Raw genomic sequence first — 57,671 nt, forward strand, 5'->3', positions numbered from 1 at the left:
TTTGATTACATACCATTATTTTTCTGGTACCATAGTTTATTTCTACAATATCAGCCTTTTTACCCCCTATAAAATTTATTTCCGGGTAAATTATATATTGCTGCTTTATAGTTAAAATAAATAGTAATATAGGCAAGTATCTTAAAGATTTCATCCCTCTTCTTATAAGGATATAACTTAGGTATAATATGAGAATCATAACCCCTTCTATGTAAGTAAATTCTAAGGGTAAGGGCAAAAGATTAACCAAGAAATCCTCCATGGTACTAATTATAAGTAGCACTGAGTTAGTAATGAGAGACAAAAGATTAAACACCGTTGGAACCTTAATAAATAGAAGTAGAAGATTGCCTAAAACTAATAGAAAGGTGTAAAAGGGAATCAAAAATAAATTAGAAATAAGTCCACCTAAACTTACAGCATTAAATCTCATTATTATATAGGGTGTAGTAAAAATCATAGAACTAAAGGTTAAACTAAGGGAGGTGGCTATAAAATTGGGGAGCTTATAAAATTTCCTTTTAATTTTATTATTTAAAGTGAAGATTCCTAATACGGCTAAAAAGCTAAGTACATAGCCTATATCCAATATATAGTAAGGTTTTATTAACAGAAGTAAAAATGCTGCAAAGGCTAAGGCTGATATACCATCATAGGTCTTTTTTACCTTAGGACCTAATACTAGCAAAAGTATCATTATAAAGGCTCTAAAGGTAGAGCTTTTTCCTCCAGTAAATATAACATAAAAGAAAAGAACTATTAAAGCTAGTTTATATCCAATTATACTTTGAAGTACAACATAAATAAGTGATACATGAAGTCCTGATACACTTATTATATGAGATATACCTAAAGCATTGAATTCTTCTTTTTTATCATAATCAATATAGCTATCATCGCCACCACTTACTGCTAGTATAATAGCAGCTCCTTCTTCATCCGTAACAGCTAAAAGCTTATTATAAAGATGACTTTTTATCAAGTATCCTTTGTATATTAAATCTTCCTTTAAAGGCTTTGAAGCTATTAGGTTATATTCTCCTACAATTCCTTTACTATAATCTACCTTTCTAAGAAACTCTCCTTTTAATATGTACTGCCTTCCCAATTGGATCTCTTTGTTCTTAGGGAAAATTTTAATTCTTCTATTTTGAAGACTACCAATATAGTAATCCTTCCCTTCCTCTACAATTCTGCACTTAATATTTTCCCCTAGGCCCATGGAATAAAAATATATAATGCAGTTTATAAAAAACAACACAGAAAACCCCATAACTATAAAAGCTAGGGGTTTCTTAAAATCTTTTTTAAGTAAAAGTATATAAATTACTATAAAAACTACCGCTGGTAAAATTCCCATGTAACTATATAAAAAGTATATAGTACATCCCAAAATCCCTGCCAAACATATCTGAACCATTGATTTATCCATAATATCACCCTGTACTATCATTGCCAAAGTAATAAATTGTAATTCAGTTTTATAACCAATTTATATATATTTCTTCTGCTGGCATTGGCTTTGCAAAGTAATATCCCTGAATCTCATCACATTGTAATTTTCTTAGACATTCCAATTGTTCCATTCTTTCAACTCCTTCAGCTATTACAGGAACACCTATGGCTTTAGCGACGGTAATTACAGCCTTAACGATTGCATAATCATAATTATCCTTATCTATTAGATCTACTAAAGGTTTGGCTATTTTTATCCTATCCACCGGTAACTGCTTTAAATAATATAAAGAAGAATATCCAGTTCCAAAGTCATCAACAGCTATTGAAATACCCATTGCATTAATCTTTAACAATGTATCTTTAACTTTTATATCTTCTTCCAATTCTAAGGTCTCCGTAATTTCAATTTCTACTTCTTCAGGTGTAATATGATATCTTTCCATGATTTCTTTTAATTTTATAATGAAACTATTATCCTTTAACTGTCTTACAGAAACATTAATTGCCATTCTAAGGTGTTTTTTAGTTTTTTTCTTCCACTGGGATAACTGTGCCATGGCATTTTCCATAACCCAATATCCTATGGGAATTATAAATCCTATTTCCTCTGCAATTGGAATAAACTCACCAGGTGAAATAAATGTTCCATCATTTCTTTTCCATCGTATAAGTGCCTCAAAGCCTATAATTCTTTCATCTTCAATAGATACTTGTGGTTGATAATACAACTGAAATTCTTCATTCAAGTCAGCTTTTTTAAGCATAATTTCAATTTTATTTTTAGCAAATGCTAATTCTCCTAGCTTTTTAGCAAAGACCGTTGCCCTATTAAACCCTAATAACCTAGCTTGTAGCATGGCTATATCTGCATGTTTTATCAATTCATCTCTATTTTTTGCATCAAGGGGATATATAGATATTCCTATATTTAGAGTAACTCGTATATCATACTCTTCAATGGTATATATGTCACTACAGGCATGTATAATATTTTTAGCCATTTCTAGTCCATCTCCGTAGGTATAGGAACCTTCCTTAGCAAAAACAAAAACATCTTCACCAAAGGAAGCTAAAATATCTTCTGCTCTATAGACATACCCTTTAAGTCTCTTTCCTATTTCCACTAATACTTTTTCTCCAATATAATTACCAAACATGGTTTTTAGCATCTTATATTTATTTAAATCAATGTAAAAAAGAATAATATTTTCATCTTTCTTCAGATTATTAATATCATTATCTATCTGCTGAAGAAAATATCTCCTACTATGTAATCCTGTAACTACATCTTTATTTATCAAATCATTTAACTCTTTTGTTCTTTCCTGAATCTTACTTTCCAACTTTAAGTTTAATTGCTTTTCATTTTTTAATAATTCTTCTTTAAGTATATTGGTTTGGACATGATTTGAATGTATATAGTAAAAGGTAATAACAATAAGCATAAATAATAAATATTCTAACTGCACCCCTTTAAATAGGATTAAAATTATTGGAGCACTTAATAATAAAAACCCCTTTTTATTTCTACCACTATTCATGAATTCAGTAGGTTCTATCTTATGTTGAGTTTTAATTTTAATAATTGACCCTATAGCTGCCACTCCAAAAGCAATTGCATATGCAGCATCTAATAATGAATTTGGCTCATATAGACTGTAAAAATATTTATAATAAAAAATAATATCAAAAACTATGTAAAGTATATATGAACCAGCTGTAACCATTAAATATAAATGTATTTTCCCTTTTCTTATAGACAAGAACCAACTAGCAACCCATATAAATATTAAACAGTCTACAAATACACAAATCATAAAAATCCAATCACTTTTCATAAGTATTGCATTTTGCATATCAGTATTAAAAAATATAACCCAAACTAAAGTCATAGTACAGATTGTTATTGCAACAGTATCTATTAAAACCTGGGTTGCATTCCATTTTTTAAATTGATGATATCCACCTATAATTAAGGAACATAGCAACAGTAAATTAGTCAATGAATACCCATTAGATATAATACTAACTTGTTCTGGATTAATTTTCAGAATCATAGCTTCAACTGCCCACATAACATCAAAGACAGCCCAGTTAAAAATACCTAGAGCCAAAAATAATCCTGAAGCTTTTAATGTCTTATTTTTCTCCTCCATATAAAAACCTTTAAAAACATAATAAGCTGTTATAAAAGTTACAATGGGAGATAAAATGTTTCCAAAAAAATTTGATTTTACAACGGTTGCTCCGAAATAGGATAAATATAAAATTGCTATTAATACCACTGTCAAAACTTTCTTCATAATCCATTTCTCCTTTACAATCGTAGAAATATAATATATAACTTATTTCCCATACAGAATATAAGCTTTCTATTCTTAAATGTAATATCTATTATTCTTTTTTTAGTATGTAAATATAGAAATATTTGTATAGTTAACTATTTGCTGTGTTCATGCGGGTTCAAGGATTATTCCAAAAAAAGTAACGGGGTCAGACCCCCTCCCATAAAATGGGAAGGGGTCTGACCCCATTCCAGTAAAATGACGTAATTCAAAAAATGAAAAACAATGGGCTAGCCCATTGTTTTTTTGGCGGGAATATGTGAGAATCGAACTCACCCGTCGTGGTCTTAGCACGGCAACTCGGTTTTGAAGACCGGCAGGCACACCAGCACCTATCTACTCCCATATTACTTCCTACACTTGGTATTATAAGATGTAATAGATAAAAAATCAAGTATTAAAATCATCAATACTTGATTTTTTCACTATTAATACATTACTCTATCATTTTCTACACGTTTAGTGAATTTTATACTATCCAGATGTTCTAGGATAGCAATGGTATATTTTCTGTTACTTTCAAAAATTTCTTTAGCTATAGCTGCTGATATAGAGCCATTTTCAAGGATATAATTTCTTACCTTATTCTTAGCGTCTTCATAATCTTCCTTAAGAAGAGTACAGTCTTCATTTAATTTAATTAAAATTTCCTTATCTAGTAGAAGTTCATATACCATCTTAAATCCTACTCTATCTTTTTCCCCTTGAGCTAAATCTACATATTTAGGAGGGGTAAACTTTAACTTTTTATATTCATTTATTATAAAGTTTTTCATTCTTTCTTGTTCTTTATTCAAGGTTACATTAAAATCATATAAAGCTATAAATTTTTCACTAACTTTTACTGTTTTCTTTTCTACTAACATGTTTAATATCTCATCATAATTCTTTTGTTTTAATTTCTTAGTAAATATTTTATTTTTAGCTTCTTCTTTAGACATTCCAAATTTTAATGGATTCTTTTTATGGAAATCTTCTATCAGTGACTTTAATTCTTTAGTTTTATCCTTTAAGAAATCTTTATGGATGAATATATTATTATCCTGTCCACCTAGTCTTATTATGATCTCTTGATCTTCTAAAACTTTTAATTCCTCTTCTATGTTATCCATATTTTTCCCAAGACTCTTTAATATAGTTAAAGAATCTGGATAGGTATCACTTAGATTTTTTACTGTATTTTCTAAAATATTAGTAGATTTACCACTTTCTTTTAGTTTTAGTTCTTCTAAATACTCAGCAGTAACCTTCTTAGATTTTTTAGCATTAGGCTCTATTATTATACCTCCTGCTATGGTATTCATAGGAGAATAGCTTCTTATGATATAGCGGTCATTTCTTTGAGCTGTAATAGGCTTTTCTAGTCTAAGCTGAACATAAGCCCACTGACCTGGTTTAATTTCTTCTTTATCTAAAGGTATAATTCTACAGATTATTTCTTCTGTGCCATGATATAGCCTTGCCCTTTGTCTATTTATTATAGATTTTTCAGCGGTTTTTATATGGTACAACTTACAATCTATAATTAAAGAAGGTTCCATAATATCTTCCTTAGCTACCACATTACCTCTTTGTACCTCTGAAACCTTAATATTGGCAAGGTTTATGGCACAACGCTGTCCTGCTTCTCCAAGTTCTGAAGGCACATCATGGACTCTTACTCCTCTAACCTTGGCCTTAACCTTACCGGGATATATCTCCACGGTATCACCTAGGGATACCTTTCCACTTATTATAGTTCCAGTTACCACTGTACCAAAACCACTTATACTAAAGCATCTATCTACTGGTAATCTAAAATGACCTTCTGTATCCTTTGCTTCTACTTCTTCAGTTAATTTATCTATATCCACAATTAATTCTTCAAAACCCATTTTAGTCTTAGAGGATACTGCATGAATAGGTGCATCCTCTAAAAAAGTATCCTTAAACTCTTCCTTTATGTCTTCCTTTATCATATCTAACCAATCAACTTCTACTAAATCTGACTTGGTTAATACTACTATACCTTTTTTTATATTTAAAAGTTTTAATATTTCAAAGTGTTCCTTAGTTTGCGGCATTATTCCTTCATCAGCAGCTATTACAAGTAACACCACGTCTATACTACTTATTCCTGCTAACATATTTTTAATGAATTTTTCATGACCTGGTACATCAATTATTCCTGCTCTTCTCCCTGAAGGTAAGTCAAAATAGGTAAATCCTAAATTTATAGATATCCCTCTATTTTTTTCTTCTTGTAGAGTATCTGTTTCCCTTCCTGTAAGAGCCTTGATTAGGGTAGTTTTACCATGGTCAATATGTCCAGCAGTACCTATAATTATATGCTTCATCTATTTTACTTCATCCTTTCAAAGCATCTGTTTTCTAATAGAGCAGATAGGTAGTAACCCACCTGTTTGGTCTAATCTACTCTATAGCCTTAAAACATTGTACTATTTCATCAAAATCTTCTTTAAATAAGGTTCTTCCATCTAAAACTAGCTCATCATTATAAACCCTAGCTATTAGTGGAGTTTCTCCTAATCTAAGTTTTCTCTCCATATCCTCTGGAGAAAATTTATCACTGGTTACTTTAACTACATAGGTTTCAATTTTTTCTGTAGGCATGGACCCTCCACCTACCATGGATTCACCCTTGTCTATATAAAATTTAAAGTCTTGAGTCTTACTTTGCAACTTCCTCTTTAGAAGTATACATTTTTTCTTAACTTCTTCCTTAGGCATCAAAATCATATTTAAAGATGGAATATTATCTATAGCTTCTTTTTCATCTATATAATATTTTAAGGTACCTTCTAACGCTGCTAAAGTCATTTTGTCAACTCTTAGGGCCCTAGTTAATTGATTCTTTTTCATTCTATCTATATATTTCTTTTTCCCAACAATGATTCCTGCCTGTGGACCACCTAGCATCTTATCTCCACTAAAGGTTACTACATCAATACCTTTTTTTATGCTATCCTGGACGGTAGGTTCATAAGTAAAACCATATTTACCAAAGTCTATAAGAACTCCACTACCTATATCTTCTACCACTGGGATTTCATGCTTTTCTCCCAGTTCTACAAGCTGCTCTAATGACACTCCTTCTGTAAAGCCTAAAACTTTAAAGTTAGAGGTATGAACCTTTAAAAATACTCCCGTATTTTCTCTTATATTATTTTCATAATCATATAGATGAGTTCTATTTGTAGTTCCTATTTCTACTAGCTTAGCTCCACTAAACTTCATAACTTCTGGTATTCTAAAGGAGCCACCTATTTCTACTAGTTCTCCTCTAGAAACTATAACTTCCTTTTCCTTTGCTAAGGTATCTAGAACTAACATTATAGCCGCAGCATTATTATTTACTACCATGGCAGCTTCTGCTCCAGTAACCTTTTTAATAATTTCTTCTATGTGAGAATATCTAGAACCTCTCTTTCCACTTTCTATGTCATATTCTAAATTATTATAGCTACCTGCCACTGTTATCACATTTTCTATAGCCTTTTTTCCTAAAAGTGAACGACCTAAATTAGTATGTATAACAGTTCCTGTGGCATTTATCACCCTTTCTAGGTGCATTTTATTTTTATTTTCTAGGATATGAACTGCAAAATCTAGTACTTCCTCTGTATTTAAACTATCTATGTTTCCTTTTAATATACCATTTCTATAAAATTCTATAGCTTCCCTTAAGGATTCTAAAACTATGGTTCTAGAATTTTCTTCTATTAACTTATTTACTGATTGAAGTTTTAACAGTTCATCTATCTTAGGTAATTTTCTTAATAATTCCTTATTCATTTTACTTCTCCCATGCATTTTTAATAAGATACAACTTATGGATGACTATCTATTCTACAACTAGAGGTACTTCACCCTTTTCAATTACTTCACCAATAATGGCAGGTTTTATATCTAACTTCATTAATCTTTCCATCATAGACTGAACTTGATCTTGAGGAGTAGATATTAATAAGCCTCCTGAGGTTTGCGGATCAAATAAAGCATCCTCTAGCCATTCCGGAATATCCTCTAATTTATACTTGCCATCTAAATATCCTTTATTGTTATAGGTTCCTGCAGGCACTAAACCCATCTCAGCATATTCCCTAGCACCTTTAATCACTGGAATTTTATCTTTAAATAACTTTATAGTGATATCAGAAGCTGATGCCATCTCATATCCATGACCCATTATCCCAAATCCAGTAACATCTGTGCATGCATTTATGTTGTAATCTACTATAATTTCACCTGCATATTTATTTAAAGTACTCATAACCTTTACAGCTTCATCATATGCTTCCTTGGATGCAATTTCTGCCTTTATAGCTGTATTAACAATTCCTGTACCTATAGGCTTTGTTAATATAAGTACGTCTCCCACCTTACAACCATGGTTTTTAAGGACTTTTTCAGGATGTACTATTCCCATAACAGATAATCCATACTTAGGTTCATCATCTTCAACAGTATGTCCACCAATCACTACGGCACCTGCTTCTATGACTTTATCAGCGCCACCTTTTAAAATTTCTCCTAATATATCTATATTAAGGCAATTAGGAAAGCAAACTATATTCATGGCTACTGTAGGCTTTCCTCCCATGGCATAAACATCACTTAGAGAATTTGCAGCTGCTATGGCTCCAAAGGTATAAGGATCATCTACAACTGGAGTAAAAAAATCTAAGGTTTGAATAGCTGCTATATCCTCTGTTAGCCTGTAAACTGCTGCATCATCAGAAGTTTCTATTCCTACTAATAGGTTTTCATTTGACATTTTAGGTAACTTACCTAGTATTTTTGAAAGGGTCTCCGGCCCTATTTTAGCTGCTCATCCAGATGTCTTTGAAAGTTCTGTTAATCTTTTTGACATGGTTTTACCTCCTTATTTTATGATAAAAACAAACTTTATTTTTTATTAAATTAAATTCTATTTAGTATTAAAAATCATACTAATTCTTTAATAATTCTATACTAATACTCATTTTATGTCTACCTTATCTCTCAATTTCTCTAAGGTTTTTACTCCTATCCCCGTTATGTTTGTTAATTCATCTACGGAGTTAAATTTTCCATTTTTATTTCTGTAATCTACTATACTCTGAGCTTTTACTTGACCAATACCTGGAATGGTCATAAGCTCATCCACCGTTGCTTTATTTATATTTATTTTTCCTTTTGAATCTACAGCTTCTGTACTCTTTTCCTGCTGTCCTTCAACTTCAATTTCTGAATCTAATACTTCTTCTCCTATTTTATATATTTTAATACATTGTTCATCCTCTAGTATTTTAGAAAAATATATCTTTTCCTCATCTGCTTCTGGCGTCAGTCCCCCTGCAATTTCAATTAGGTCTCTTACTCTAGAACCTGCTTTTAATTCATATTCTTTAGGCTCTTTCACTGCACCCTTTATATCTACAACTATTTTACTATCACTTATTTTTTCTTGATTTTCACTATCTTTATTCTCAATATTTTCATTTTCTCCATCACCTTTTGAATTTTGGCCCTGAAAATATTGTTGTTCATCAAGGAATACCTCTTTATATTCTTCTTTTTTATTATTATTAATTATGTATCCTGCTACCAAAAATATAATGCTAAGTATTAATATGGATAATGCTCCTACTATTTTTTCTTTTAATTTCACTTTAATACACCTCTTAATTAACATCTTATCCATATTATTTATAAATTATTATCGTACTTCCAACTTTTTTTTGATATAATAATGTATTATGTGTTAAAAAAGTTACTAGATAAAAATTAAATATGTATAGTAAGGAGATTTCTATGAAAAAACTATTATTTATCATATTATCATTTTTTGCTATAACCCTATTAAGTTATGGTAATGCATATGCATACTCAGACCCACCTTCAATAACTGGTAAAAGCGTGGTAGTTATGGATGCTAATACTGGGGCAGTGGTCTATGGTAAAAATGAAAATAAACCTTATCCACCAGCATCTACAACAAAACTAATGACAGTACTTCTAACTCTAGAAAATTGTGATTTAGATGAAGTTGTAACTGTAGGCGAATTTCCTCCTACCATTGAGGGTTCAAAAATCTATGTAGATGTGGGAGAAAAGATGACTGTAGAAGAAATGTTATATTCAGTAATAATGGTTTCCGCAAATGATTGTGCTGCTGCTCTAGCAGAGCATATATCTGGCTCCATTGAAGAGTTTGCTGTATTAATGAATCAACGAGCAAAGGAACTGGGTTGTAAAAATACCAACTTTGTAAATCCTCATGGACTTTATGATGATAAACATAGAACTACAGCTTATGATTTAGCTCTTATGGAAAAAGAATTATTGAATCACGAAAAATATATTGAAATATCTAAAACTAAATCCACTTTCTTACAGCCTACAAATATTTTTAAAGAAAAAAGACCTCTTTGGAATGATAATAGACTACTTCATGATGCTTATGAATGCTATTATCCAGATGCCATTGCTGGCAAAACAGGCTATACTGATGAATCCCGCCATTCTTTTGTAGCTTCTGCTTGTAAAGGGGATGACAAGTTTATAATAGCAATATTATTTGATGAAAATAAAGCCTATTATGATGAAACTCCTAAACTTTTTGATTGGGCCTTTAAAAACTTTTCCACTGAAAAAGCTTTTTCAAAAGGTGAAGAAATAGGTACCTACGAAACTACTAATGGTTCAATTATTCCCTTATTGGCTGATAAAGACATACTATATACCAAGGATAACAGTTCTAAAGAAAAGCCATCCATAGTAATTAATAAGGATACGCTTAGTAATAAATTTTTTAATAAGGGTGAGCCTATTACTACTGTTGCAGTTAATTATAATAGTCAAAGCTATAGTAGTGAGGTTTTAAGTGGTAAGGATTACGAAGAAGAAGTGCTTCCTGTAGTTGGTAATCTAGTTACTACAGAGGATAACACTATAAGCTATAAAAATCTATTTATGATTATAGGTGGAGTAGTTTTAGGAATTATTCTTCTAATATTAGCTATTATATATATTATTAAGAAAAGAAAATTAGCCAAAAAACGAAAAAAACTTTTCTCTTCGTATAATTCATACAGAAATAAATATTAATTTATCAAAATATAAATGGTGCTTCATTAGATAATAATGCAGCACCATTTCTTTATCCTATGACTTCCGACTCTAATACTCCTATCTTCTTAAAAGTGGGAGTAAAGAGCTGCTAGGTCTCCGGCTATGAATTTTCTATATGGATTGAAAGCTATGTATAAGCTTTGTCATATCCTCTGGAAGAGCACTTTCAAAGTTTAAAATCTCACCACTTCGAGGATGTGGCAATGTTAGAGCATAGGCATGTAGAGCTTGACGAGATATTAATTCTTCATCATTAAAATCACTATAGAGTTGTTCTCCATATATAGGACATCCTACATAGCTTAAATGTACCCTTATTTGATGGGTTCTTCCAGTCTCCAAGACCAATTCTACTAAAGTTCCTTCTTTATAACTCTCTTTTACCTTATAATGAGTAATGCTTCTTTGACCATCCTGTAAAACTGCTCTTTTTATTGTTTCATCTGTAGGTCTTCCTATAGGTAGGTCTATAGTACCTTCTTGATTTTCAAGGTTTCTATGAATTATAGCTAAATAAGACTTTTTAATTAAATTCTTCTCCATGGATTTTGCTAAGTTCATGTGAGAAAATTGATTTTTAGCTATCATAATAAGTCCAGAAGTATCTCTATCTAATCTACTAACTAATCTTACTATAGAATTATCATTATTACTTCTAAAATGATGAATAACTCCATTTGCTAAGGTTCCCATAGGATGACTTTTAGTTGGGTGAACTACCATAAAAGGAGGCTTATCAACTATTAATAAATCATCATCTTCATAAATAACCTTTATGTTTAAATCTTCACCTTCTATATTTTGGCTTTCCTCTGCATTTACAGTAACCTCAATAATATCTTCTTCTTGAAGTTTATAGTTAAGCTTTACTTCTTTACCATTTACTCTTAACCTTCTATCCATAGCTGAACCACGAATGAATCTACCAGAAAGATTTAAATTCTCCTTCATGTAGTCTCTTATCTTCATATCCTGGCCTTCTTTTCCTACCTTATATGTAATAACACTCATCTTCTAGTCACCTCTATTTATAAATATTTAAGCCTCCTTGTGTAGGAGGCTTAATCATATACTTAATTATTCTACTATTGCTATTACTTCTATTTCTATTAAAGCATCTTTTGGTAATTTCCCTGGTTGAACACAAGATCTTGCAGGTGGATTTGCATTGAAATACTTTCCATATATTTCATTCATGGCTGCAAAGTCATTCATATCCTTTATAAATACCATAGTTTTTACAACCTTATCTAAGGATGTACCAGCCTCTTCAAGAATAGCTTTAACATTTTCTAAGCACACAGCTGTAGCCTTTTGTATATCATCATTTACTAATTCTCCAGCTTGATTTATTGGTAATTGACCTGAAGTGTATAGTAAATTTCCTACCTTAACTGCCTGTGAGTATGGCCCTAAAGCTGCAGGTGCTTTTTCAGTGTTGATTATGATTTTATCCATTTTTTTGCCTCCCCAATTTAAATTATTATATATTATTAGATAATTTTTACCTAGTAATATCAGTTTCTTTTAGTAACTAACAAATAATTTCTAGCTTTAATGGTATCTATATGCATTATTGAGTTTCTAGATAATATATACATTATAGTATCATCAAAAGATTTTAAAAGAGCTTTATCTATATTCTCATAGGCTAAAGTTCTTAATTCTTCCACACCTTTAAAATTTCTTGAAGGCTCTATACAATCCGCAATATAAACTATTTTTTCTAATGTTGACATATTTTCTCGTCCTGTAGTATGATATTTTATTGCATTTAAAATATCTTCATCTTCCACATGGAACATTTCCTTTGAAATATATGCTCCAATTAAACCATGTAAAAGCTGAGGAGATTTGTAATATATATCTGAAATAATTATTCCATTACTCCTTGCTTTATTAATTAAATCATTGGCAGAAAAATTTTTAGCACAATCATGACAAAGCCCAGCTATTCTACCTTTATTAGGATTTATACCATAATGTTTTGCAAGGTCTTCACTAGTTTTCATTACACCTAAACTATGGTTATATCTCTCCTTGGTAAGATGAATTTTTATATAATCTTTTATTCTATTTTCCTGCCACATACCTTACACCTTATTTCTATATAAATTATATTGATTAATTACCTCCTCTACCCCTAGGGGAAGAAGGTAATTAACCATTTTATCTTCTGAAATTTTCTTTTTAATTTCTGTAGATGATATATCTAAAAGAGACATTTCTAACAAAATTATCTCTTTGCCATACTCTTTCTCTAAATCCTTTTTCATTTTTAATACATCATCCATAGCATATCCAGTTCTAGAAAACACAACTAAAGTGCAGTTATCTAATATGATGTGAATATTTTTCCACTGCCTTAAAGTCATTAAACTATCTACTCCAACTAAGAAATACCATTGAGTATAAGGTTCTCTATGGTTAAACTGCATTAGAGTATTATAAGTATAACTTAAACTGTCACTTTTTATCTCAAAATCACTTATGGAGAACTTTTTCTCCCCTTTTATGGCCTGAGAAACCATTTTATACCTAATTTTCTCTTCTGTCACAACTCTAGCCCTTTTATGTGGTGGTCGACCATTTGGCATAAATATGACTTCATCTAGGCTTAAATTATATAGTGCTTCATAAGCTATATGAATATGTCCTATATGTATAGGATCAAAAGTTCCTCCAAAAATTGCCTTTTTCATGCTATTACCTCTTTAAATTATAATACCATATATGAAGTATTTTACCAACTATAAATGGAATACCTGTTTAAAAGTTACATATATTTAAAGGTTTCTAAAACTCTATTAAATGTATTTTATTTAGGAAGCTCTATTTTAGGATTTTTCTTAGATTTACGATATATAACTAATTTGCTTCCTATAGCTTGAATTCCTTCACAACCTAATTCTTCACATAAAATTTCTGAAGCTTCTCTTGCTGTAATCCCACTATTATTTAAAGTTTTTATCTTGATTAGCTCTCTTGATTCTAGAGCTTGATCTATCTGCTTAAGAAAGTTCTCTTCTATGCCACCTTTTCCTACTTGGAATATTGGTACTAATTGACTTCCAAGAGATCTAAGATAGCTTCTTTGTTTTGTTGTTATCATGTTATTTATTTCCCCCTAATTTTATAATAAGAACTCAAATTCAAAATCATTTAATCTTACTAGGTCACCATCTTGTATTCCCATATCCTTTAACTCATCGATAATTCCTTTGTTTCTTAAAACTTTATGGAAGTATCTTAATGAATCTGGCTCATTTACATTTACACTAGTTAATAATCTATCTACAAAGGATCCTGTAATCTCAAATATACCTTCTTCGACTTCATTTATTTCATATGTAAATCTCTTTTCTTCAGGAATAAATTTATCATCTTCCGAAATCTCTAATTCCTTAACTGGAATTGTACTAAGCATTTCAGCTGCAGCTTTCATAAGATCATCTACACCTTCATTTGTAGCTGCAGATATCTTATATATCTTATCATAGCCCATAGCTTGTAATTCTTTTTTAAAGTTTTCATAAACTTCTTCATCATAGAGCATATCAGATTTATTTGCTGCAATTATCTGTGGTCTATCCCATAGCTTTATACTATATTTTTTAAGTTCTTCATTAATTCTTTTAAAGTCTTCTATAGGATTTCTTCCTTCAACTCCAGAAATATCAACTACATGAATAAGCATTCTAGTTCTCTCTATATGTCTTAAGAATTCTAATCCTAATCCTACTCCCTCTGCTGCTCCTTCTATGATACCTGGAATATCAGCAATAACAAAAGGCTCTATACCCTTCACTGCTACTACTCCAAGATTTGGTTTTATAGTAGTAAAATGGTAGTTAGCTATCTTTGGCCTAGCCTTAGATACCATGGATAAAAGCGTTGATTTTCCTACGTTAGGGAATCCTAGAAGTCCTACATCGGCTAAAAGTTTAAGTTCTAGCTTAATCCATCTTTCTTCTCCTGGCATACCTGGCTCTGCAAAGTTTGGTGCCTGTCTTGTAGGAGTACAAAATTTTGCATTTCCTTTTCCGCCTTTTCCACCTTTACATACTACAAATTTATCGCCGTCATGAGCTAAGTCACACATAACTTTATCTGTTTCAAAGTCTTTAACTATAGTTCCCATTGGAACTCTGATAATAATATCTTCTCCACCTCTTCCGTAGCATTTAGAGCCTTCACCCTTTCCTCCATTAGGAGCTACGAATTTACGGTGATAAGAAAAATCTAATAGGGTAGTCATATTACTATCTACTACTAATATGACACTTCCACCATCTCCACCATCTCCTCCATCTGGTCCACCTAGTGGAGCAAACTTTTCTCTTCTAAAATGAATGGAACCATTACCACCATCTCCGGACTGTACAAAAATCTTGGCTGTATCTATAAACATTATTATTTCACCTTCCTAACAAAATATCCTTTGATATTTTTACGAATTAAGTATACGTATATTATTATTTACAAAAATAATAATTTTACCTATGTTTTATTTTAAAACTAATTAACACCTAGGGATGTTTTTTTATAACATAGAATAAATAATTGTCCTATGTCATAAAAAAGCACCCTTACGGGTGCTTAATTAACTATTCAGCTATTGCAATTTCTACATCGATTGGATAAACACTAGCTTTTTTCTTGTTTTTACCCACTCTTTCAAATCTTACAACTCCATCAACCTTAGCGAAAAGAGTGTCATCTCCACCGATACCAACGTTTGTACCTGGGTGAATTTTTGTTCCTCTTTGTCTTACAAGGATGTTTCCTGCAAGTACAAATTGTCCGTCTGCACGTTTAACCCCTAATCTCTTAGATTCACTATCTCTACCGTTCTTAGAGCTACCTACTCCTTTTTTATGAGCACATAACTGAAGGTTTATTAGTAACATATCACTGCACCTCCTCTACTACAACTTTGATATATTTTCCATAACTAATTTCTAAATTTTTCAATCCCAATAACATCGTTTCTAGTAGGACTTGTGTACTTTCTATTTCCACATGAGATAACTTAGATACATCTAAAGCTATGTTTCCCTCTTCCGCGATATATGTAGGTTTTAACTTTAGCACCTCTAACACTCCTAAGATTGTTACCTGGGCTAAATTACTTACAGAACCACAAACAACATCATCATAAACAGTTGTATTTTGCTTAACATCAAAATACTCAGCATGCCCATATACATGAAATGATACTAACATGCTTTTTGTTCTTTTGAAAGTTACCTTAATCATAATTAAGCTTCAATCTTCTCAATTACAATTTTAGTAAATGGTTGTCTATGACCTTGTTTTTTTCTGTAGTCTTTCTTTGGCTTATATTTGAAAACTATAACTTTCTTAGCTTTTCCTTGTGCTACTACTTTAGCAACAACTTTAGCTCCTTCAACTACAGGCTTTCCAACTACTAAACCGTCTTCTTTTCCAACTGCTAAAACTTTATCGAATTCTACAGTTGAATCAACTTCAGCTTCAAGTTTTTCAACGAATAAAACGTCTCCCTCTTGAACTCTGTATTGCTTTCCTCCAGTAAGTAAAACTGCGTACATTAAATACACCTCCTCAATCCAGTCTCGCCATCTCAGGTATAACTTGCAAATTCTTTACAAAATTCTAAAGTTAGTTTAAAAACCTTATGTGTGCGGTCTACAAATGACATTTTAACACATACGCTGATGATTGTAAAGCAACTTATGGTATTTTTTTATTGATGGCTATCATCTCTAATATTGACATCTTATTCAAAATTATTAGTTACATCTAGTTTTTGCAGAAAATACTTTTAATTCTTGCATAGCTTCAACTTGGCTATGGAAAATTAAAGATTCAGCTTTAAAATTATCTAGATTTTCCTGAAATCTAATAAAAATATCACAGTCTAGACCATCTAATTTCTCCACAAAAGTTACTATATCATTGTTTATTTCATACTCATAGTTTTTATCTAGTTCTATATAGATATTTTTAATTCCCTGCTCTGATTTTATTTTTTTCACTTTACCTTTTAAAATGCTTAATATATATTGTAAAGATACTTTTTCTCCTGTACCTTTACAATGAACACAGGAATTAAAAACATAATCACATATGGATTTGCCATATTTCTTTCTAGTTATCTGAACTAAATTTAATTCTGTGAAAGGATATATTTTAGTATTATGCTTATCATCCTTAAACTCTTCTTGTAGAACCTTTAAAACTTCAGCTTTATCTTCATTAGATTTCATATCTACAAAATCTACTACTGTTATCCCACCTAGATTTCTCAGTCTTATCTGTTTTACTACTTCCTTAGCAGCTTCCATGTTAGTTATTAAAATATTTTTTTCCTTTAATGATGGCTTTATGTTTTTAGCTGTATTTACATCCACCACATTCATGGCTTCAGTTCGTTCTAACACAATGTTACCACCACTGGATAAGTTAATTTTATTATGTCTTAAAGCTAAAATTTCTTTTTCAATGCCATAATTATCAAATATGGATAAAGTTCCTTCATAAAAACTGAGATCAATATTTTCTAAGCGCTTTTCTTTAATTAATTTTTCATAGTAAAGGTAATCTTCATAATTATCAACTACTATCCCAGCTCCACCTTCAGTATAATTTCTTAAAACCCTACTTAGGATCCCATTGTCTTTATAGAGAGTTCCCACTTTAGATGAGTAAGTAAACTTATTACATATTTCTTCATATCTATGTATTAACTCACTTATTTCTTCCTTTAAAATGTTTATATCAATATTTTCTGCTTTTGTTCTAATTATTATTCCAACATCCTCAGGTTTTGATATAGTTTTTTCTATCAATTCTTTAAAATTAGGCGTTTTAATCTTTTTTGAAATTTCTATATGGTTATGTTCTTTAGTAAGTACTGCATAGGCTCCTGGTAAGGAAAGGTTTCTAGTTACCTTTGGGCCTTTTTTATCTATCTCTTCCTTTACTACCTCTACCATAACTTCATCACCTTTTTTAAGGGTGTTTATATGCTGATTTTTTTCTAGGGAAAGATATCCATTTTTTTCATAACCTATATCTACGAAAGCACCATGAATAGAAGGTACTATATTTTTAATTACACCTCTATATATGTCTCCTACTTTAGGTCCTTCTGTATCTTCTTCTATAAAACATTCTTTAAGAATATCACCATATTTTACTGCAATCTTTAATAATGTATTTTGTCTTTCAATGAATATTTTTTTCATTAAATCAACTCCTAGTACTGTGCAAAATACTCTTGAAGTGTAAGTAGTTCTTTTCCTTTAAAAGCATACATTTCTACTCTTTTTATATCAACAAAGGCATCTTCCTTAATTCCATTTACGTGAGTTTTTATAAATTCACTAAGTAAACTTGCTGATAGGTTTTCTCTACTTCCACAACTAAGAAGTCCTTCTATAGTTAATATTTTATTATCTATGGAGTACTTTATCTCTTTAACTAAAGGCTTAATATCTGTTTCCTTTTCTCCTGATTTAGATTTCTTTAAAATTGTCCATTGACTTAAATTCATTAAAGAATCCATATCTAGTGCAGACTCATCCTGAAGTTTAAACTTTATTATATATTTAGCTGCATCTATGGTAGCCATGGCTTGTTGATTTTTCTGTCCTTCTTTTCTGGCTACCTTGGTAACAGACAAAAATTTAACTCCCCCTACTGTATTTTCATTTAAAGTCTTTATAATTTCCTTTTCATCAATAGCTTCAATAAACACTGCATCTAAGTATTCTCCTGTAGAATATACCCCTACTGATAGGGGTTGTGCTATAGATATGCTCATATGAGGATTAAACCCCTTAGAATACTCTATTGGTAGTTTTGCTCTTCTTATAACCCTCTGTATAGTTCTCATTAAATCTAAATGAGATAAAAACTTTATTTCACTTTCTTTAGTGTATTTTATTAAATAACGCACCATGAAAGCACTCCCTTTCCTTAAAACTAGTATTGATTCCACATCCTGTACATCTCTCTCTACAGTCTGGTGTTAAAACCATTTCTTTAGCTTTTTCATTTTCACTTATTAGATAGCTTTTACTTACTCCTATATCAATGAAGTCCCATGGTAAGATTTCATCATAACTTCTTTCTCTATAAGCATAGAATTCTCCATCTACCCCACATTCTTCAAAAGCTTCTTGCCACAATTCAAAGTTGAAGTACTCGTTCCAACCATCAAATCTAGCTCCCTTTTCAAAGGCCTTTACTAGAACATCACAAAGTTTTCTATCCCCTCTTGCAAATACTGCTTCTAGGTAGCTAAGTGCCGATTCATGCCAATTGTAGTTAATAGCCTTACTTTTTATAGCATCTCTAAGACTTGAAATTTTTTCTCTTACCTCAGCCACTTGATTCATTGGAGCCCATTGGAAAGGTGTAAATGGCTTTGGTACTAATATAGAAGTACTTACTGTAACTCTTAAACCCCTCTTTCTTACATCCCTAGGTACATGGAAGTATTCCTCTACTACCTTTTCTGCTAAGTGCGCAATTCCTTCTACGTCTTCTACGGTTTCGTAAGGAAGTCCTATAACAAAGTATAACTTTATAGTTGACCAACCTGATTCAAAGGCATTTCTAGCAGATCTTAGTAAGTCTTCTTCTGTTACACCTTTGTTTATTACATCTCTCATCCTTTGAGTTCCAGCTTCTGGAGCAAAGGTTAATCCTGTCTTTCTTACCTTTTGTATCTCCTTTATTAAATCTACAGAGAAGGCATCTATTCTAATTGATGGTATAGATACTCCTATTTTTTCTTCTCCATACTTTTCAATTAAAGAAAATATTAAGTTTTGGATATTAGAGTAGTCACAAATACTTAAGGAACTTAGAGAAATCTCCTGATAACCTGTGTTTTTTACAAGAACATCGATTTCCTCCATAAGTTTTTCTGTGGTTTTTTCTCTAACTGGTCTGTATATCATTCCTGCTTGGCAGAATCTACATCCTCTTGTACATCCTCTAAAGGTCTCTATAACTATTCTATCGTGAATAATTTCTGTATAAGGAACTATGAATTTTTCTGGAGAATTGTTAGCATTAAAATCTGAGACTATTCTCTTTTTAACAGTTTTAGGTACATCCTCATGCTTTGGAGTCATCTCATTAATAGTACCATCTTCGTTGTAATTTACGTCATAAAGGGATGGTACATAAACTCCTTGAATCTTTGAAATAGCTCTTAGATATTCGGCCTTTGATTTACCCTTCATTTCCTTATAAACATCTAAAACATCATGGGTAACTTCTTCTCCTTCACCTAATATGAAGACATCAGCTATATCATATAAAGGCTCAGGGTTATAGGCACAAGGACCTCCCATCATGATGATAGGATATTCTTCTCCCCTTTTTGAAGCTCTAACTGGTATATTACACATATCTAGCATATTTAAGATATTAGTATAGCTCATTTCATATTGAAGAGTGAATCCTAAAATATCAAATTCACTAAGGGAATCCTTAGTTTCAAGAGTTCCTAGCGGAATGTTATTTTCTCTTAGTAGTTTTTCCATATCTGGCCAAGGTGCAAAGCATCTTTCACAGAAGGTATCCTCTCTCTCATTCATAAGATGATATAGAATTTTTGTTCCCAAGTGGGACATTGCCACTTCATAAACATCTGGAAAACAAAAAGCATATCTGATATTTACATTGTTTTTATCTTTATTATATGAGTTTAATTCTCCACCTATATATCTAGCTGGTTTCTCAACTCTGTACAAAATATCGTCGGAAATTTTATTCATTGAGTATCCTCCTTAAGTTAATTTAACTTAGCTTCAGAGGATTTTACATCCTCTGAAGCTAAGTTTCATTTTAGCACAACTATATAATATTTCAAGTAACTATACTATTTTTCATAGCTTTCTAGAAGTTCTTCAAGAGTTATATTTCCCAATTCCTTAATTCCATTTAATATATCCTCTTCATATAAAACTCCTATCATGTTCATTTCATCATCAAGTACAGTAAATACATTATACTTATTTTTATCTATTAATTCTATTAATTGTAATATATTTATTTTGTAATAAACAGAAATACTTTTATTTTCTAGGTATCCTCTACCTATTAACTTTTCCTTTTTTTTGATGATATATCCCATTATTATATAAGCTATCCTCCCTTTTTCCTTATAGGAAATCATTAATATAAATATAGAAAAAAATGCAAAATCTAAAACCAGTCGCTCCAAGCATAATCCCATTAAAAAGATTGCTCCAAATATATATCCTATTACTATACTTATATTTAGCGCAATCTTATTAGCTTTTTTATATATGAGTTTAATATTAAGAATATCTCTTAATATACGACCTCCATCTAAAGGAAATGCTGGTATAAGATTAAATATACCTATAACTAAATTATAATTGCAAAATTCAATAAAACTAGAGTTAGAAAAATATTTGCCTAAAAAATAACTAGTTAAAGCAATTAAAAAATTCCCTATAGGACCACTTAGGGATATAATAATATCTTCCTTAGGGGTTGCCTCTTCTAGCTCCTTTAATCTTAAAGTAGTACCTATTGGTAATATGTCTATAGAAAATCCTGAATAACCTAATATTCTTGCTGTTATTAAATGAATGATTTCATGGATGATTATGATTATAAAACCTATAATTAACTCACTTTTAAATCCTATAATCAATATTAAAATTATATAGGGTATTAAGTATTTGCTTATTCGTATCAATGATTTCCCCCTAATAATCTTGCTATATCATAGTTTCAAAATTAAAGCATTTCTCTGGGTTTAAAATATTTCCCATATAAAATACTTCTATACTTAATATATTGCCTTCATCTCCCTTAACTGTACCAATAACTTCTCCTGTATCAACAGCATCTCCAATTTTAACTTTACTACCGCTTAGACCAAAATATTTCATCTCAATACCATCACCATAGTCTAGGATTAAAGTAATTTCTTTTCCTTCAGTAATACTCTTTACCTTTCCTGGAAATGATGCTTTTATATCACTTTCACTAGTTAAGCTTAAAGAAAGTTTATTATCTTTTATAGTGATTTGATTTTTATCCTTTATGGTTATGGGGTTTACATAATTTTCTTTTATATAATTTTCTTTCTTTTCTTCAAAATTGACCATAGACTTTACTTCATTAAAAACTTCAGTTATTTTTTCTTCCTTAAATATATCCAGTATACTTTTCTCTTTAAATGCTTGGACTATATTCTCAATAGTTATATTTTTTTCCTTCAATAAACCATTATTTATAATTGCTATACTCTTATCATATACCTTATTAACATAACTGTTAGGATATGTTCTAGCTACAAATAGTCCAGCTAGAAGAACTAGAATTATTACGCATTGGATAATCAATATATTGGCAAATCCTTTCCCAAAAACATTTAAATAAATTGGGAAGGTATTTCTTCTACTATTTAATTTATAGTTACTACCTTTAGTACTATTCCCACTATATTTTGTAGGTTTATACTCACTAGTTCCTGATTGCTTTTTTATATTAGAATAATATTTTTGATAATATTCATTATAAATTCCCATAAAATATCCCCCCATAATTTACTATTACTAATTTATATATATTAAAAAAAACTAACTTTATGATGGGTAAGAAAATTTATTTTCATCAGAACATAATAAAAAAAGGCTGTCTCAATATATGCCAATCCTAAAATCCCGTTAATCATGAACTTATATTAAAGTACAAATTCAACATTTTAAAAAGATTGACAAATTGTCTTGAGACAGCCTCTTTAATTTAATTATCTGTTTTTTAAAGCCTTCATGAATACTTCTGCTGTACCTATATTAGTTGCAAGAGGTATACAGTGAACATCTGAGAGTCTTATAAGGGCTGTTACATCCGGTTCATGGGGTTGAGCTGTAAGAGGATCTCTAAAAAAAATAATCATATCCATATTTCCTTCTGCAAGTCTCGCTCCTATTTGTTGGTCGCCACCTAAGGGTCCTGATAAAAATCTATATATAGGAAGACCAACTATTTCATTTATAAGTTTTCCTGTAGTGCCTGTAGCATAAAGTTCATGATCTTTTAGCACATCCTTATATCTTTTAGCAAAATCAATGATATCATCCTTCTTTTTATCGTGTGCAACCAATGCAACTCTCATTTAAATCACTCCTAAAAATTAATTTTATTCTTTCTCATACCTATGTTTAAAGCTAACCCTAAAGATATAAAATAAGTTAACATAGAACTTCCACCATAACTAACAAAAGGTAACGTTATACCTGATATAGGAAGTAATCCAATTGTCATCCCGATATTTTGAATTATTGAAAATAGTATAGATGCTATTACACCTACCACTATAATACCTCCAGCTATATCTTTTGAGTTCTTTGCTATATTTATAAGTTTGTATAAAAGTATTCCATATAACATCATAAGTACTAGAGCGCCAACTAATCCCCACTCTTCACCTAGCACAGCAAAGATAAAGTCTGTATGGTTTTCTGGTACAAACTTATATTGCTTTCCATTCATAAATCCCATACCAAATATTCCACCAGAACCTATGGCTATTTTAGATTGAATTAGCTGCATCCCTTCTGCTTGTGCATATCTATCTGGATCAATAACAGCTTTAAATCTTATTTTCCAATATTCTTTCATAAAAGGTGATTTCCAAATTCCTACAACTGCTACTACTACTGCTGAAAGACCTCCAACTATGATTTTCCAATTTAAGTTTGCTACAATTACAATTCCCAACATTATAAAAAATGAAACCATGGTAAGCCCCATATCTGGCTGTATTACAATGAGTATCATTGGAATAGCTGCATACATGGCTATTTTAGAAAATGTTTTTATATTATTTATATCACCTTCAGCATCCTCTATAACCTTTGCAACCATAAGGATCATACCAATTTTTGCAAACTCTCCAGGCTGAATAGCTCTATTTCCTAAACTAATCCATGCATTAGCTCCATTTACCGCTTTACCAGTTATATCATTAAAAAGCAAAAGTATAACCGCTGCCCAATATATAACAGGTGCATAATTTAATATTTGCACATAGTCTAAAGTTAATATGAAGTATATAGTTATCATACCTACAATCATCCAAGCAAATTGAAGCATGGCATATTTAGCTCCAATGGCAGAGTAAATATTAACTATACCAAAGGCTACAATTAAAAATACTACAATTAAAATACTAAAATCTATATTTTTGATTAACTTATCATTAATTTTAAATTTTTCTAATAATTTATTCATTTGCATCTCCCTCCATACCTGTTCCTATTATATCATAACAAGGAAAAAAAGCTATGAAAAACATAGCTTTATTGCTTATCTTCTCTTAACTTTTTTAATAGGTATACTAGCCACTAAAGCTGGGGAATTCCCATCATATTCATCACTAGTAGTTATTCTTATTTCAATCTCTTCTCCACTTTCAATTTCTGCATAATTAGATATAGTCTTAAGCAACTCCATTTTAATATTCTCTAAAAAATCTGGCGAAACGGTAGCTCTATCATGGACTAGAATAAGCTTTAATCTATCTGCAGCAATATCCTTTGAAGATACTTTGCTTGAAAAAATTTTAAACAAGTCCATATCTAATTTCTACCTCCTCCAAATAATTTTTTTATTGCACCCATAAATCCTTTTTGACCGTATATTTCATTAAAATCTAGGAATGGCACTTCTTCTCCTAAAATTCTTTTTCCAATATTCTTAAAAGCTTGACCAGCATAAGCAGAACTGTCTAACACTATAGGCTCACCTTTATTAGTAGATATGGTTACCTTTCTATCATCGGGCACTACCCCTATAACTTTAATAGCTAAACACTCCTTTATATCTTCTATAGTCAACATTTCACCATTCTTAGCCATATCAAAGTTCATTCTGTTAACTATAAGCTCCTGTCTTTCTATCCCCTTAGCATCTAACTTTCCAATAACCCTATCTGCATCTCTGACAGATGTGATTTCTGGATTTACAACAACAATAGCCCAATCTGCTCCTACAATGGCATTTTCAAATCCTTGTTCAATACCAGCAGGACAATCTAAAATTACATAATCAAACTCTTGCTTTAGCTGTGTTACCACTCTTAACATTTCATTTATATCTACATCATTTTTATCTCTAGTTTGTGCTGTTGGAAGAAGAAATAAATTGTTAAATCTCTTATCTTTTATAAGTGCTTGTTTCAATCTACACTTTTCTTCAATAACATCAACTAATGTAAATACAACTCTATTTTCAAGTCCCATGAGAACATCTAAGTTTCTTAATCCTGTGTCTCCATCGATAACAACTACTTTTTTATCCATTGATGCTAAAGCTGTACCTATATTTGCTGTAGTAGTAGTTTTTCCTACTCCACCTTTCCCAGATGTTATAACTATGGCCTCTCCCATTTACTAATACCTCCGATTAAATATATTTATTTATTAAATATGGTTCTAAAACAATATTTCCATTTTTAATTCTTGCCAATTCTGGATACCTAGGTTTATCCATATCTTCTGGAGATCTAGTGATAAGATCAGCAATTTGCATTATTTGTGGTGTTAATGCAAAGGCGGCTATTATAGCACCACTATTACCATTAATACCAGCATACACACTACCTTTAACAGAACCTAATACTACTATATTTCCTTCAGCATATACCTCTGCTCCAGAATTTACATCGCCTACGATAACTATGTTTCCTGAATATTCAAATCTTTGACCACTTCTTATAGTTTTTCTGACAAACTTAGTTTTTCCTTCATGTATACCATTAAAAACCTTTTTATTACTATCTTCTAAATTAATAAAGGAGCAATCCTTTATCATAAATTCCGTTGATAAAAAATCTCTTATTGCTCTTAAATCTCTAGCTTCTAATTGCCTCATATCTACAGTTATTTTAATGGAGGCACCCTTATAGAACCTTCTACCCTTTCGAAGCTTTACTCTCAATGCTTCAATTAAGCTTTCTATAGAGCTAAAGAGTTTAATATTTACAACTAAATTAAGTCCATCTTTTTCGCCTTTAAATTTTATACCATCATCTTGCATATGCAACCTCCACATATCGAGATATTCTTACTATTTCAACGTATAGAGCCTAAATTCCTTCTTTATATTGAGAAAAAATAATTTTTTTGTTGAAACACTTATTATATAACAATATTCCTTTAAAAAAATAACAAATGGTAATCCATTTGTTATTTTCTTTATTTATATTTAAATTCATAATTAGGATCAATTTTTAATATTTCTTCCTTAAAATAAGCTTCGAACATTGCCTTGGCAATAGTTCCATCACCATGGGCAGCATCGAATACTATAGAACATACTACAATCTCTGGATTACCATAGGGTGCAAAGCCTACATATACAGAAGCTGCATCCCTTCCAAGGGATTCTTGTAGTGTTTGAGTTACAACGTTAGAAGTACCGGTTTTACCTCCAGTATGTATAGGAAACCCATTGAATACTGTAGATGATGTACCATTTTCTCCTTGATTAACCTTCCCCATTCCCTCTTTAATAATTTCAATATTTGCCTTATTGAAACTAGCTTTGCTTATAAGTTTTGGCTCTATATCTTCAATAACTTCTTTAGTCTTACTATCAATGATTTTATCAACGAGCTTTACCTCATATCTTTCTCCACCATTTAAAAGAGTAGCAAGATAACTAGCTAATTGTAATGGTGTAAATTGATTCATACCTTGACCTATGGATGCATTATAGGCATTAGCTGCAGATTTAATAAATCCATTAGTATCATTTATAGCATTATACATTGCTAAAACAATATTATCTATATCTGCTTCAGAATATCCTAATGCCTTCATATCTTCGTTAGTGTTAATAATATCTTCAACTAACGGTTTCAATATTTTCATAATACTATTATAGTCAGAGCTTTCATCTTTTTTCATTTCACCCCTAATAGTATCCACTAAAGTCTTTTTCTTAGAGTTAGTAAGTTTTATTTGTTCTAATTCTTTTCCGCTACCACTCTCATCTTGTTGAGTAATATCAAAAGGCTTGTAGTGAGATGATGCATTCACTGAGCTGATTCCCTTTTGTAGGAATTCAGCCATTTGATTTATAAATGTATTAGCTTGAACATTTTTATTTGATTCATAATTATATATTTGACCAAAATTTTCTTCAATTTCTATACCTGTAGAAGCTTTTAAATCGCTACCTTGCGGTAATCCTAGCCCTAGTTGCCAACCATATTTTGCTATTAAATCTAAAGCATTTTTAGGACTTTTTTCTGCCCCACCTTTTACAAAAAGACGATCTGCTACGTCATAGAAAAAATAGTTACACGAAACCTCTAAAGCTTTCTTCACATTTGTAGGTCCATGAGAGCCACCGTTAATATTATATATCCAACATGCGCCTTCATAACTAAGATATCTATGATTATAATATCCATCATCTATAACCGTAGTGTCTCCAGTAATAACACCTTCCTCTAGCCCTGCAAGAGCGGTAACTGGCTTAAAGGTAGATCCTGGTGGAACTAATGATAAGGTTCCGTAATTATAAAAAGGTTTAGGAAATATATCATATCTATCTTCTCTTCTTGTAGTATTTCCTGGTATACTTTTATCTATTGGAAACATTTTTTCTAGCAATAATTGTTCTCTTTCTGCTAAACTTAAAGTTAATTCCTTATCTGTTAAAACACCCTTTATACTTGCAAGTCCTCTTTTTTTAATATACTCTTTTCCCATAGCTTCTAAATCTGGGTTAAAGTATTGTTGTGACAATTCAGTAGTTAATTTCCCAGGGTCTGTGAATATATTAGGATCAAAACCAGGTTTACTAACAAGGGCTAACACTTCCCCCTTAGTACTTATGGCTACGGCTGCTCCTCTAGTGGCATTAGTGCTATCTCCATAATAATTTTTTCCACTCTTTTGAAGATTAGTCATCACTTCATCCAGTGCCTTTTCTGCAGCTCTTTGTACATCCATATCAATATTTAATTGTACAGTTTTTCCTTGATAAGCTTCTACCTGTCCTAGAGTTCTAACTCTACGTCCTTGCTTATTAATTTCTATACTCTCTTGTCCCTTAGTTCCCTTTAAATAGGCTTCATAGGCTGCCTCAATACCTGCTTTTCCTATGTCATCAGTACTTACATCATAACCCTTTTCTTCATATTTATCTTGTTCCCAAGGGTTAATTTGAGACATGTACCCTAGAAATGCAGAACCTAATTCTCCATTAGGATAAGATCTCATAGGCTGAGTATCAACTATTATACCTGGCATATCTGGTTGTAGTTGCTCAAATACAAAGGCTGTTTCTTGATCTAAAGTGTTTGCAATTACTACTGGGCTATACCCTGAAAAACTTTGCATCTTCATAGCATCTTTTAATAGTAAAAATCTTCTTCTATCATGAAGAGTTAATTCATAGTATCTATCTACACCATAATCTTTCTCTAAAGTCTTATAGGCCTCTTCTGCAGTTATCTGTAATAACAAAATATCCATATAATTTTTTTGTTCTTCTGTAAGCTCTGAAAACTTCTTACCCTCACCATATTCTTTCTTTACTACCTGCTCTAAAAAACCTCTATCCTTTTTAAATCTAAGTTCTAGCCATTTTCTACTTGATTCATCGGTAGCTTTGAAGTTATATTCTAGCTTTCCTTCATTATTTATAATTATAGGAAATTCATCTACAATTGGTATTTGCTTTTTATCTAATATTTCAAAAACTCTAGACATAGTTTTAAAGAAATACTTTTTACTTTCTTCGGTCTCACTAAATTGTAATACATAATTTTGAACACTTTCGGCAAAAACTTTACCATTTCTATCTACTATATCTCCCCTAGCTGCTGCAACGGATACTGTTTTATATTTATTGCTATTTGCTCTTTCTCTATAATCCTCTACCATTATTATTTGTAAAAAAATCAATCTTGAAGTAATTCCCATGAAGATAACTACCATGGCTATATAAAATAAATTATATCTTGAAAAACTTTTTTTATTTTTTTTATTTCTAATTATTTTTTTATTTTTTTTATTTCTAATTATTTTTTTATTTTTTTTCATACTTTCTTTAGAATCTCCATTCCTTTTTTATAGTTTTGGTTTCACTAAACTTAAGTATAATCCTATATATCAGTAAAGCTACTATCATCTCATAAATAGCTTTATATATAATTAAGTGTAAAAAATTATTACTAGCTCCTATTAATATAAATATAGCAAAAATAGCAATACTCTTTAGTAAACTTAGTAGGAATGTTGAAAAAATAGGTATTATAACCTTATCCTTGAAAATTCCTTTTCCAATTTTAGCTGCCATTAAACAAATTAACATGTTAATTAACATGTTAATTCCCATGACTCCCGGAAAATAAATGTCTTGAAGAACCCCTGTTATAACACCAATAATTGTTGCTTCACCATATCCATTTATCATGGAATAACAAACTATAAATACAAAAAGAACGCTTGGATATATATTTTTAATAGCAAAAAAAGTTATAATGGTATTATCAAAAATAAAAAGAATGGTAATTATTAAAAATAAATATAATATTTTTTTAAATTTATTATTAGTTTTTGACATCTCTTTTTTCCTTTGGCACTATAATTACAAGTTGCTCTACCTTGTTAAAATCTACTGCTGGCTTCACAATTGCACTCTTCACGACCTTTGCTCTATCCTCATAAATTTCTAGAACTTCTCCTATTTTAATTCCTTTTGGATATATGCCACCTAGTCCAGAGGTTAGTATAGTGTCCCCTTCTTTAATTTTTGAATCTAAGGAAAGGCGTGTAATTTCCGTAAGAAATTTATCTTCATTTCCCTTATACCCCTTTACAATACCATTACTTTCTTCAGTGCTCAATACATATCCTGCTACAGCCATATTCTCATTACAAATAGATTGAACTATACTCCAATTACTACCAATACTAGTAACTTGACCAACTAGTCCTTCTCCTTCCAAGGCAATCATACCTTTTTCTATTCCATCTTTCTCACCTTTATTGATTATATATCCATCCAAAAAATTATTTCCAACTAAACCCAAAATATCTACGCCTATATAATTATACTGAGCATTTGCATCAGCAAAGTTTAACATGCCTCTAAGTCTGGCATTTTCTTTTCTTAAAAGATCATTTTCAATAGCATTAAATTTCAATTTCTCATTTTGTTTTTTTAACTCATCATTTTCACTTTTTATATTTCCTATATTAAGTACTAAACTAAAAGAACTTTTTATTTTACCACCTATTTTATAAACAACACCTTGAACAGAGTTTATAGCACTTCCTACACCATTTTCCACCATGGACATATTGTCTTTTTGAACTGAATAACCAATTAACCCCAAAAAGGACACTGACAGTAGTATAACTATTACTGCCAGCTTATTCTTGAATATCTTCATTTTTTATCTTCTACTCATAATATCTACATTATCTAATGCTTTTCCAGTTCCTACAGCTACACAATCTAATGGTATTTCTGCTATATTTACTGGCATATGGGTTTCATGGGCTATTAGTGCATCTAATCCTTTTAATAAAGCTCCTCCACCTGTAAGCATTATACCTTTATCCATAATATCTGCTGCAAGTTCTGGTGGTGTTTTTTCTAGTGTTGTTTTTATAGCTTCTATAATAGAGTATACAGGTTCTCTTAAAGCTTCTCTTACTTCATCTTCACCTATTTCCACTACTTTAGGAAGACCACTTATCAAATCTCTTCCTCTAATTTGCATATTTTCTGCCTTTTCTTCTACCTCGTAAGCTGAACCTAATTGTATTTTTATATTTTCTGAAGTTCTCTCACCAATCATTAAGTTATATTGTTTTTTTATGTATGCTATTATTGCTTGATCTAATTCATCACCTGCAACTCTTAATGACATACTTGTAACAACTCCACCTAAAGATATTATTGCTACTTCTGTAGTACCTCCACCTATATCTACAACCATACTTCCTGTAGGTTCTCCAACTGGAAGTCCAGCACCTATAGCCGCTGCCATTGGTTCCTCGAATAATCCAACTTCTCTAGCTCCAGCACTCTTAGTTGCTTCTTCAATTGCTCTCTTCTCTACTTCAGTTACCCCAGATGGGAAACAAACTATGATTCTTGGACTTTTAAAGGAATTTTTACCTCCAACTTTTTCAATAAAATGTCTAAGCATTTTTTCAGTCACATCAAAATCTGCTATAACTCCATCTTTCATTGGTCTTATTGCTACAATATTTCCTGGTGTTCTACCTATCATATTTTTAGCTTCATTACCTACAGCTAAAACTTTTCCTGTATTTTTATTTATTGCTACAACGGAAGGTTCTCTAAGTACGATACCCTTTCCTTTAATATATACTAATGTGTTTGCAGTTCCTAAATCTATTCCAATGTCTCTAGAACTTCCAAAAAAACCCATAAAAACTCTCCTCTCAATCTATATAATACCTTTTTCTTTTAAGCTTATATAAGCTTCATTACCAATAATAATATGATCTAAAACTTCAATTCCTAGTAATGTTCCACACTCCTTTAGTCTTTTAGTTATTAGTATATCCTCTTTGCTAGGTGTTGGATCACCTGATGGATGATTGTGACACAATATCACTGATGCACTACTAAGCTTTATAGCTTCTATAAAGACTTCTCTCGGATGAACAATGGAACTATTTAAATTTCCTATAGAAATATCTTTAACTGATATAATTATGTTTTTAGTATTTAACATAATTAGCTTAAAATATTCTTTTTTTAAACCCTTCATTTGTCTCATCATATAATTAGACACATCTTTAGGACTACTTACAGTATGCTCTTCACCGGATTTAAAAGAATTAAATCTGATAGCTAGCTCTGCAATGGCTAAAACTTGAGTAGCTTTAACCTCCCCTATTCCTTTTACCTGCTTTAAATCATTAATACTAGGGCTGGAAATTCCATTTATGCCTCCACAATGAGATAATAACCTATCACATAGATTTAAAACACTATCTTCCTTTGTTCCAGTCCTTAATATAAGGGCTAAAAGTTCAGAATTAGACAGGTATTCTGCCCCATACCTTAACATTTTTTCTCTAGGTCTTTCATTTTTAGGTAAATCTTTAATCTTTAATTTATAGCTCATAAACTAACTCCTTTATTGATTTACCCCCATCTCCCTTAGTGATAAATATAAAGTATTTAAAGGCAATCCCACTACATTGTAATAACAGCCATTAATATTTTCCACAAAAATAGCAGCATTATCTTGTATTCCATAGGCACCAGCTTTACCATTACATTGACCCGATTTAATATACCTAAGTATCATATCCTCAGATAGGTTCATAAATTTAACTTCAGTACAAACACTTTTTCTTATTAATTCATTGGTTTCACTGTTTATTAAAACTAGCCCGGAATAAACTTTATGTACATTTCCACTGAGTAAACTTAGCATTTCAAATGCATCTTTATCATTTATTGGTTTCCCAAGAATTTTCCCATTTAAATATACTACAGTATCACAGCCTATGACAATACTATCTTTCTGCACTTTATTCAAAATATTTCTAGCTTTTCCTTCAGCTAAATCACACACATGTTTATCTATATCACCTTGAAATTCAACAGAATCCTCATCAAAGTTACTAATCTCTATTTTAAAATTATCTACTAACCTTTTTAATAATTCCTGTCTTCTTGGTGATGCAGAAGCTAATACTATCTCCATAACTTCCTCCTAGAATCTCTTAAATAATACTATTGCTAAAACCATACCTACTATCGCCATTAAATTCAGGCCAAATCCTAGTCCAAAAGTTAATTCTAAGACCTTTAAATCAATTACTAAAGGATTTTTTAATCCTATAAAGTAGTTTTTTCCTAAAAAATCTAAGGCTTTAAAAGTATTTCCTAAAAATTCTCCAATAAAGCTTCCAGAAATAGCCCCCAGAAGAGTTATAAATACATACTCTTTAGCGGTTTTATATGATTTTCCCATAAAAAAACATCCCCCAGTATATTTAAAATGTGCAATATACTATTTGTATTAATTAATATAACATTTTATATCTAATATAGTGTAACATTTAATATTTTTTTACACAAGACCATAACAAATTTTTTAAACTTTTTTTATAAATTAAGGCTATCTGTGAACTTTTGTTCACAGATAGCCTTATATCAACTTATTAAAAATAATATATACCTTATTTTTTAAACTTTATTAGCTGGTCATAGACATATTTTAGTACTTCTCCATCCTTATTTTTATCTACTTCATCCGGAAGAGCCTTTATATATTCCTTCAAAGAATTAACTTCATTATATTGTTTCATATTCTCATCTATTTTCTCCAATCCATCTATCCACTTTTTAAGTTCACTGGTATTAATAGATTTTACACCACTTTCTGAAGTTTTATTTACTACTTGCAACAAACTATCTACAATTTCACAAAATTGTTTTGTAGAGTTATCTTCCATAGGTATGTTTATAGTTACTTTAGTATTATCTATTCCCTTTTCTTTTAATATTGAAGCTCCATTTTCTATATTTTTATCAGAATACATTCCAAAATATACCTTAGATAGCTCTCCCTCTTGCCCTATAAAAGGATTCCCAAAGGCTGATAATTTATTTAAAGTTTCATCAGCATTACTTTTAACTTTAAATACACCACACTGTAGTATATAAAAATTATATTCTGACACAGCGTTTTCTTCCTTTACTCCAGTTGAATTTCCTTCTTCCTTTACTTCACTTTTACCAGGCACTTTACCGCTATTTTGTTGTTGTTTAGAATTATTCATATCTATACCTTTTATAAAGCCTATTTTACCTGAGTCTTTAAGTACAAATTTAAATATAAAAGTTCCTAATAGTAATGCCAAAAGTAAAGTTATAGCTAAATAAAATAAAAAACTGTTACTACTCTTTGGTTTAGATTTAATATTATATCTTGTGTACTTCATTTTATACCCCCATTTCTAATTAATAAACATTAATTTTAAATTTAAATCTTAAAATAATCTGTCCTATTAATTTATATATATAATTAGGGATAAATATTACCATATAATTTATTATAAAAATTAAAAAAATCGACATAGTCGATTTTTTTATTCATGTTATTCATTATAACGAATTGATAGTCTTACTATTCTTCTAATAAATTTTTTTGCCTTTTCATAAGGCATTCCATTAACTTCTAAAAATTTAAATATTCCTAGATTATTTCTTTCTATGGATTTAATAACTTTTTCTATTCTCATAAGTTCTTCATTATTATCTTCTTTTGATGGAATCTTTGTAGAATTAAAGTTTTTTTCATCATCAAAGTCTTTCAGTAATCTATTTTCATTCTCCTGCACATATCTTTCTACATCATCTTCAAAGTCTTCATCTAAATAAGTCTCAGCAGGAATATCTATGTCCTCATTAGTTTCTTTTAAATCTATAACTTGAGCAAGCTCTTTCTGCATTGGATGTATAAAATTATTTCTTGGCATTATTCCCATCATACCACATACAGATATGAAATCTTTCATTTCATCGGGCAAAGAATTATGTGTCATAGGCGCCAAGGGTACAAATTCATATTCATTATCAAAAGCCATGAACATACCTCCATTTTTTATATTACATTAAAAATGTATGCCTTTAGCCTCTAATAAATTCCTATATCTTTATATTATATCCATATTATCTCCCGGATTATCTTTAAGCTTGTCTATAGAGTGAACATATCTATTGGTAGTAGCAATACTACTATGAGCTGCAAATTCTCTAACTTTTTCTATGGTGGCCCCTTGAGTAATTGCCATGGTTATAGCTGTATGTCTTGTGGAATGAACTTTTAATTTTTTATTTATATTGCACTTACTACATATATTCTTAAGCATATAGTTTAAAGTACTAGGATTTAATTTCTCTCCATTTCTATTATTAGAGGAGTGTCCTATAAATAAATAGCTATTGCTAAACTCTTCTTTATCTCTTCCCGTAACTAAAATATATTTCTCAATTAAACTTTTCACCTTAGGTTGAAGCTTTACTAAATCTTTTTTATTTCCTTTTCTAGTGACTTCTATAACATCATATTCTCCATACTTTTTTATATGACATATTTTTATATTTATCATTTCTGATTTTCTTAGTGCAGTGGTGAGTGCTAAGGCTAATATAGCTTTATTCCTAAGTCCTAGTACAGTTGTAGTGTCAATACTTCCCAGCAAAATCTTACTTTCTTCCTCAGTCAAAAATTCTGTAACTTTATTAGTTACAATAGGCTTTTCTTCCTTCACATTAGCAAAAGGATTAAATTTAATAATTCTTATATCACTGTAATTATCTTCATACTTCATAAGCCACTTATAAAGAGCAGAAAGAGATGATATCTTTCTATTAATAGTTGCAGAGGATAATCCTTTATTTTGCAAATCAAGGATAAATTTTTGAACGTGAAATATATTTATTTCTCTTATCTGTTCTATGCTTATATCAGTTACATCTGACTTATTAAAAAAATCCTTTATATCTTTCTCATAGCTAATGGCTGTATATTTACTTCTTCCACCTTTAATATCTAGGAAGCATTGAATAAAATGTTTATTTCTTTCTAAATAAAGTTCCTTTTTACTATGTAATATTATTTCATTCATAAAATCCTCCTCCTTTACAAATCTACTATAGAACAAAAGAACCGCCTAAGCAGTTCTTTTATTTGAATTATAATCCTTCTACAGTAGAAATGATTTCTGTAAGTGCAAGTTCCTCATCAGTTCCATTAGTTATAATTTTTACTGTATATCCCTTATTAACTCCTAAGGATAATACTCCAATGAGACTTTTTGCATTAGCTCCTTTACCATTACATTCTATAGTAACTTCACACTTAAAAGTAGTAGCCTTTTGAACTAATAAAGTTGCTGGTCTTGCATGCAATCCCTGTGGACTATTAATGATTATTTCCTTTGTTAGCATATTATCACCTCATTTACGAGAAATTATTTTATGCCATTAACAAAGTCTTCTATTCTATTCAATCCTTTTTCTATGTTTTCCATAGATGTAGCATAAGATAATCTTATAAAATCATCTACTCCAAAAGCAATACCAGGTATTACTGCAACCTTCTCCTTCTCAAGAAGTAGGTCACTGAATGTAAGAGAGTCTTTTATAATCTTTCCATCCACTTCCTTATTTAATACCTTTGATATGTTTACCATAACGTAGAATGCACCTTCTGGTTTAACACAGGATAAGTTATTTATAGAATTAATTTTATTTACCATAAAATCTCTCCTCTTTTTAAATTCCTGTTTCATTTTTTCAACTTCGCTTTGATCTCCATTTAAAGCTTCTACAGATGCATATTGAGATATTGAACATGGATTTGAAGTAGTGTGACTTTGTATGTTTGACATTAATGAAGTTATTTTTTCATTAGCTGCTGCATAACCAATTCTCCATCCAGTCATAGCATAAGCTTTTGAAACCCCATTTATTACTATTGTTCTATTATAAGCATCTTCAGATAAACTTGCTATAGAAATATGACCACTTTCTCCATATAAAAGTTTTTCATATATTTCATCTGATATAATTATTATATCATGTTTTTGTGCAAAAGTTGCAATTTTCTCTAACTCTTCTTTCGTATAAGCTGTTCCAGTTGGATTATTAGGGCTATTTAGTATCATAGCTTTAGTTTTTTCAGTTACTGCTTTTTCTAAAGATTCAATTGTTAGTTTAAAAGAATTACTTTCTTCTGTGTCAACAAAAGTTGGAACTCCATCAGCCAATTGTACAAGTTCTGGATAACTAACCCAATATGGAGCACCTATTAAAACTTCATCTCCTGGGTTTAATATAGCTTGAAAAATATTTGCTAAACATTGTTTAGCTCCTGTTGAAATAATAATTTGAGAAGTTTTATAAGTTAAGTTATTATCTTTTTTAAACTTATTTACAACTGCTTCCTTTAATTCAATTATACCTGAAGCCGCTGTATATCTTGTTTGACCTGCTTCAATTGCCTTTATAGCAGCTTGTTGTATATTTTTCGGAGTATTAAAATCTGGCTCTCCTGCACCGAAGCCTATAACGTCAATCCCCTCTGCTTTCATCTTTTTAGCCTTTGCTGTAATTGCTAATGTAAGTGATGGTGAAATTTCCATTGCTTTTTTTGATAGCATCATTATAACTACCCCCATTAATATTTATTCTTTACAATATAAAATAATTAAAACTATCCAAATAAAAGAAATATTATTTAAACCTTTTCATTCAATTATATCCTCAAAAATATAATAAACGAGTTGGATATTCTACATCTAATGAATTTTAAAATGCATTAGAACTTCATATGAAAGATATACTTCATATCTGTATAATACCACTTATTCTATATAGTGTAAAGATTATATGGTAATTTTAACTTACTATTATTATTCTCATTTTTTATATTTAAATACTAACTTTTTATAACATTTGTCCAAAGTTCTGAAACTTATTTACCTATATATAAAGACTAAAGACATGAAATTAAAAATATAATTTCATGCCTTTATAACCTAAAAATTATTTTTAGATTGTACTATCAATTTAATTGCAGTTCTTTCTTCCCCATCAATTTCAACATCTGTAAATGCCGGTACACAAACCAAGTCCATTCCACTAGGTGCTACAAATCCTCTAGCTATAGCTACAGCCTTTACTGCTTGATTGATTGCTCCTGCTCCTATAGCTTGAATTTCTGCCCCACTACTTTGTTTTAGCACTCCTGCCAAGGCTCCTGCTACTGAATTAGGATTAGATCTTGCTGAAACTTTTAATATTTCCATATTAAACCTCCCACTACTATTACTACTTATTAAACTAATATTATTAGAATCCTATATATTATTTCTACATTTAATTGAAAATTCCTTTTATTGAAAATACAATTTTAGATTATTGCAAATTATAGTTTCACTTAAAATAATGGACAAAATAAAAGCCTCCTATTAAATAGGAGACTCACCTTTTTCATTACCTAATTTTACTTTGCATATTCTACTGCTCTTGTTTCTCTGATAACATTAACCTTTATTTGACCTGGATATTCTAGCTCTGATTCTATTTTCTTCACAATATCTCTAGCCACTTCAATAGCACCTGCATCATCAACATCATCTGGTTTAATCATAATTCTGATTTCTCTTCCGGCTTGAATTGCATATGACTTTTCTACACATTCATATGAGTTTGCGATTTCTTCTAATTTTTCTAATCTTTTTATATAGGCTTCTAGAGTTTCTCTTCTAGCACCTGGTCTAGCTGCTGATATAGCATCTGCTGCTTGAACTAGTACTGCTTCTAGAGATTGATACTCTACATCTCCATGATGAGCTGCAATAGCGTTTACAACTATTGGAGATTCATGACATTTTTTAGCTAACTCAGCACCAATTAGTGCATGTGGTCCTTCTACTTCATGGTCTACAGCTTTACCAATATCATGTAATAATCCACACCTTTTTGCCATGGTAGGATCCATTCCAAGCTCTGACGCCATAAGACCTGCTAAGTATGAAACTTCTATAGAATGTTTTAATACATTTTGACCATAACTAGTTCTATATTTCAATCTTCCTAAAAGTCTGATTATTTCCACATGTAATCCATGGATACCAGTTTCGAAGGTGGCTTGCTCGCCCTCTTCTCTTATGTCATTCTCAACATCTTTTTTCGCTTTTTCAACCATTTCCTCAATTCTTGCTGGGTGTATTCTTCCATCAACTATTAGTTTTTCTAAGGCAATTTTAGCTACCTCTCTTCTAATAGGATCAAAAGCTGAAAGAATAACAGCTTCCGGAGTATCATCTATTATTAAATCAACTCCAGTTAAAGTTTCAAGGGCTCTAATATTTCTACCTTCACGCCCAATAATCCTTCCCTTCATTTCATCGTTAGGAAGTGATACAACATGTACTGTAGATTCAGCTACATGGTCTGCTGCACATCTCTGTATAGCATATGTTATAACTTCTCTTGCCTTTTTATCGGCTTCCTCTTTAGCTTTAGCTTCAATTTCTTTAATCATTATTGCTGTTTCATGTTTAATTTCTTTTTTTACTTCGTCTAATAGTATTTGCTTTGCTTCTTCTGAGGTTAATCCTGCTACTCTTTGTAATTCTTCTCTTACACTATTATATAATTCTTTTATTCCTGATTCTAATGTCTCAACCTCTTGTTGTTTTTTAGATAATACTTCTTCTTTTCTTTCTATTGATAGGGTTTTCTTATCTAAAGTTTCCTCTTTTTGAAGAACCCTTCTTTCTAATCGCTGAATTTCATTTCTTCTTTCTCTGGACTCTTTATCAAAATCAGCTCTTAATCTATGCACTTCTTCTTTAGCTTCAAGGATTGCTTCTTTCTTTTTAGATTCTGCTTCTTTTTGTGCCTCACCTAAAATCTTTTTAGCATCTTCCTCTGATTTAGATACATTAGCTAAAGATATATTCTTTCTTGTATAAATAAAAACAAAAATAGCGACTAAACAAACAACTAGCGCAATAGCTATTATTAAAATAATTTGACTTGGTTCAGTCAATTTCCAACACCTCCTTTGCTTTTTTTATGACATATATTAGCAGTAAAATGAAAGCTCGAAAAGGTGCATATTCTATTCAATTCCTCTTATATTAAACCAGTATTTGTATTCATTTTATATTACTTTAACATCATTGTCAAGGTTATTACTAAATACTACAAATTCTCTCAACTTAGCTCTTAGGCTCAGCTTGAACCTTTTAAAAAAAATTTTTAATTAGAATATCACCTTTAATTCTTCCATTAAAATATCGCATACTTTAATTATACATTTATTTGTATATTTCATACACAATATTTAAAATTTTAATTAAAAAAGATATATAAAGCTTAAGTTATATATTTTTACTTAAAGCTTTATATATCTTTTATCCGATTTAATAAAGTAATTTAATTTTCTTTTACTTTATTCTCAACTTTTACTGAATTATTATTTAATGGCAAAGAGTACTTCTCTCTTATTTTATTTTCTATTTCGTTGGCAATTTCTGGGTTTTCCTTAAAAAAGTTTTTAGCATTTTCTCTTCCTTGACCTAGTCTTACGTCTCCGTAGGCAAACCAAGCGCCACTTTTTTGGACAATTTCTTCTTTAACACCAATATCTAATATATCCCCAACCCTAGATATTCCTTCACCATACATAATATCAAATTCTGATTGTTTAAATGGTGGTGCAACTTTATTCTTAGTTATCTTAGCTCTAGTTCTATTTCCTAAGAAGGTTTCTCCTTGTTTAATAGTATCTATCTTTCTTACATCAATTCTCACAGAGGCATAGAATTTAAGAGCTCTTCCGCCTGGAGTCGTTTCTGGATTTCCAAACATAATTCCAACTTTTTCTCTCAATTGGTTTATAAATATAGTAGAGCACTTTGATTTGTTTATAGAACCTGTAAGTTTTCTTAAAGCTTGAGACATAAGTCTAGCTTGAAGACCTACATGGGCATCTCCCATCTCACCTTCAATTTCAGCCTTTGGAACTAAGGCAGCAACAGAGTCTATAACTACTATATCTATTGCACCAGATCTGACTAAGGCTTCTGTAATTTCAAGAGCCTGCTCACCTGTATCTGGTTGAGATACTATTAAGTTATCTATGTCTACGCCTAATGCCTTTGCATAAACTGGATCAAGGGCATGTTCTGCATCTATATATGCTGCACAACCACCGTTCTTTTGAGCTTCTGCAACTACATGTAAAGCTACAGTAGTTTTACCAGAGGATTCTGGTCCAAAAATCTCAATTATTCTTCCTCTTGGAACTCCGCCAATTCCCAGTGCAATATCTAGCCCTAAACATCCTGTAGATATGCAGTCTATATTTAAAGTACTCTCTTCCCCTAATTTCATTATTGAGCCTTTACCAAATTGCTTTTCTATTTGACCCATAGCTGCTTCTAATGCTTTTAATTTATCGTTATTCATAAATTCCCCTTTAGGGTTCACATCCTTCCATTACGAACAATAGTTCTTATATGTTTATTATATAGTATTTAATTTATCAGGTCAAGTGTTATAGTAAAGAGTTCCTTTAAATTTCTTTCAAGGAACTCTTTACCATTTTTGACATAGTTATAGAATTATAAACATTATTCATTAATATTTATAATATCTTTTCCTTTAATAAAATAATCCACTCCAGATCCAATAGTTATAGCAGCTGCTAGGTATATCGTAACCTGGGTTGTAATATTAAGCCACCCTGGATTATATACTAGAGATAATAGTCCCATTATGATAGCTATCATCTGAATTACAGTCTTCAGCTTTCCCCAATTACTTGCAGCTATTACCACGCCTTGTGAAGCAGCTAATGTCCTTAATCCTGATACTATAAATTCCCTAGCAATTATTACAACTACTACCCAGGCTACAACAATTCCTTTTTCAACTAAAAGTATTAGAGCACAGGTAACTAAAAGCTTGTCTGCTAGAGGATCCATGAATTTTCCAAAGTTAGTTATCTGATTTCTGCTTCTAGCTATATAGCCATCTAATTTATCTGTTGCTGAAGCTATAATAAATATTGATAAAGCAATAATATTAGTTGTAGTGGTATCAAGCATTGCACATATTAAAAATATTGGAACTAACATTATTCTTAGCACTGTAAGCTTATTCGCAAGATTCATCATTAACATCTCCTACTCCTGAAATTTAACAATCTTATAATCTATTTACCTAATTTAAATTTACCTCTTATTGTAAATAGTAAAAACAAATAATTTATAATAGTAATTATAAATTATTTTATCCTATAAAAACATTATACAATAAAATCTAAAAATTATTTAGTTTATTAATACTAATTTTACTTTATATCCTTATCTATATTATTAATTAATATTTTTATTATAAATATATAAATATAAAAATTATTTAAGGATTTCTCCTATTAAATCATACTCTAGTGCATCTTTTATTCTTACCTTAACAAAATCACCTATACTTAATTTATTAGATTTTATATAAACTTCTCCGTCAATTTCTGGAGCCATTTCATAACTTCTTCCACAATATGTTCCTTTTTCTTTACTTTCAATCAATACATCATAGGTTCTACCTATTTTATTTTTATTTATTTCTGTTGATATACTTTGTTGAGCCATCATTATAGAGTGAAGTCTTTCTTCTTTAATATTTTCTTCTATTTGACCTTCCATTTCTGCAGCCAAAGTACCTTCCTCTTGAGAGTAAGTAAATACTCCTAGCTTATCAAATTTAGTTTCTCTGACGAAATTTAACAATTCTAAGAAGTTCTCTTCTGTTTCTCCTGGAAATCCTACTATAAGAGTAGTTCTTATAGTTATATTAGGAACTGCACCTCTAAGCTTTTTAATATTTTCAGTGATTATTTTCTTTCTTCCTTTTCTTCTCATGGCCTTTAAAACATCATCACTGATATGTTGTATAGGAATATCTATATACTTACATATCTTATCATTGATAGCTATTTCATTTATAACTTCATCAGTTAGCTCTTCTGCATAACAATAAAGAAGTCTTATCCATTTTATACTTTTAATTTTACCTAACTCTCTTAAAAGAATATGTAAAGTTTTTTCTCCATATATATCTACCCCATAATTAGTAGTATCTTGAGCTACTATAATTAACTCCTTATATCCATTTAAAGCTAACTCCTTTGCTTCTTTAAGGATATCTTCTATATCCCTACTTCTGTATCTTCCTCTTATTTTAGGAATTGCACAGTAGGCACAAATATTGTTACACCCTTCAGATATTCTTATATAAGCAGTAGTTCCTCCTGTTGTAACCTGTCTCTTACCAATGTTTATATTGGTATCACTATAGGTTGTAATACAGCTCTTTTCTCCAGTTTCCATAGATTTTTCAATACATTCATGCAATTTATCATAATCATTTACACCTAAAATTATATCTAATTCTGGCATAAGTTCTAAAAGCTCACTACCATATCTCTGAGTTAAGCATCCAGTAGCTATGAGTACCTTGCATTTATCTTTCTTATATTTTGTCATTTCTAATATGGTATCAATAGATTCTTGCTTTGAAGTTTCTATAAATCCACAGGTGTTAACTAGCAATATGTCTGCCTGCCTTTCATCTGTCACCGCTTCATACCTACTCTTCAAACTACTTATTATAATTTCTGCATCTATTCTATTCTTATCACAACCTAAATTTATTACTCCAAATTTTAATTTTTCCACCTTTATCCTCCTAAGTTATCTCTATATTATTTATAATCTCTTCTTTTGTGTTGTAATGAAAGTTTCATTAAGAAATTATTGCCTCATGGTATCATCTCTTCCAAAAACCTGCCTTGGCTTACTTCCATTACGACCAGAGATAATCCCTTCAGCTTCCATTTCATCTATAATTCTAGCCGCTCTATTATACCCTATTTTTAGTCTTCTCTGCAACAAAGATGTTGAAGCTTGCCCTTCTTCTAATACAATTTTAATAGCTTCATCTATTAACTCATCACAATCTTCTCCACCCTTAGATTTTGAAACACTATTTTCTATTTCATCCATGATTTCTTTTTTATACTCTAATTCCTTTAATCCATTACGAATAAATTCTACTACAGTCTCTACTTCTTCCTCAGACACAAAGGCTCCTTGAATCCTAAGTGGCTTAGATTCACCTACAGGATAATATAGCATATCCCCTTTACCTAAAAGCTTCTCTGCTCCTGAAGAGTCTAGTATAGTTCTTGAGTCTATTTGACTTGACACAGCAAAGGATATCCTAGATGGTATATTAGCTTTAATTACCCCTGTAATTACATCTACAGATGGTCTTTGTGTTGCTATTACTAAATGCATTCCTGCAGCCCTAGCCATTTGAGCAAGCCTACCTATATATTCTTCAACATCATTTGGACATACCATCATTAAGTCTGCTAACTCATCGATTATGATTATAATCCATGGAAGCTTTTCTTCTATTATTCCCTTTTCTGCAAAGTCGTTATATCCTTCAATATTTCTTACGTTATTATCTGCAAAGAGTTTATATCTTCTAGTCATTTCATTAACTGCCCAATTTAATGCTCCTGCAGCTTTTTTAGGTTCTGTAACTACCGGAATTAATAGGTGTGGTATTCCATTGTATATATTAAGTTCTACTACTTTAGGATCTATTAGAAGTAATTTAACCTCTTGAGGTGTATATTTATATAATAAGCTTATTAAAAGAGTATTAATACATACACTTTTTCCTGACCCTGTAGCTCCTGCAATCAAAAGGTGAGGCATCTTAGATAAATCTCCGACTACACAATTTCCTGCAATATCCTTTCCAAGGGCAAAGGCTAAATTTTTCTTAGCAAGTGTAAATTCTTCACTTTCTATTACCTCTCTCAAAAATACTGCTGATAAATCTTTATTCGGTACTTCTATACCCACTGCTGCCTTTCCTGGTATTGGAGCCTCTATCCTAACTCCTGAGGCTGCTAAGTTTAGAGCTATATCATCTGCTAGATTAACTATCTTACTAACCTTAACTCCTACATGTGGTTGTAATTCAAATCTGGTTACAGATGGACCTTTTGTAACCTGTATTACTTTAGCTTCAACTCCAAAACTTTCTAAAGTTTCTTGAAGTTTATTAGCACTATTAAGGAGGTCTTTTTTATCACTATTTTTACCTATACTACTTAAATTTTTATGAAGGAGTTCTGGTGCAGGATGTTCATAAGCATATATTTTGTTTCCATCACCAAAGGAAATGTCAATATCTATATCCTCTATATTATTTCTGTTTTCCTTTGACTTATTAGGTTGTTCTATACTTGTTTCTGTTTTTCCTTCAAATCTATTCTCTTCTTCATCCATCTTCATAAAATCTATAATTTTAATCTTCGACTCTTCACTACTTCCATTGTCTCTAGTATTCCCATCTGCTGATACATATTCCATAGCTTCATCAATTGCAATATTAGTTTTGTTCAAATCCCTTGACTTCTTTTTGCCTTCTACTTTCTCAAAGGTAAATAACTCTTTTATGGTAATATTATTAATTAAAACTAAAGATATTATATATAAAGCAAATAAAACTATATAACTACCTACCTTTCCTAAAAGTGAACTTATAGGGACAGTAATTACTAAAGATATAATACCTCCATGAAGTACAGACTTAGATTTAAATTGTTCTATAATAGCACTTGCCATATTCCCTTTTACATAGTAAGCAGGTAATACTATAAGTTCAACAAAAATCATGGTAGTAACTACAAACATTAAAATTCCAAGGGATTTTTTTGTTACCTTTAAATATTTATCTATTTTTATGTAGCTTACTCCCATGTATATAAGCACAAAAGGTAAAGCATAGGCACCAATTCCAAGAAGTCCTATAAAAATTCTATTAATAAATACTCCCATGGAACCTGCTAAAGATGTTGGGTCTGAAAACATAACTGATAGTAAGGCTAAAAATATTAAAACGCCTAGGGTTATCAGTATAATTCCATTAAAATCAAAAATTTTATCCTTTTTTGCTTTCTTAGCTTTTGAACTATTATTTTTAACAGTGTTCTTTTTACTACTGTTTTTCTTTTTTAAAGGTTCTTTTCCTTTAGTCATAGTATCTCCTCCAAAACTCATCCTAAGATTCATGAAAATAATTTCCATTTATCCATCTCAATATATTGTACATTGAAATCCACCTATATTTCAAATTTTTTTACAAATAAAAAGTTGCCAACATAATTTTGCTGACAACTCAATGCTCAATTGTTAAATTTTATCTATTTATTCACTAATATTTTCTCCTGAACTTATTTCTAGTTGATTTTTTTCACCTTCACTTATTAACTCTTCTAATTTATCTAAGGCTTCCCTAATTCCACCTACTTCATCAATAAGACCACATTCTACGGCTTGATCTCCTATCAATATAGTTCCTATATCATTTAGCAATTCATCTGTTTGACTCATAAGCCTTCTAAAATCATCTGAATCAATTTTTGAAGTTCTAACTACAAACTCAACTATTCGCTCCTGCATCTTTCTAAAATATTCAAAGGTTTGAGGCACACCTATAACAAATCCATTCATTCTTACAGGATGCACTATCATTGTAGCTGAAGGAGTTATAAATGAATAATCTGATGCCGTAGCTAATGGAACTCCTATAGAGTGTCCTCCACCTATGACTATAGATACTGTAGGCTTACTAAGACTAGTTATCATTTCTGCAATGGCTAAGCCTGCTTCTACATCCCCTCCTGCAGTATTCAACACTATGAGTATACCTTTTACATTACTATCTCTCTCAATAGCTATTAACTGGGGAATAATTAACTCATATTTAGTAGACTTAGTTTGATTCCCAGAAATATTATGACCTTCAACCTGACCTATTATAGGTATAACTTGAATCCTGTCATCAGCCTTTGCTACAGACATGACTCCTACTTCTTTTAGGTTTGCAACTTCCTTACTTACCCCTTTAGAGGTATCCTCTTCATTTTGTTCATCATCATTTTCTTCATTTATTATAACTTTACTTTTATTATTTTTTTTGTGTTTGGTATCTTTATCTTCCTTATGTTTTTTATTTTCCGCTTCATTGATCATGGAAAAACACCTCCTAATGTTTCTTATTCTGTGCATTAAGGGGTGTTTATATACTATCCTAATTTAAATTCATTATGAAGTAAATTTATAGCATCTTTAACTTTATTACTTTCTACAAGACACCAAATAGTTGTATGTGAATCAGCAGTTTGAAGAATATCTATATTACCTTCTTCTAAAGCCTTTAGAATTCTAGACATAACTCCAGGTATTCCTCTCATCTTTGAACCTATTATAGATATTTTACTACAACTTTCCGTATACTGATAATCAATTTCATAGTTAGCTGCTATATTTTCAAACTGTTCTAAGTCTACTTCACTTATAGTAAATATTTTATCATTAGTAAATACACTTATCAAATCAATACTTATTTCATTTTCAGCTAAAATATGAAATATATTATTGCAGTGCTCCTTTGAGCCTCCATTAATTCTTATTTGAACTCTATTACTCATATGCGTAATTCCAGTAATAATTCTTTCATTATCCTCCCCATAAGAAGAAATAGTAGTCCCCTCACAATCACTAAGAGTATTTTTAATTACTAATGGAATATTATATTTTCTAGATATTTCAACAGCTCTAGGATGTATTACTTTAGCTCCTTGATCAGCAAATTGGAATACTTCATCATAGCTTATACTCTCAATTAATGAAGCTTTAGAAACTATTCTTGGATCTGCTGTCATTATACCATCAACATCTGTATATATTTGAACTTCCTTTGCCTTTAGTGCTGCTCCTAAAATTGCCCCTGTAACGTCACTTCCACCTCTTCCTATTGTAGTGATGCTACCCTCTTCACTTATACCTTGGAAACCTGCTACTACAGGTACTTTTCCCTGTTCTAATACCTTTAGTACATTTTTCGGATTAACATCTAAAATAGATGCATTATTAAAATTATTATCAGTCCTTATACCAGCTTCTCCACCCATAAGTGGAACCGCCTCTATGCCTTCTCTTAATAAATCATTACACATTACCACTGTACTTAAAGTTTCACCACAGGACAAAAGTAAGTCTAAAGCCCTTTTATTATTTATCTTAAATTCTTCACTAACTAAAGACAATAATGTATCTGTTGCATAAGGAGAACCTTTTCTCCCCATAGCTGATACTACTACTACAGGTTTATACCCATTCTTTATAGCATTTTTAATCTTTTTTGTAACTAATATTCTATTATTTTCACTAGATACTGATGTACCACCAAATTTCTGAACAACTATATCCATACTTACCTCCATATTATATATGGGATTTTCTTAGTGTTTCCCCATCAACATCGATGATTATAGTTTTAGAGCCTATCTTCTTTACATAATCCCATGAAACTTCTAGCATCTCATTATTTCTAAAAAACATCTTACTAGACTTTCCATCTCCAAGTAATAGTAGCTTTAGCTCACCATTTTCATTTATAACTATATCATTATTGCCCAGGACACTATACTTATCTCCATCATTAATGTTTATTATTTCATATCGTTCCATTTCACTTAAAAATCTATATTTTTCTTCCATCACATATCACCTCATACATAATTATATAAATTACTATGATTAATATGTTTTCTATTATACATTTATGAGTAAATTAACGTAACTTAATACAATTATAATATAATTTATGAAATTACACACTAGTATGTTCTTATGTTTTATAATAAAAAAAATAAAAAGGTATTTTACCTTTTTATTTTAACTTCTATTTACTCTTCTGTTTTAGACTCTTCACTATCTTTTAATGCATCTTTTCTTGAAAGATTTACTCTTCCTTGAGAATCGATTTCTGTTACTTTTACAAGTATTTCATCACCTATAGCTACTACATCTTCTACTTTATTTACTCTTTCGTTAGCTAATTTAGATATGTGTACTAAACCTTCTTTACCCGGAAGCACCTCTACAAAAGCACCAAAAGCCATAATCTTAGTAACTTTACCTAAATATATTTCTCCAACTTCTACTTCTTTAGTGATTTCCTTTATAATTCTTAATGCTTCATTAGCACTTTCACTATCAGTAGACATTATAACTATCTTACCATCATCATTAGTATCAATTTTAACCCCTGTATCTGCTATTATTTTCTTAATAGTTTTTCCACCAGGTCCTATTATATCTCTAATTTTGTCTGGTTTTATATTTATAGTGTACATCCTTGGAGCATATTGAGATAGCTCTGCTCTTGGCTCAGCTATACATTCATTTATCTTATCTAAGATATATAACCTAGCTGTTCTAGCATCTTCTATAGCTGTTCTTATACAATACTTAGATAATCCTTTTATTTTTGTATCAACTTGAATTGAAGTTATTCCTTTTTCTGTACCAGCAACTTTAAAGTCCATGTCTCCAAAGAAGTCTTCGATTCCTTGAATATCTGTAATTACAGCTTCTTCACTTAAATCTTCACTAGTTATAAGTCCCATGGCAATTCCTGCTGCTGGTCTCTTTATTGGAACTCCAGCATCAAGTAATGCTAATGTACTTCCGCATACACTGGCTTGAGATGTAGATCCGTTAGAGCTTAAAACTTCTGAAACAAGCCTTATAGCATATGGAAATTCCTCTATAGAAGGAATTAGTGGTTCTAAGGCTCTTTCAGCTAAAGCACCGTGTCCTATTTCTCTTCTTCCTGGTCCTCTAAGTGGTCTTACTTCTCCAACACTGTATGCTGGAAAATTGTAGTGATGCATATATCTCTTGAAATCTTCTTCTCCAATACCATCTATGATTTGAACATCACCTAAAGCTCCTAATGTAGCTACAGTCATTACTTGAGTTAATCCTCTTGTAAATAATCCTGTACCATGAGTTCTTGGAAGTAATCCAGTTTCACAAGATATAGATCTAATTTGATTAAATTCTCTTCCATCTGGTCTTCTCTTATCTCTAAGTAACATGTTTCTTACAATTTCCTTTTGAATATTGTAAACAACTTCTCCTATGTCACTTCCGCCCTCTGGATACTTTTCAGAAAATTCTTCATTTATTTTAGCTTTAATTTCACTTACTTTAAGATTTCTTTCATCTTTATCAGTGATATACATAGCTTCTTTTAACATATCAAAAGCAAAGTTTTTTACTTCACTTTGGATTTCCTCATTTACTTTGTATAGTACTGGCTCAGGTTTAACCTTTCCAAATTTAGCTCTAGCCTCTTCTTGGAACGCTATAATAGATTGACACTGATTAAATCCAAAGTCTATAGCTTCAATCATAGTTTCTTCTGGAATTTCATCTCCACCAGCTTCTATCATCATAACTCTGTCTTTAGTAGCACATACAGTTAATTGCATTGAACTTAATTCTCTTTCTTTAGATGTAGGGTTAACTACAAACTTTCCATCGATTAATCCAATTGATACTGTAGCTACTGCATCAGTAAATGGTATACTCGATAAAAGTAATGCTATTGAAGCTGCATTCATAGCTAATATTTCTGGAGAATTATCTTGGTCTACAGATAATACCGTACAAACCACTTGAACATCATTTCTATATCCTTTTGGAAATAGAGGTCTTATAGGTCTATCTATAGCTCTACAATTTAGTATAGCTTTTTCTGATGGTCTTCCCTCTCTCTTTAAAAATCCCCCTGGAATTTTACCTACTGCATATAGTCTTTCTTCATATTCTACACTTAGTGGAAAAAAATCTACTCCTTGTCTTGGTTCTTCAGACGCATTTACATTTACAAGGATTACAGTCTCTCCATAACTAATAAACATAGCACAATCGGATAACTTTCCAATCTTACCAATTTCTATCTTCATTTCTCTTCCTGCTACAGAAGCACTTAACGTATTTGTCATTTAATCTCCTCCTTTCGGTTATTAAAAAAAATATATATATATATACATACTTATTATTATCTTTTTTTTACTATTTAATTAAAATAATAGAGCGGCTTTGCCGCTCTTAATTATTTTCTAATTCCTAATTTAGCAATTATAGCACGGTATCTTTCGATATCTTGCTTCTTTAAGTAGCTTAAAAGTCCTTTTCTTTGTCCAACCATCATTAAAAGACCTCTTCTTGAGTGGTGGTCTTTCTTGTGAACTTTTAAATGCTCAGTTAATTCCTTAATTCTTTCTGTTAATAATGCTATTTGTACTTCTGGAGAACCTGTATCTCCTTCTGTTCTTGCAAATTGTTGCATTATTTCTTGTTTTCTTGCCTTTTCCATATTGTATGCACCTCCAATAGTTAAATCGCCATATGCCATGTACCCCGTTGGCATTCAGAATACATAGCATAAGGTTCATATGAAATTATATCAAACTAAATTTATTTTGTAAATAGAAAAATTAATTAAAAATTTGTAAAAATTAGTTATTTAGGAATTTTATCTATATATTTAGAATAATCCTTACTATTTACATAATTTTTATCCATGGATAGTTGATTCTTTAGTTCATCAATTGATCCAAATCTTTTTTCTTCTCTTATTTTCTCTATAAAATATAGTTTAATTTCTTCTCCATATATATTTTTATCAAAATTTAAAATATTAGTTTCAATACTTAATTTACTACCTTCTAGGGTAGGATTGTATCCAATATTAGTTATGGCTTTATAGAAGCAATTTTTATACTCTACAATAGTTCCATAAACTCCACCCTTAGGTACTACGAATTTTTTATCGTAATTTAAGTTTACAGTAGGAAATCCCATGGTTCTACCTATCTGCTTACCCTTAATTATATTTCCACTTAACATAAATGGTCTACCAAGAAACTTATTAGCTCTTTCTATATTTCCTTCTTGAAGGTTATGTCTAATGGCAGAGCTACTTACCACTTCTCCATCTAAAGTTATGGGCTCTACTACAAAAAGTTCATAGTCTAATATTTCACTATATTTTTTAAGAATCTCTACATCACCTAAATTTTTATATCCAAAACGATAATTAAAGCCAACTACTATACCTTTAGCATTATAATACTTCTTTAAATTATTAATGAATTGTTCTGGTGAAATTAACATGAACTCCTTATTAAATTCCATAAAATTCAATATATTCACTTGAAGTTTTTCAAATAAAATAGTTTTCTCATCATTGCTCATTATTAGTTTTGGACAAATATCTTTATTAACAACAAACAAAGGATGATTTTTAAAGGTACATACCATTACCTCTACATCTTGTATCTTTTTAGTTAATTTAATCTTCTCTGCTAATTCCTTAGCACTATTAATTAATTCTCTATGACCACTATGTATACCATCAAAACTTCCCAGAACAATTATACTAGGAGTTTCAATGATTTCATTAAAATTATCTTGTATAATTTTCATAAATATATCCCCTAAAGAAAAAGTTTTATTAATTTAAATCCTGCATCACTTTCTGACCCAATTCCTATAAGCTTATTTGAATTGTTGTATACTGCATATTTGCAAAACTTTTCAATTCTATTTAAAAGAGTTCTATCATTTATGGTTACACCATTTAATATTAACCGTTCAAACTTTTCATTAACTACAAGTTTAGGAAACTTACTAAATACTTCATCTAAGGAAATAATATGGTTATTTATATTATCCTCCGTTAGATCTTTTAATTCCACACTACTATCTACAGTAAAAGGACCAGTAGCTGTTCTCTCTAGCTCCCACATCATAGCGCCACAACCAAGTTCTTCTCCTATATCATAGCATAAACTTCTTATATAAGTTCCTTTAGAACATCTAACTTTTATGTGGATTATAGGACTATCTATGGATAATATATCAATACTATGGATAGTAACTGTCCTTGGCTCTCTATAGACTTCTTTTCCTTCTCTAGCTAATTCATAAAGTTTTTTTCCATTTTGTTTAAGAGCAGAATACATAGGTGGAACCTGGGCAATAGTTCCTACAAATTTATTTATAGCCTTAGTAATTTCTTTTTCTGTAGAATCTACCTTACTCTCACGAAGTACTTTTCCTTCTCTATCGTAAGTATCTGTGACAACTCCTAATTTAACCTTTGCTATATATTCTTTCTCACCTTCCATGATAAAGTCTATGGCCTTTGTTGCTCTCCCTATACATACTGGAAGTACACCACAAGCTTCTGGATCTAAGGTACCTCCATGCCCAACTTTCTTCTCTTTAGCTAGCTTTTTTATTTTTCGCACTACGTCAAAGGAACTAATGCCAAGAGGTTTATTTATATTTAAAACTCCAAAGGGTTTATTATTTTCTATCATAAGATATCAACTCTTCTTCTAATATTTTATATATTTTATCCTTTACTTCAATCATGGAACCTTCACAAAATAGACCAGAAGCTCTTTTATGACCTCCACCATTAAAATCTTCAGCTACTTTACTAACGTCAACTATTTCTTTAGACCTTAAGCTTACTTTTACTCCGCCCTTGCTTTCTTTAAATAAAGCTACTACTTCTATTCCACTTATCATAGTCCCAAAGTGAATAACCTCGGAAGAATCCATGGATTCTAAGCCTACTTCATTAAGCATAGCATCATTAATCTCCATAAATACAACTTTATTATTTAGATGTAATGTCAAAGTATCGATGACTTTTCCAAAGAACTTAACTTTATTAAATTCTTTATTTTCAAAGACTTGTCTCTGAATTTTATTAAAGTTAACTCCAGTTTTAATAATTTCACCAGCTATCTCATGAGTTCTGCTTGTAGTATTAGAATGCTTAAATGAACTTGTATCTGTTAGAATAGAAGTATAAATTGATTTACCTATATTCTTTGTAATATCTACTTTTAATTGATTTAATAGGTCATAAATTATTTCTCCAACCGCTGAGGAATTTATATCAACATAATTAAAATCACCATACTTTTCATTACTTAGATGGTGATCTATATTTACAAGCTTATATTGCCTATTCTCCGCATCTAAATTAGCATTTATTCTCTTAAAATCTCCACAATCTAGTACAATTATTAAATCTGTACCATCCTTTACCTGTTGAAGTAATCCTGTGATTTCCTCACTACAAGGCAAATACTCAAAAGTATCTGGAATTTTCTCCTTAGAAAGTATATATGCTTCTTTATTAAGTGCCCTCAGCCCTTGAAGTAGGGCTGTGGCACTTCCTAGAGAATCACCATCTGGTGATTGATGAAAAGTAATTCCTATATAATTACTTTTCTCTATGATATCTATTATATTCCTAGTTATCATTAGAATCATTCTCCTTTATCTTTCTGAATAAAGATTCTAAATGATTAGCTTTATCTAAAGTTGTATCTAACTCTATGATAACTTCTGGAACATGTCTTAACTTAACATTTTTTCCTATCTCTTTTCTTATAAAACCTGTTGAGCTTTTAAGAATTTTAAGGGCATCTGTCTTTTGATCCTCTGTACCAAATATACTAACAAATACTTTAGCATAGCTCAAGTCTCTTGTTACTTCTACATCTGTTACACTTACCATTGCTGTAAGTCTAGGATCCTTTATTTTGTTTTGAATAGTGTTGCTAACATCTTTTTTTATCTCTTCATTGATTCTGCCGCCTCTATAGTTAGCCATGGAGATCACTCCTTCCTATTACAATTGTTTTGGTTTAATTTCTTCCATGATATAGCCTTCTATAATGTCTCCTTCTTTTATATCATTGAATTTCTCAATGCTAAGTCCACATTCGTATCCAGCTGCTGCCTCTTTAACGTCATCTTTAAATCTCTTTAAAGATGCAAGAGTAGATTCTGTAATTACTATACCATCTCTTAGTACTCTAACTTTACAGTTTCTTGTTATCTTTCCATTAAGAACATAACATCCTGCTATAGTCCCAACGTTAGAAATTTTATATACCTGTCTTGCTTCACAACGTCCAGTAATAACTTCTTTATATTCAGGTTCAAGCATACCAATCATTGCTGATTTAATATCATCCAATGCATCATAGATAATTCTATAAGTTTTAATTTCTACATTATCTCTTTCCGCAACTGTAATAGCATTATTGTCTGGTCTTACGTTGAAACCAATAATAATAGCATTAGAAGCATATGCTAGAGATACGTCTGTTTCAGTTATAGCTCCAACCGCTCCGTGAATAACTCTAACTTTTACGTTATCTGTAGAAAGCTTTTCTATGGATTGCTTAACAGCTTCTGCTGAACCTTGAACGTCAGCCTTAACTATTACACTTAACTCTTTAACCTTACCTTCTTGTATTTGGTTATATAGATTTTCCATAGATACTCTATTAGAGGTTTGGAAATGTTCTTGTCTAATCTTTTCTTTTCTTGACTCTGCCATTATTCTAGCTGTCTTTTCATCTCTAACAACAGTAAATCTATCTCCTGCCGCTGGAACTTCTGAAAGTCCTAATATTTCTACTGGCATAGAAGGGCCAGCTGCTTTTGTAGTTTTACCTTTATCATCAATCATTGCTCTGATTCTACCATAAGTAGTTCCAACTATTATAGAATCTCCTGATTTTAAAGTTCCATTTTGAACTAGTATACTAGCTACAGGTCCTCTACCTTTATCTAATTTAGCTTCTATAACTGTTCCCTTAGCTCTTCTATTAGCATCAGCTTTTAATTCTAACATTTCAGCATTTATTGTAATCATTTCAAGAAGATTATCTAAGCCTTCCTTAGTGTGAGCAGATACTGGTACACATATAGTATCTCCACCCCAATCTTCAGATACTAATCCATACTCTGTTAACTCTTGCTTAACCCTATCCGGATTTGCACTTTCTTTATCCATTTTGTTTATAGCTATAATCATAGGTACTTCTGCAGCTTTACAGTGATTTATAGCTTCAACAGTTTGTGGCATAATTCCATCATCTGCTGCTACTACTAATATAACTATATCTGTAACTTGAGCTCCTCTAGCTCTCATAGAAGTAAAAGCTTCGTGACCTGGAGTATCAAGGAAGGTAATTCTCTCACCATTTACATCTACAGTATAAGCACCTATGTGTTGAGTAATTCCACCAGCTTCTGTTGCTGTAACTTTAGATTTCTTTATTGCATCTAGTAATGATGTCTTACCATGGTCAACGTGACCCATTACTGTAACTATTGGTGGTCTTTTAGTTTCTTTTGCTTCTGATGCTTCGTCTTCTATCTCATCAATCTCATCCTCTTGTTCTTTAGCAATGTCACCAACATTTTTCTCTTTTAATACTGCAATAGATCCAAAGCTGTCTACAAGCTTTTCAGCTGTGTTAAAGTCAATCTCTTGGTTTACACTTGCCATAACTCCTTGGAATATTAAAGCTCTTATAACTTCTACCACTGGTTTTTTTAGCTTATCAGCTAAGTCTTTTACAACGATAGTTTCCTCCATTTCGATTACTTCATCTGGAGTTTCATCAACTTTTTCTTCGTTTCTCTTATTTCCGCCTTTTCTCATTTTGCTATTTTTTCTTTGCTGCTTACTTATATCTTCATTGATTTTTGATTCATATTCCTCAATAATTTCTTTCTTTTCAGCTGCTTCTTTTTTCTGTTCTTCATATAGCTCTTTTATAAGATCAGCATCCTCTTCATCGATGACACTCATGTGATTCTTAGCTTCAACACCGAACTCTTCCATTAATACACTTATAAGTTCCTTGTTTGTAACTTCTAATTCTTTAGCTAACTCATATATTCTTATTTTCGACAAAACTTTCACCCCCGAATTTACATTCCGTAATTCTCTTTCCATAACTTTATTAAATTTTCACAAATTTTTTCATCTCTTACTGCTAACACATTGATTTCTTCTCTACCTATGGCCATACCCAATTCATTTTTAGGTATATTCCCTATTACAGGCACTCTTCTGTCATCACAGTATTTTTCAAATTTTTTCTTAGTGTTTTCTGAACACTCTAAGGATAAAATACATAGATGGATTTTATTTCTTTTTATCTCTTCTTCACATCCATTATATCCTTCTACTAAGTTTCTAGATTTTTTTGCAATTCCTAGAAAACTTAAAAATTTATTCTGCATTAACTATCTCTTCCTTTAGTTTATCATATATTTCATCATTTATCTTAGTTTCTAGATTTCTTTCTAGTCTTTTAGTCTTTACGGCTTTTTCTAAACATTGAATATTTCTGCAGATATAGGCTCCACGACCAGGTTTTTTACCATGTAAATCTATAGATATCTCATTTTCCTTATTTTTAACAACTCTTATAAGTTCCTTCTTAGGTTTCATTTCCATGCATCCTGTGCACATTCTTTGAGGTATCTTTTTTACCTTCATAAAATATCACCTACCTTTAAAGGTTACTTTCTTCGTTTTGTAAGCTTTCAGATTGACTCTTACTCTTAATATCTATTTTCCATCCAGTAAGTCTTGCTGCTAATCTAACATTTTGACCTTCCTTACCTATGGCTAATGATAATTGATTATCATCTACCACAACCTTAGCACTCTTTCCATCCTCATCGACATCAACTGATAGAACTTTAGCTGGACTTAGTGCATGAGCAATATACTCTTCTGGTAACTTACTCCACTTTATTATATCAATCTTTTCATTTCTAAGTTCATTTACTATGTTTTGAACTCTAATTCCTTTAGGTCCAACACAAGCTCCCATAGGATCTACTTCTTCATCGTTAGACCATACAGCTATTTTAGTTCTTGAACCTGCTTCTCTAGCTATACTTTTTATTTCTACAATTCCACTGTATATTTCCGGAACTTCTAACTCAAATAATCTTTTTACAAGGCCTGGGTGTGTTCTTGAAACTACAATTTGTGGTCCCTTAGAACTTTTCTTTACTTCTACTATATATAGCTTTAATTTCTCATTAAATGTATAAGATTCTCCTGGCATTTGCTCATTTGGTCCTAATACAGCTTCTAATTTACCTAGATCTATAAATACATTTCCTCTATCTTTTCTTAGAACTATACCTGTTATTATGTCAAATTCCTTAGTTATAAATTCATTATATATAAGAGTTCTTTCAGCTTCCTTAATTCTTTGAATAACAACTTGCTTCGCAGCTTGAGCCGCAACTCTTCCAAAATCTCTTGGAGTAACTTCAATTTCTGCAACATCTTCTAAGTTATATTTGGAAC

57 protein-coding genes and 1 tRNA gene (2 of these 58 running past the window's edge) are annotated in these 57,671 nt (G+C 30.8%); 1 reads left to right on the plus strand and 57 read right to left on the minus strand.

All coding sequences use genetic code 11. The features are described 5' to 3' along the window. The 7 genes from B3630_RS03110 to B3630_RS03140 form a co-directional block, all read right to left on the minus strand. A protein-coding gene (locus B3630_RS03110; RefSeq protein WP_346895435.1) for a ComEC/Rec2 family competence protein crosses the window boundary here: on the minus strand, positions 1-1,432 show its 5' portion. Its footprint begins 353 nt before the window's first position; the window shows 1,432 of its 1,785 coding nt (coding positions 1-1,432); the start codon lies at positions 1,430-1,432; its stop codon lies off the left edge, out of view. A gap of 49 nt (positions 1,433-1,481) precedes the next feature. Continuing rightward, positions 1,482-3,761, minus strand: a complete 2,280-nt coding sequence (locus B3630_RS03115) for a bifunctional diguanylate cyclase/phosphodiesterase (RefSeq protein ID WP_346895437.1) — start codon at positions 3,759-3,761, stop codon at positions 1,482-1,484. A gap of 289 nt (positions 3,762-4,050) precedes the next feature. After that, positions 4,051-4,147, minus strand: a tRNA-Sec gene (locus tag B3630_RS03120). Between the two features lie 84 nt (positions 4,148-4,231). Then, on the minus strand, positions 4,232-6,139 hold the full coding sequence (gene selB / locus B3630_RS03125; protein ID WP_346895439.1) for a selenocysteine-specific translation elongation factor: 1,908 nt from the start codon (positions 6,137-6,139) through the stop codon (positions 4,232-4,234). A 76-nt stretch (positions 6,140-6,215) separates the two neighbouring features. Beyond that, positions 6,216-7,598 carry an L-seryl-tRNA(Sec) selenium transferase gene (gene selA / locus B3630_RS03130; RefSeq protein WP_346895441.1) on the minus strand — a complete coding sequence of 461 codons (1,383 nt, stop codon included), beginning with the start codon at positions 7,596-7,598 and terminating at the stop codon, positions 6,216-6,218. Positions 7,599-7,647: 49 nt separating this feature from the next. Further along, a complete protein-coding gene (selD, locus tag B3630_RS03135) occupies positions 7,648-8,676 on the minus strand; it encodes a selenide, water dikinase SelD (protein WP_346895443.1) in 1,029 nt (342 codons plus the stop codon). 108 nt (positions 8,677-8,784) lie between these two features. Next, the gene (locus B3630_RS03140) at positions 8,785-9,456 is read right to left on the minus strand and encodes a helix-hairpin-helix domain-containing protein (RefSeq protein WP_346895445.1); all 672 of its coding nucleotides are present in this window, start codon (positions 9,454-9,456) and stop codon (positions 8,785-8,787) included. A gap of 143 nt (positions 9,457-9,599) precedes the next feature. Here B3630_RS03140 and B3630_RS03145 point away from each other — a divergent pair, with 143 nt between their 5' ends. Then, positions 9,600-10,895 carry a D-alanyl-D-alanine carboxypeptidase family protein gene (locus B3630_RS03145; protein ID WP_346895447.1) on the plus strand — a complete coding sequence of 432 codons (1,296 nt, stop codon included), beginning with the start codon at positions 9,600-9,602 and terminating at the stop codon, positions 10,893-10,895. A 135-nt stretch (positions 10,896-11,030) separates the two neighbouring features. On the opposite strand, the gene B3630_RS03150 is transcribed toward B3630_RS03145, so the two are convergent. The 50 genes from B3630_RS03150 to nusA form a co-directional block, all read right to left on the minus strand. Next, positions 11,031-11,930, minus strand: coding sequence for an RluA family pseudouridine synthase (locus tag B3630_RS03150; RefSeq protein ID WP_346895449.1), 900 nt, complete (start codon positions 11,928-11,930; stop codon positions 11,031-11,033). Positions 11,931-11,996: 66 nt separating this feature from the next. Next, entirely contained in the window at positions 11,997-12,377 is a 381-nt protein-coding gene (locus tag B3630_RS03155; RefSeq protein WP_150843804.1) for a Rid family detoxifying hydrolase, read from the minus strand. A gap of 59 nt (positions 12,378-12,436) precedes the next feature. After that, positions 12,437-13,009, minus strand: coding sequence for a bis(5'-nucleosyl)-tetraphosphatase (symmetrical) YqeK (gene yqeK, locus B3630_RS03160; RefSeq protein ID WP_346871281.1), 573 nt, complete (start codon positions 13,007-13,009; stop codon positions 12,437-12,439). 3 nt (positions 13,010-13,012) lie between these two features. Next, a complete protein-coding gene (nadD, locus tag B3630_RS03165) occupies positions 13,013-13,621 on the minus strand; it encodes a nicotinate-nucleotide adenylyltransferase (protein ID WP_346895451.1) in 609 nt (202 codons plus the stop codon). A gap of 116 nt (positions 13,622-13,737) precedes the next feature. Continuing rightward, positions 13,738-14,031: a ribosome assembly RNA-binding protein YhbY gene (gene yhbY, locus B3630_RS03170; RefSeq protein ID WP_346871279.1), complete on the minus strand. Its 294-nt coding sequence runs from the start codon at positions 14,029-14,031 to the stop codon at positions 13,738-13,740. Between the two features lie 21 nt (positions 14,032-14,052). Further along, positions 14,053-15,330: a GTPase ObgE gene (gene obgE / locus B3630_RS03175; protein ID WP_346871278.1), complete on the minus strand. Its 1,278-nt coding sequence runs from the start codon at positions 15,328-15,330 to the stop codon at positions 14,053-14,055. 196 nt (positions 15,331-15,526) lie between these two features. Next, the gene (rpmA, locus tag B3630_RS03180; protein ID WP_150843808.1) at positions 15,527-15,829 is read right to left on the minus strand and encodes a 50S ribosomal protein L27; all 303 of its coding nucleotides are present in this window, start codon (positions 15,827-15,829) and stop codon (positions 15,527-15,529) included. 1 nt (position 15,830) lies between these two features. Further along, complete coding sequence (locus B3630_RS03185; protein WP_150843809.1) at positions 15,831-16,178, minus strand: ribosomal-processing cysteine protease Prp; 348 nt, start codon at positions 16,176-16,178, stop codon at positions 15,831-15,833. Between the two features lie 2 nt (positions 16,179-16,180). Further along, complete coding sequence (rplU, locus tag B3630_RS03190) at positions 16,181-16,492, minus strand: 50S ribosomal protein L21 (protein WP_346895453.1); 312 nt, start codon at positions 16,490-16,492, stop codon at positions 16,181-16,183. Between the two features lie 201 nt (positions 16,493-16,693). Next, positions 16,694-18,151: an Rne/Rng family ribonuclease gene (locus B3630_RS03195; RefSeq protein WP_346895455.1), complete on the minus strand. Its 1,458-nt coding sequence runs from the start codon at positions 18,149-18,151 to the stop codon at positions 16,694-16,696. 11 nt (positions 18,152-18,162) lie between these two features. After that, positions 18,163-18,864, minus strand: coding sequence for a TIGR03936 family radical SAM-associated protein (locus tag B3630_RS03200; RefSeq protein WP_346895537.1), 702 nt, complete (start codon positions 18,862-18,864; stop codon positions 18,163-18,165). Continuing rightward, positions 18,839-20,698: a TIGR03960 family B12-binding radical SAM protein gene (locus B3630_RS03205; RefSeq protein ID WP_346895457.1), complete on the minus strand. Its 1,860-nt coding sequence runs from the start codon at positions 20,696-20,698 to the stop codon at positions 18,839-18,841. Before B3630_RS03205 ends, B3630_RS03200 begins: the two co-directional genes overlap by 26 nt. Before the next feature lie 104 nt (positions 20,699-20,802). Continuing rightward, positions 20,803-21,651 (minus strand): site-2 protease family protein, encoded by an 849-nt coding sequence (locus B3630_RS03210; protein WP_346895459.1) that lies wholly within the window; start codon positions 21,649-21,651, stop codon positions 20,803-20,805. A 22-nt stretch (positions 21,652-21,673) separates the two neighbouring features. Then, positions 21,674-22,489 (minus strand): M23 family metallopeptidase, encoded by an 816-nt coding sequence (locus B3630_RS03215; RefSeq protein WP_346895461.1) that lies wholly within the window; start codon positions 22,487-22,489, stop codon positions 21,674-21,676. 221 nt (positions 22,490-22,710) lie between these two features. After that, the gene (locus B3630_RS03220; protein WP_346895463.1) at positions 22,711-23,079 is read right to left on the minus strand and encodes a methylglyoxal synthase; all 369 of its coding nucleotides are present in this window, start codon (positions 23,077-23,079) and stop codon (positions 22,711-22,713) included. An 11-nt stretch (positions 23,080-23,090) separates the two neighbouring features. Then, positions 23,091-24,197, minus strand: a complete 1,107-nt coding sequence (gene rodA / locus B3630_RS03225) for a rod shape-determining protein RodA (RefSeq protein WP_346895465.1) — start codon at positions 24,195-24,197, stop codon at positions 23,091-23,093. A 75-nt stretch (positions 24,198-24,272) separates the two neighbouring features. Then, positions 24,273-24,542: a cell division topological specificity factor MinE gene (gene minE / locus B3630_RS03230; protein ID WP_150843815.1), complete on the minus strand. Its 270-nt coding sequence runs from the start codon at positions 24,540-24,542 to the stop codon at positions 24,273-24,275. A gap of 2 nt (positions 24,543-24,544) precedes the next feature. Continuing rightward, positions 24,545-25,354, minus strand: coding sequence for a septum site-determining protein MinD (gene minD / locus B3630_RS03235; protein ID WP_346895467.1), 810 nt, complete (start codon positions 25,352-25,354; stop codon positions 24,545-24,547). A 16-nt stretch (positions 25,355-25,370) separates the two neighbouring features. Next, positions 25,371-26,003 (minus strand): septum site-determining protein MinC, encoded by a 633-nt coding sequence (minC, locus tag B3630_RS03240; RefSeq protein WP_346895469.1) that lies wholly within the window; start codon positions 26,001-26,003, stop codon positions 25,371-25,373. 158 nt (positions 26,004-26,161) lie between these two features. After that, entirely contained in the window at positions 26,162-29,023 is a 2,862-nt protein-coding gene (locus B3630_RS03245) for a penicillin-binding transpeptidase domain-containing protein (protein ID WP_346895471.1), read from the minus strand. 7 nt (positions 29,024-29,030) lie between these two features. Next, a complete protein-coding gene (gene mreD / locus B3630_RS03250; RefSeq protein ID WP_346895473.1) occupies positions 29,031-29,546 on the minus strand; it encodes a rod shape-determining protein MreD in 516 nt (171 codons plus the stop codon). Continuing rightward, entirely contained in the window at positions 29,533-30,378 is an 846-nt protein-coding gene (gene mreC, locus B3630_RS03255; protein WP_346895475.1) for a rod shape-determining protein MreC, read from the minus strand. The genes mreD and mreC overlap by 14 nt, the downstream gene beginning before the upstream one ends. A 3-nt stretch (positions 30,379-30,381) precedes the next feature. Next, positions 30,382-31,389: a rod shape-determining protein gene (locus B3630_RS03260; protein ID WP_346895477.1), complete on the minus strand. Its 1,008-nt coding sequence runs from the start codon at positions 31,387-31,389 to the stop codon at positions 30,382-30,384. 18 nt (positions 31,390-31,407) lie between these two features. After that, positions 31,408-32,094 carry a RadC family protein gene (radC, locus tag B3630_RS03265; RefSeq protein ID WP_346895479.1) on the minus strand — a complete coding sequence of 229 codons (687 nt, stop codon included), beginning with the start codon at positions 32,092-32,094 and terminating at the stop codon, positions 31,408-31,410. A 12-nt stretch (positions 32,095-32,106) separates the two neighbouring features. Next, the gene (locus tag B3630_RS03270) at positions 32,107-32,682 is read right to left on the minus strand and encodes a Maf-like protein (RefSeq protein ID WP_346895481.1); all 576 of its coding nucleotides are present in this window, start codon (positions 32,680-32,682) and stop codon (positions 32,107-32,109) included. A 9-nt stretch (positions 32,683-32,691) separates the two neighbouring features. Continuing rightward, the gene (locus B3630_RS03275) at positions 32,692-32,952 is read right to left on the minus strand and encodes a DUF4321 domain-containing protein (protein WP_035128757.1); all 261 of its coding nucleotides are present in this window, start codon (positions 32,950-32,952) and stop codon (positions 32,692-32,694) included. A gap of 208 nt (positions 32,953-33,160) precedes the next feature. Continuing rightward, positions 33,161-33,925, minus strand: a complete 765-nt coding sequence (locus tag B3630_RS03280) for an SPOR domain-containing protein (protein WP_346895483.1) — start codon at positions 33,923-33,925, stop codon at positions 33,161-33,163. A gap of 156 nt (positions 33,926-34,081) precedes the next feature. After that, on the minus strand, positions 34,082-34,570 hold the full coding sequence (locus B3630_RS03285; protein WP_346895485.1) for a hypothetical protein: 489 nt from the start codon (positions 34,568-34,570) through the stop codon (positions 34,082-34,084). A 69-nt stretch (positions 34,571-34,639) separates the two neighbouring features. Next, a complete protein-coding gene (locus B3630_RS03290; protein ID WP_346895487.1) occupies positions 34,640-35,614 on the minus strand; it encodes a tyrosine-type recombinase/integrase in 975 nt (324 codons plus the stop codon). Between the two features lie 67 nt (positions 35,615-35,681). Next, a complete protein-coding gene (locus B3630_RS03295; protein WP_346868575.1) occupies positions 35,682-35,936 on the minus strand; it encodes an HPr family phosphocarrier protein in 255 nt (84 codons plus the stop codon). Between the two features lie 23 nt (positions 35,937-35,959). Then, entirely contained in the window at positions 35,960-37,153 is a 1,194-nt protein-coding gene (locus B3630_RS03300; RefSeq protein ID WP_346895489.1) for a pyridoxal phosphate-dependent aminotransferase, read from the minus strand. 375 nt (positions 37,154-37,528) lie between these two features. Then, positions 37,529-37,798: a stage V sporulation protein S gene (locus B3630_RS03305; protein WP_346895491.1), complete on the minus strand. Its 270-nt coding sequence runs from the start codon at positions 37,796-37,798 to the stop codon at positions 37,529-37,531. Between the two features lie 197 nt (positions 37,799-37,995). Further along, entirely contained in the window at positions 37,996-39,549 is a 1,554-nt protein-coding gene (gene rny, locus B3630_RS03310; RefSeq protein WP_346895493.1) for a ribonuclease Y, read from the minus strand. A gap of 389 nt (positions 39,550-39,938) precedes the next feature. Further along, on the minus strand, positions 39,939-40,973 hold the full coding sequence (recA, locus tag B3630_RS03315) for a recombinase RecA (protein ID WP_346895495.1): 1,035 nt from the start codon (positions 40,971-40,973) through the stop codon (positions 39,939-39,941). A 164-nt stretch (positions 40,974-41,137) separates the two neighbouring features. After that, the gene (pgsA, locus tag B3630_RS03320; RefSeq protein ID WP_346895539.1) at positions 41,138-41,680 is read right to left on the minus strand and encodes a CDP-diacylglycerol--glycerol-3-phosphate 3-phosphatidyltransferase; all 543 of its coding nucleotides are present in this window, start codon (positions 41,678-41,680) and stop codon (positions 41,138-41,140) included. Between the two features lie 243 nt (positions 41,681-41,923). Then, complete coding sequence (gene rimO, locus B3630_RS03325; RefSeq protein WP_346895497.1) at positions 41,924-43,243, minus strand: 30S ribosomal protein S12 methylthiotransferase RimO; 1,320 nt, start codon at positions 43,241-43,243, stop codon at positions 41,924-41,926. Positions 43,244-43,318: 75 nt separating this feature from the next. Beyond that, entirely contained in the window at positions 43,319-45,628 is a 2,310-nt protein-coding gene (locus B3630_RS03330; protein ID WP_346895499.1) for an FtsK/SpoIIIE family DNA translocase, read from the minus strand. 168 nt (positions 45,629-45,796) lie between these two features. Continuing rightward, the gene (locus B3630_RS03335) at positions 45,797-46,624 is read right to left on the minus strand and encodes a ClpP family protease (protein WP_346895501.1); all 828 of its coding nucleotides are present in this window, start codon (positions 46,622-46,624) and stop codon (positions 45,797-45,799) included. A gap of 53 nt (positions 46,625-46,677) precedes the next feature. Further along, a complete protein-coding gene (gene dapG / locus B3630_RS03340; RefSeq protein ID WP_346895503.1) occupies positions 46,678-47,865 on the minus strand; it encodes an aspartate kinase in 1,188 nt (395 codons plus the stop codon). Positions 47,866-47,878: 13 nt separating this feature from the next. Then, positions 47,879-48,154 (minus strand): YlmC/YmxH family sporulation protein, encoded by a 276-nt coding sequence (locus B3630_RS03345; RefSeq protein WP_150843834.1) that lies wholly within the window; start codon positions 48,152-48,154, stop codon positions 47,879-47,881. 188 nt (positions 48,155-48,342) lie between these two features. Next, positions 48,343-50,451: a polyribonucleotide nucleotidyltransferase gene (locus B3630_RS03350; protein WP_346895505.1), complete on the minus strand. Its 2,109-nt coding sequence runs from the start codon at positions 50,449-50,451 to the stop codon at positions 48,343-48,345. Positions 50,452-50,561: 110 nt separating this feature from the next. Beyond that, positions 50,562-50,825: a 30S ribosomal protein S15 gene (gene rpsO / locus B3630_RS03355; protein ID WP_035132815.1), complete on the minus strand. Its 264-nt coding sequence runs from the start codon at positions 50,823-50,825 to the stop codon at positions 50,562-50,564. A gap of 146 nt (positions 50,826-50,971) precedes the next feature. Further along, positions 50,972-51,937, minus strand: a complete 966-nt coding sequence (locus B3630_RS03360) for a bifunctional riboflavin kinase/FAD synthetase (protein WP_346895507.1) — start codon at positions 51,935-51,937, stop codon at positions 50,972-50,974. Positions 51,938-51,948: 11 nt separating this feature from the next. Then, positions 51,949-52,836, minus strand: a complete 888-nt coding sequence (gene truB / locus B3630_RS03365) for a tRNA pseudouridine(55) synthase TruB (RefSeq protein ID WP_346895509.1) — start codon at positions 52,834-52,836, stop codon at positions 51,949-51,951. Continuing rightward, positions 52,823-53,797 (minus strand): bifunctional oligoribonuclease/PAP phosphatase NrnA, encoded by a 975-nt coding sequence (locus tag B3630_RS03370; RefSeq protein WP_346895511.1) that lies wholly within the window; start codon positions 53,795-53,797, stop codon positions 52,823-52,825. The genes truB and B3630_RS03370 overlap by 14 nt, the downstream gene beginning before the upstream one ends. Further along, positions 53,787-54,149, minus strand: a complete 363-nt coding sequence (gene rbfA / locus B3630_RS03375) for a 30S ribosome-binding factor RbfA (RefSeq protein WP_035132809.1) — start codon at positions 54,147-54,149, stop codon at positions 53,787-53,789. Before rbfA ends, B3630_RS03370 begins: the two co-directional genes overlap by 11 nt. A gap of 18 nt (positions 54,150-54,167) precedes the next feature. Further along, on the minus strand, positions 54,168-56,252 hold the full coding sequence (gene infB, locus B3630_RS03380) for a translation initiation factor IF-2 (RefSeq protein WP_346895513.1): 2,085 nt from the start codon (positions 56,250-56,252) through the stop codon (positions 54,168-54,170). Positions 56,253-56,269: 17 nt separating this feature from the next. After that, positions 56,270-56,584 carry a ribosomal L7Ae/L30e/S12e/Gadd45 family protein gene (locus tag B3630_RS03385; RefSeq protein ID WP_035132804.1) on the minus strand — a complete coding sequence of 105 codons (315 nt, stop codon included), beginning with the start codon at positions 56,582-56,584 and terminating at the stop codon, positions 56,270-56,272. Beyond that, the gene (gene rnpM / locus B3630_RS03390) at positions 56,574-56,843 is read right to left on the minus strand and encodes an RNase P modulator RnpM (RefSeq protein WP_035132803.1); all 270 of its coding nucleotides are present in this window, start codon (positions 56,841-56,843) and stop codon (positions 56,574-56,576) included. Before rnpM ends, B3630_RS03385 begins: the two co-directional genes overlap by 11 nt. 16 nt (positions 56,844-56,859) lie before the next feature. Continuing rightward, a protein-coding gene (gene nusA, locus B3630_RS03395; protein WP_346895515.1) for a transcription termination factor NusA crosses the window boundary here: on the minus strand, positions 56,860-57,671 show its 3' portion. The gene runs 274 nt beyond the window's last position; the window shows 812 of its 1,086 coding nt (coding positions 275-1,086); its start codon lies beyond the right edge, outside the window; it ends in the stop codon at positions 56,860-56,862.

Origin of the sequence: Clostridium sp. UBA7503 (genome assembly GCF_002477055.1) — a bacterium.
Lineage (GTDB): Bacteria > Bacillota > Clostridia > Clostridiales > Clostridiaceae > Clostridium_J > Clostridium_J sulfidigenes.

Coding starts and splice junctions, on each gene's coding strand:
- B3630_RS03335 (WP_346895501.1), bottom strand. CDS start 46,624: ATGATCAATGAAGCGGAAAATAAAAAACATAAGGAAGATAAAGATACC.
- B3630_RS03330 (WP_346895499.1), bottom strand. CDS start 45,628: ATGACTAAAGGAAAAGAACCTTTAAAAAAGAAAAACAGTAGTAAAAAG.
- minD (WP_346895467.1), bottom strand. CDS start 25,354: ATGGGAGAGGCCATAGTTATAACATCTGGGAAAGGTGGAGTAGGAAAA.
- B3630_RS03260 (WP_346895477.1), bottom strand. CDS start 31,389: ATGGGTTTTTTTGGAAGTTCTAGAGACATTGGAATAGATTTAGGAACT.
- radC (WP_346895479.1), bottom strand. CDS start 32,094: ATGAGCTATAAATTAAAGATTAAAGATTTACCTAAAAATGAAAGACCT.
- B3630_RS03280 (WP_346895483.1), bottom strand. CDS start 33,925: ATGAAGTACACAAGATATAATATTAAATCTAAACCAAAGAGTAGTAAC.
- B3630_RS03145 (WP_346895447.1), top strand. CDS start 9,600: ATGAAAAAACTATTATTTATCATATTATCATTTTTTGCTATAACCCTA.
- B3630_RS03370 (WP_346895511.1), bottom strand. CDS start 53,797: ATGATAACTAGGAATATAATAGATATCATAGAGAAAAGTAATTATATA.
- pgsA (WP_346895539.1), bottom strand. CDS start 41,680: ATGAATCTTGCGAATAAGCTTACAGTGCTAAGAATAATGTTAGTTCCA.
- rbfA (WP_035132809.1), bottom strand. CDS start 54,149: ATGGCTAACTATAGAGGCGGCAGAATCAATGAAGAGATAAAAAAAGAT.
- rnpM (WP_035132803.1), bottom strand. CDS start 56,843: ATGAAGGTAAAAAAGATACCTCAAAGAATGTGCACAGGATGCATGGAA.
- recA (WP_346895495.1), bottom strand. CDS start 40,973: ATGAATAACGATAAATTAAAAGCATTAGAAGCAGCTATGGGTCAAATA.
- B3630_RS03295 (WP_346868575.1), bottom strand. CDS start 35,936: ATGCTAACAAAGGAAATAATCATTAATAGTCCACAGGGATTGCATGCA.
- B3630_RS03385 (WP_035132804.1), bottom strand. CDS start 56,584: ATGCAGAATAAATTTTTAAGTTTTCTAGGAATTGCAAAAAAATCTAGA.
- rpsO (WP_035132815.1), bottom strand. CDS start 50,825: ATGGAAAAGGCAAGAAAACAAGAAATAATGCAACAATTTGCAAGAACA.
- B3630_RS03290 (WP_346895487.1), bottom strand. CDS start 35,614: ATGAATGAAATAATATTACATAGTAAAAAGGAACTTTATTTAGAAAGA.
- B3630_RS03285 (WP_346895485.1), bottom strand. CDS start 34,570: ATGGCTTTTGATAATGAATATGAATTTGTACCCTTGGCGCCTATGACA.
- mreC (WP_346895475.1), bottom strand. CDS start 30,378: ATGAAGATATTCAAGAATAAGCTGGCAGTAATAGTTATACTACTGTCA.
- B3630_RS03155 (WP_150843804.1), bottom strand. CDS start 12,377: ATGGATAAAATCATAATCAACACTGAAAAAGCACCTGCAGCTTTAGGG.
- dapG (WP_346895503.1), bottom strand. CDS start 47,865: ATGGATATAGTTGTTCAGAAATTTGGTGGTACATCAGTATCTAGTGAA.
- minE (WP_150843815.1), bottom strand. CDS start 24,542: ATGGACTTGTTTAAAATTTTTTCAAGCAAAGTATCTTCAAAGGATATT.
- mreD (WP_346895473.1), bottom strand. CDS start 29,546: ATGTCAAAAACTAATAATAAATTTAAAAAAATATTATATTTATTTTTA.
- rodA (WP_346895465.1), bottom strand. CDS start 24,197: ATGAATAAATTATTAGAAAAATTTAAAATTAATGATAAGTTAATCAAA.
- B3630_RS03220 (WP_346895463.1), bottom strand. CDS start 23,079: ATGAGAGTTGCATTGGTTGCACACGATAAAAAGAAGGATGATATCATT.
- B3630_RS03185 (WP_150843809.1), bottom strand. CDS start 16,178: ATGATTAAGGTAACTTTCAAAAGAACAAAAAGCATGTTAGTATCATTT.
- B3630_RS03305 (WP_346895491.1), bottom strand. CDS start 37,798: ATGGAAATATTAAAAGTTTCAGCAAGATCTAATCCTAATTCAGTAGCA.
- selA (WP_346895441.1), bottom strand. CDS start 7,598: ATGAATAAGGAATTATTAAGAAAATTACCTAAGATAGATGAACTGTTA.
- truB (WP_346895509.1), bottom strand. CDS start 52,836: ATGATAGAAAATAATAAACCCTTTGGAGTTTTAAATATAAATAAACCT.
- B3630_RS03205 (WP_346895457.1), bottom strand. CDS start 20,698: ATGAATAAAATTTCCGACGATATTTTGTACAGAGTTGAGAAACCAGCT.
- minC (WP_346895469.1), bottom strand. CDS start 26,003: ATGCAAGATGATGGTATAAAATTTAAAGGCGAAAAAGATGGACTTAAT.
- rplU (WP_346895453.1), bottom strand. CDS start 16,492: ATGTACGCAGTTTTACTTACTGGAGGAAAGCAATACAGAGTTCAAGAG.
- yhbY (WP_346871279.1), bottom strand. CDS start 14,031: ATGATAACAACAAAACAAAGAAGCTATCTTAGATCTCTTGGAAGTCAA.
- B3630_RS03215 (WP_346895461.1), bottom strand. CDS start 22,489: ATGGGAATTTATAATGAATATTATCAAAAATATTATTCTAATATAAAA.
- B3630_RS03245 (WP_346895471.1), bottom strand. CDS start 29,023: ATGAAAAAAAATAAAAAAATAATTAGAAATAAAAAAAATAAAAAAATA.
- B3630_RS03345 (WP_150843834.1), bottom strand. CDS start 48,154: ATGGAAGAAAAATATAGATTTTTAAGTGAAATGGAACGATATGAAATA.
- B3630_RS03195 (WP_346895455.1), bottom strand. CDS start 18,151: ATGAAAAAAATATTCATTGAAAGACAAAATACATTATTAAAGATTGCA.
- B3630_RS03300 (WP_346895489.1), bottom strand. CDS start 37,153: ATGATGCTATCAAAAAAAGCAATGGAAATTTCACCATCACTTACATTA.
- B3630_RS03115 (WP_346895437.1), bottom strand. CDS start 3,761: ATGAAGAAAGTTTTGACAGTGGTATTAATAGCAATTTTATATTTATCC.
- rpmA (WP_150843808.1), bottom strand. CDS start 15,829: ATGTTACTAATAAACCTTCAGTTATGTGCTCATAAAAAAGGAGTAGGT.
- B3630_RS03270 (WP_346895481.1), bottom strand. CDS start 32,682: ATGGAGATAGTATTAGCTTCTGCATCACCAAGAAGACAGGAATTATTA.
- selB (WP_346895439.1), bottom strand. CDS start 6,139: ATGAAGCATATAATTATAGGTACTGCTGGACATATTGACCATGGTAAA.
- B3630_RS03275 (WP_035128757.1), bottom strand. CDS start 32,952: ATGGGAAAATCATATAAAACCGCTAAAGAGTATGTATTTATAACTCTT.
- nadD (WP_346895451.1), bottom strand. CDS start 13,621: ATGAAAAAGGCAATTTTTGGAGGAACTTTTGATCCTATACATATAGGA.
- B3630_RS03150 (WP_346895449.1), bottom strand. CDS start 11,930: ATGAGTGTTATTACATATAAGGTAGGAAAAGAAGGCCAGGATATGAAG.
- obgE (WP_346871278.1), bottom strand. CDS start 15,330: ATGTTTATAGATACAGCCAAGATTTTTGTACAGTCCGGAGATGGTGGT.
- B3630_RS03360 (WP_346895507.1), bottom strand. CDS start 51,937: ATGAAAATTATACAAGATAATTTTAATGAAATCATTGAAACTCCTAGT.
- B3630_RS03350 (WP_346895505.1), bottom strand. CDS start 50,451: ATGACAAATACGTTAAGTGCTTCTGTAGCAGGAAGAGAAATGAAGATA.
- yqeK (WP_346871281.1), bottom strand. CDS start 13,009: ATGTGGCAGGAAAATAGAATAAAAGATTATATAAAAATTCATCTTACC.